The organism is Bacillus sp. 3255, assembly GCF_031456485.1.
Taxonomy (GTDB): domain Bacteria; phylum Bacillota; class Bacilli; order Paenibacillales; family NBRC-103111; genus Paenibacillus_E.
The window spans coordinates 1-57671 of sequence record NZ_JAVDUS010000019.1; the positions used below are offsets into that span (position 1 = coordinate 1).

Genomic DNA, 57671 nt, shown 5'->3' on the forward strand with positions numbered 1-57671 from the left:
CCGCTAAGCACCGAAGTGCTCCGCTCGACTTGCATGTATTAGGCACGCCGCCAGCGTTCGTCCTGAGCCAGGATCAAACTCTCCATAATAGTTGACCGATTGCTCGCTCATTTATTGAAAGCTGAATAGCTCAATTGACTTGCTAGCGAGATTATTAATCTCATTTTGTCGCTTAACGCGACTATTGTGCTGATTGTTCATTCATTTGTTCAGTTTTCAAAGAGCTTTAGTTCGGTTACCGTTTAAAGCGTTAATGTGTCGCTCTTGCGGTGACAAGAACATATACTATCAGGTTTCGAAACGAATTGCAAGCACCTTTTCGAAAAAAGTTTTTAACCCCTCAGAAACCCGCCGTTGCCAGCGTCCCAGCGCCAAACAGAGCTCGAACCCCGTAAATGAACGCCGCCGATCCAATCATCGATGCCATTCCGTAAGACCTGATCTTCGCTACCTGTAAAGACTAGTTTCCCCATCTCCGTCCAACTTACTCGCCATTCACTGAATCCCTCTGGCAAAGGATCATTGTACTTCGGCAGACAATCTCCTCCCGTTATTGCGATCAAGGGGTGCTTACACGTTCGAAGATGCTCCAGTAAGCTCCAGAACTGCAAATCGCCTAGTCCGTACTCTCCGCACTTCGCGCTGATATGTTGAAACAAAGATAAGACAGACCTCTCACCATGTTCCAATTCACTCAGAATGAGCTGTTGCAGACGGCTCAGGCCGTTCGTAACGGACGGATAACGTCCTATATTAGCCTCCAAAGCTTTTTTCAAATAAGGCAGGACCGAAAGATCGTCCTTCAACAATGAAGCCATAGCAAGCGGCTCAGGAGCTGAATAAGCCCTCCATACCTGGCCCCCAAGTCTAAGCTGCCCCTCCGTGACTTTAGACCTCGCTTCGTACCGCTCAACCCAATCGCACTCCGCCGACGCATCGTACATAATCAAAGAGAGACCATGAGACCGCCGAGCCGAACGCAAGCGCATGAACAAATAACAAAGCATCAATTGATCAAAAAGATCGTGGTCAAACCAAAAAACAATCTCATCCGCGTCCTCCGCAAATCGATCCAGTTGACGCTCCTGCTCCAGCGAGATCGACTTGAACTCGCCCTCAGGTATCCCGTGCTTGCGATACATATAAGAAGCCCGGTTAGATAAAAGGACACGATCGGACATTTGCATGCCGACAGGTCCTTCATATAGAGACTCGCGCCATACCAAGATGACGCCGTCAAGTCCGGTAGCGCGCAGCTTGTTCCCAAATGCGTCCCCGTTCACGATATGCACATACTTCGGCATGGCGCAGCCCCTTTACATCAAATTAGCTTAACTTTCACCCAGCAACTTTAAGAGCTCCTGCTCATCATCGATGATTCGAATGCCTAAATCCTGCGCTTTGGTCAGCTTGCTGCCGGCGCTCTCTCCGGCGATCACGATATCCGTTTTTTTGGAGACGCTGCCGGTGATTTTCGCTCCGAGCGCTTCCAGCTTCTTGGCGCATTCGTCGCGCCCCATCGTCGAAAGCGTACCTGTCAGGACGATCGTCTTGCCGAAAAAAGGATGGTCCGGACTCGCCTGAACGACCTCAGGCTCCTCGGCAAACGGAGCAACGCCTGCGGCCAGCATGCGCTCAATGCTGGATACCATGACAGGATCGCGGAAGAACGAATAGATGCTGTCCGCCACAATCCCGCCCACATCCGGCAGGGTGATGAGTTCTTCCGGCGTAGCCTCCATAACTTTGGAGAGACTGCGATAATGGTCCGCGAGCACCTTCGTAGTCGTTTTGCCGGAATTGGGGATACCCAAGGCATATAAGAACGAAGCAAGGTCGCGCGTTTTGCTTTTGTCTAGAGCGCCCAGCAGATTGCGGGCCTTCTTCTCGCCAAAGCGGTCGAGCTTAACGAGATCTTCGAATTGCAGCGTATATAGATCCGCGGGATCATTGACGCCAAGCTCCTGATGCAGCTGTGAGGCGGTCATTTCGCTGAAAAATTCAATGTCCATCGCATCGCGCGAAGCGAAATGCGCCATCCGCCCGACGAGCTGCGGCGAGCAGCCAAGCCGGTTCGGGCAGAACAGATGCGCGCCGCGCATCTCCAGCTCGCTGCCGCAGGCAGGGCAATGCGTCGGTGCGACGATTTCCCCGCCGTCATTCTCCTCGGTCACTTTGCCGAGAATTTCCGGAATGACGTCATTGGACCGGCGGATGTAGACCAGACTGCCCAAGGCGTGCTTGAGGTTCTTGCGCTCGATGTCGCCGATATTGTTCAGCGTGCAGTTCTGCACGGTGACACCGGCAAGATCGACGGCTTCGACGCGCGCCAGCGGCGTAATTTTGCCTGTGCGTCCCACTTCCCAGGACACGCTTTGGAGTATCGTCGTCGCTTCTTCCGCTTCGAACTTATAAGCAATCGCCCAGCGCGGGAATTTCTCAGTGTATCCGAGCACTTCTCGCGTGCGCATATCCGTCAGCTTCACGACGCTTCCGTCGATGAGGAAGTCAAAGCTTGCGCGCTCCTCCGCGATCCGCTCCAGCTCCGCGCCCACTTCTTCAATCGTGTCGAAGTACCGCGTGCGGTTGCTGACTTTGAAGTGATTGTCCCTTAGAAACTGGACCATCTCGACATGGTTCTGGAACTGAATGTTATCCGAGTAACCTACATTATAGAAGAACGCGTTCAGCTTGCGCTCCGCCGTCACTCTCGGGTTCAGGTTGCGCAGCGCTCCGGCCGCCGCATTGCGGGCGTTCTTCAACGGCTCGGCAGCGGTCTGGTTGTATGCGTCGAGCACAGACAGGAACATGACGCCCTCGCCTTGCACTTCGATCGTCCCTTGATCGTACGGAATTTCCAAAGGAATCGATTTGATCGTCTTAATCTGCGCGAGAATGCCCTCGCCCACCGTGCCGTTCCCCCGCGTAGATGCCTGCTTGAGCTGCCCTCCCTCATACGTCAGGTTCAGAGTGAGTCCGTCAAACTTCAGCTCTACGACGTACGACGGATCCGGCAGCGGCGTTGCCGGATTCTTGCCGTTGTAATCGGCAATCAGTTTAAGCACGCGCGCATGCCAGTTCTGCAGATCTTCGGCATTCTGCGCTTTATCCAGACTCCAGAGACGCGCCAGATGGCGGTGCGGCTCGAAGCCTTTGAGAATATCGCCGCCTACGCGCTGCGTCGGCGAAGCCGGGAGGATCACGCCCGTCTCCTTCTCCAGCGCAGCCAATCTATTGTATAAAGCGTCCCACTCGGCATCCGTGATGGTCGGATTATCGAGCGTGTAGTAATTGTGGTTGTGCTTGTTGATTTCTTGGATGAGGGTTTGCATTGCCGCGATGGCATCTGTCATTACGGGCTCTTCCTCTCTAATGGGAAATGGGTGTTCCAAAGCGGAGATTACCCGCCCCTATACCTTCGTGATCGGGGCGAACTTCGCCAGCAGGCGCTTCAAGCCCGCAGGCGCCGGGAAAGCGATTTGCAGCTCGGTCTCGTCGCCCGAGCCTTTCACGGACACGACGGTGCCGATTCCCCACTTGCCATGCGACACTTTGTCGCCGGCTCTGTAATCCTGCACCGCCCCGCCTGCGGCAGGCTGCGAAGCGCGGAACGGCAGCACCTTCGCTGCCGGTGGAGAGCTTGGCGCAGCAGCGCCGCCGCTAGTCCGTCCTCCGAACGAGGACGGCGTGCCCCAGGCGGACGAGCCGGCGCTGCCGCCGCGGCTCGTTACCGAGCTGCCGAACGAGCTGGTGCGGCCGCCTCGGGAGAAGCCGCCGCCGATGGAGCCTCCCATCGAGACCTTCTCCAGGAGTTCCGGCGGAATCTCCTGCAGGAAGCGCGATGGCGCGTTGGCGGCGGTGCGGCCGAAGAGCGTGCGCATGCGGGCGCACGTCAGGAACAGCTCTTCCTCGGCACGCGTAATCCCGACGTATGCCAGCCGGCGCTCTTCCTCGAGCTCTTCGTTATCCGAGAAAGCGCGGCTGTGCGGGAAGACGCCTTCCTCCATCCCGATGATGAAGACGACCGGGAACTCCAGACCCTTGGCGCTGTGCATCGTCATCAAGACGACGGCGTCCTGCTGCTCGGCGTCTTCATCCTTATCCAGCGTATCGATATCGGCGATGAGCGCCAAATCGGTCAGGAACGAGATGAGGGACTTGTCCTCGTTGCGCTTCTCGAAGTCCTGCGTCACGGACAGGAACTCCTCGATATTCTCGAGGCGGGCCTTGGATTCGATCGTATTCTCGCGCTGCATTTCCATACGGTATTCGGAAAGCTCCAGCACCTTCTCGGTAAGCTCCGTTACGGACAAGTATTCGACCATCCGATTCAAATTATCGATCATTTCGCGGAAACCGCTGAGCGCATGCTTCGCTTTCGTATTGATCTCCAGGATGTCGATTTCCTCCAGCATAGCAAAGAGCGAAATCCCCCGTTGCGCAGCCATGGCCGCTACCTTGTCCATCGTCGTATCGCCGATGCCCCGCTTCGGCACGTTGACGATCCGGCTCAAGCTGATATCGTCATCCGGATTGGAGACGAGGCGCAAGTAAGCCAAAATATCTTTGATCTCTTTACGGTCGTAGAACTTGACGCCGCCGACGATCGTATACGGAATATCGGATTTGATAAGAATTTCCTCGATAACCCGGGACTGGGCGTTCGTTCGGTACAAGATGGCGTGATCCGCGAACTTCTTGCCCTTCGCTTTGTTTTTGTTGATTTCGCTTGTCACGAAATAGCCTTCTTCATGCTCGGAATCCGCTTGGAACAGCTTGATGCCTACGCCGCCCTCTTTGTCCGTCCACAAATTTTTGGGCTTACGGCCCGTATTGTTGGCAATGACCTTATTCGCCGCCTGCAAAATATTCGAGGTCGAGCGGTAATTTTGTTCCAACAGAATCGAGGTGGCATCCGGGTAGTCCTGCTCGAAGTTGAGGATATTCGTAATATCGGCCCCGCGCCAACGGTAAATGGACTGATCGCTGTCCCCAACAACGCAGATGCGCTTGTGTTTGGCGGCAATCATCTGGCAGAGCATATACTGCGCCCTATTCGTATCCTGATACTCGTCTACATGGATATATTGGAATTTATTTTGATAATAATCCAGAACCTCGGGCACTTCCTTGAACAATTGAATGGTTGCCATAATCAGGTCATCAAAGTCAAGGGAATTGTTGCTTCGCAGTTTTTTCTGGTACAGCGTATATATTTTAGAGGTCAGCCCGTCAAAGTAATCGCCGATTTTATCTTCGAATTGTTTAGGAGAGATGAGTTCGTTTTTGGCTGTAGAAATGGCCGCTTGAAAGGTTTTGGGTTCAAACTTCTTCGTATCGATGTTCAGTTCTTTGCAGCAGGCTTTAATGACCGATAATTGGTCGCCGGAATCCAGAATTGTAAAGTTCGAGGTAAAGCCAATACGCGAGATGTCTCTGCGCAGCATACGGACGCACATCGAGTGAAACGTGGACACCCAGATGTCGTTCCCGCTTCCGCCGACCAGCCTGCCCACACGCTCCTGCATCTCACGGGCCGCTTTATTCGTAAACGTCAGCGCCAGGATGTTCCATGGCGCCGCTTTGTGCGTGCCGATCAGATAAGCGATCCGGTGCGTAAGCACGCGGGTCTTCCCGCTGCCCGCTCCCGCCATGATCAAAAGCGGCCCGTCAACCGCTTCGACCGCTTTGCGCTGCTGAGGGTTCAACCTTTTTATCGCATCTAAAATATTGACTGTCTCGTTCATAAGTTACCTTCCTGTTCTATCGAATTTCACGTTCACCGTCTGAAGCGCCTGCTCCAGATCGCTATAGATAATGTTGCCAACGACGATCGTATCGGCCGCTTCCGCCGCTTGCTGCGCCTTCTCCAGGCTGTCGATGCCGCCCCCGTAAAATAACCGGGCATTCTCAAGCACCTGTCCTGTCCGCCGCACAAGCTCCAGGTCGCCGAACGAACCGCTATATTCCAAATACACAATAGGCATGTTAAAAAGCTTGTCCGCCATGCGCGCGTATGCCGCAACATCTCTGGCGTCCAAGTCGGCGCGGGCTTTGGTCAGCCGGGCGGCCGCAGCTTCACCATTCAGAATGATGTAGCCCTCCGTTATAATTTCATCCCAGTTCAGCATGGAACCGTACTCCTTCAACGCCGCATGATGCTGGCCGACAATCCAGTCCGGATCCTCACTATTGAGCACTACCGGAATGAAGAAGAGGTCAAAGCCCGGCACAATCGCCTCCTGGTTGGAAATTTCCAGCACACATGGCACCTCATATTGACGAATCCGCGCCAGCAGCTCCACGGTGTTATCGAATGTAACCCCCGTTGACCCGCCGACTATCACGGCATCCGTGCCCGATTGGCAGACGCGTTCCAGCGCCTCATCGGTTAGTTCCCGATCCGGGTCCAGCTTAAAGACATGCTTCCACTTACGTATATCGACGATCAATTGTTTCCCTCCGATTAGGCGGCAATCCTGCCATACTATCAACAGTCTATGCTACCTATACGGGTGTGTCAAATGACAAAAGACGGGCATTTAGCCCGTCTTTTCACAGAATATGCGTGCAGTGTCGCCGGATCTTCACACAAGCCAGTTTTCCGCACGAATACGCACAAACGTTCCTATTACTTCACTTCGACGTTAAGAATCTTCTCGACATTCAATGCTTTGTGATCGTTCTGCTGCAGCTCGAGCCGGATTTCATGCTTGCCTGTCGCCAGATTGTTAAGCGTAAGAGGCCCTGTTTTGCCGATCATCGCTTTCTGCTTCCCGTCCACATACAAGTGCAGATGCCCTTGACCTTGTACATTGGCTTTGTCCATCGACTGATCGGACAATTGGAAGTTCGACGTCTGGTAGGTGATCGTCACATTTCTACCGTCCACCTTGGCAACTTGCGCATCAATGGAGGGCTTGGCCCCCGCTGCGATCGTTTTCACACTGCTCTCCGCCTGGCTGCCTGTCACCGTCGTCGCCACCTTGGGACCCGCTCCCGTCGTGCTCACAACCTCCTCTTTGGAACCGCATGCGGTTGTCACTGCTCCCAGCACCATTAAAGCGGCTGCGCCGTAAATCCATGTTTTTTTCATATCGTAGCTACACCCTTTTCCCATGAGATTGGACATCCTTGTCTCTTATATATGTGTGACAAGCAGGTTCCATACCATCATTCTGAGAAAAGATGGACAAATTTACGGAAAGAAAAGAAAAACGCCCGCAGCAGGCTGCGAACGTTAGAGGCGATAAGGGAGCGTAACAGGAGCTAGAAGCTATACTTACTGCCCTCATGCTGTTTGTTTATATAGGAGCTTTCCCCAGTCACATGCGAGGATTGGCGGGAAGCGATGCTTGGATTGGCTGATTTGCCGATCATGCCGGCTTGATCTGCAGCTCCGAGGCCGGTCGAGGTCGCGTAGCTTGGAGTGTGCCCGTAGCTCGATTGGCCGTAGCCTTGATGCTCTTGCATCGTGTTCTGCCCTTGAACGGAGCCGTAGCCTTGTTGCTGATTAGCGGATGCATAACCTTGCCCTTGGTTGTTATATACGGCGTTCGGATATTGCGACGCTGTAATCGCCGGTTGGATAGGGGCTTGATACAAGGCTGCCATCTGGTTCTGATGCTGGCTCTGCGGCTGCTGATGTTGCGTATAGGCCGGGGTTTGAGAAATCCCAACGGATTCTTGTTGTTGCTGTTGTTGCTGTTGATAACCCATCATTGTGTTATTGCTCAAGCTCTGCTGAACAAAAGATTGCAGCTTGGATGCGGCCTGGCTTTGCTTCTGCAGCTCTTGCTGGATTTGCTGCTGATCCGCAGGTTGGACCTCATATGCGCCAAGCTTTTGCAGCTCCTGGAATACGGCGGCTTGATCGTTCAATGTTTTTTGCAATAACGTTTGGAAGGTTTGGCGAATTTGCGGGTTAACCGCTTCTAGCGCTGCTGTCGTGTATTCTCTTGCACTGCGTTTCAGCTCGGAGAGAACGAAGTTAGCGAAATCCTGCTCTTGCAGGTGGACTTGCTGTTGCTGTTGCTGCTGTTGTTGGTACGAGTTGGATTGATACATGCTATTAGCACCTCCTCTGGTTGTCTATTAGTGGGTCATGCCAGACTGCTGCTGCATCGTGTTAATCAGCGTACTGATATTCTGCAGCCGCTCCTGGGACAGCTGAGACAAAGTTTGCTTCAAAGATTGGCTTTGGCAATTCGCAGCCCCCTGAACGCAAAGCTTTGCTAACAATTCCTCGTTTTTCAGCGTATCCGCAAGGTACGAGAGCTCTTTGCCGGTAATGGTTTGGTTTCCTTGATTGTTGTACATGTGAATGTTACCTCCTTTCCATTCCTTGCTAAGTAGGGTTCCCAAAATATTACGTTTTATTTCCATTTGGTAAAAAAAACCTAATAGGCGGGTGCCGCAGCTCTTTAGACACCCTCGCCTAGCAAATCGGACACATTGAACGGTATCCTTGCGAACAGCGTTGCATTCATTGCTAACGGGCAGCATACAGGCCGGCAACGGAGCTCCGCTCCGGCTAACGGACACAGCAGACCTTATTCGGCCTACCCGGGCCGATTTGAGATTCTAACGGACACCAGTGCTGCTATTTCCCCATACCAGAGGGAGCTTTACCCTAGAACGGGGAAATAGGGACTTCACAGTCCGTTAGATTCGAATTGTGCCGATGATCACGCGTTTAACAGCCGCTGTGTCCGTTAGATGCTATGAGGCAGCTTCTCGGCAGGCTTCCCTCCTGTGTCGCTTAGCCGAGAGAAGCAAAAAAACAACCCCGGGCAGCATAGCTGCAGGGGGTTGTTCGATTAGGACGCAGGCTGCGCCGTCTTGCCGGCATAGGCATCCGCTATGTTCTGTATGTCTGCCGCAGGCAGCTGGTAGGACCATGTCCCGCCCTGTTTGGCCACCCAGACTTGGTCTTGACTCAGCTTGCCTTCGTAAACTTCCGTCACGTCTTTGCCGTCGGCCGTCAGCGTCAGCTCGACCTTCAGCTCGCCGCCTGCGGCAGGCTGCTGCGCCGCCGGCTGCGGGAGCTCCGTGCTATGCAGGAAGATCAGTTCATCGAGCAAAGGACTTGCTTCCGAGCCCTTCAGCTCCTTATCGCCAAGCTTCCAATTCGCTTCCGCAGTAACCTTGTCCTTGTCCGTCTTCGTCAGCGTCCAGGTTTGGCCCTTCCAGGTGACCTTCACGGCCTGCACCTTGTCGCTTTCAAATTTGACCGGACTCGTATCGGCGAAATCGACCGGCGTTTTATTCAAGGAAGACAGCGATTGATCGCTGACCTGGTAGACGGCGGGAGATCCCTCCACCTGAACGTAGGAGAAGCCTTCGATCGGCAGCGCCGTTCCTACCGAAATCCCTTTCTTGGAGCCGTCCTTCAGCGTGACCCGGTACGTTTCAAGGGGCTTATCCAAGCCGTAATTGGCCAGGTTGCCGGCAGACTCTTCGACCACTTTGGTCGATTGGACCAGACCCAGCATGTCCAGCCACGAATCGACTTGATTTGTATTCATCGGGACAGCAGCCGGCTTCTTCATCTCCCAACCGCTGTCCGTACGGCTTAACTCGATCTCCTGCGCTTCGGTCTTAAGCGACAGGGACTGCACATCTTCTTGCTTCAGCGTGAGAAGAGATTTCGGTTCTTCTTGTTTCTCTTGAAAGAAGTTTTTGCTCGAAGCGTACCAGAAACCGCCGATACAAATAACGACTAACAGAATCGTCGGAATAAACCGTTTCATCCTCTTCTCCTCCTCCACCAGATCAAACCGCCGATGATCAGGAACAGAAGCGGCAAGAACACGATAGTTACGAGGAAAATCGTATTGGCTTGGCTAGGTGTAATCATCGCCTGCTGGAACGCGTCCCCTTGGCGCGGACGAATCGTAATCTGATCCTTCTGCTCCTGGAGCCAGCCGATACTGTTCATGGCGAAATCCTTGTTGCCTTGATTTTGAATATCTTGATCCAGCACGAACGTCGATCCGCCGAGAATAACCGCCTTCGGCTTGTTGTCCTTGTTCGCAATGGCGTAGCCCAAATTCAATGGACCTTTGACATCCGTGTCATCCTGCTTGGTCTTGGACTGCGCCAACAAGTTGATGTCCGTTTCGCCATACGCTTTGTCGGTCGTTTTAAGCAGCAGCGATTGGGTGAAATCCGGCGCGCTTTGATCGGCATTCAGCGTTACCGCAAGCGACAGCATCGTCACCAGATTGTTGTCGGACAGCTTATTGGTAATGTCATGGAAACCGTAGTCCGGAATAATCGTCAACGGATCATAGAGCGAAGTTTGCTTCGGCTCGATGGCAATCGCGTGCTGATCCTGGATACCGTAGGTTTTCATGATGGCATCGATATTTTTCCACTTGGTCGCCATATCCTTGTTGAAGCCTAGCGCCATGTAGATCTTGCCTTTGTCCTTCAGGTACGCCTGAATGAGCTCCGCTTCTTTGTCGTTCAGGTCGTTCTGCGGTCCGAGCAGCATGAGCATCTCGGCATCGTCCGGAATTTTGCCGGCTACATACAGATTAAGGTCCTTCACCGTGTAGTTGGCGGCCTCCAGCGAGCTTCTCAGAACCGTCATCGCGCTAAGCGGATATTCCTGGTGTCCGGATAGCACATAAACCGTATGTTTCTCCGTAGAGGTTAAGCTCGTAATAGCCTGTGTAAACTTCTCTTCGCCGGAGAACGTGTACGAACCGTCCTGTTGGCCAACGAAAAGCTCATAGAAGTTCACGTTCTGCTTCTTCGTTCCCAATTCGAAAACAAGCGTACCGCCTTGATCGACGCCATACTGCTTGGCCATCGAAGGCTGTTTCAGCATATCGTACTCGTCGTACGTAATTTTGGAGCTTTCCTTCTTATACTCTTGAATCATATCCGTCACTTGGCGCGTCACGAATTCATTGTTATCCCCACTGTTCGTGAAGGCAATGACATGAATGTCTTGATTTAAATTTTTGAGCGTATTGACCGTCTGCTCCGAAAGCGTGAAGTTCTTGTTTTTCGTCAAATCGACCTGAAAGCCTTTCAGCGAGTGAAGGAAAATGGTCAGAATGATGAAAATACCGATCACCGCGATGGATAAAACTGTCGCATTCGTTCCCCGTATCCACTTGTTCATCCCGCTCACCTCCAACGCTTTCTTTCTAGAACTTGTATGCTAAGCACGAGGAACAACGCCGTCAACGTGACATAGAAAAGGATGTCGCCCCCGTGCAGAACGCCCTTCTGCAGATTGGACAAATGGCTGGTCAATGAGAATTGACCGACATAATCCTTCAGCTTGCCGGTCATGCTTGCGCCGACCCAATCCAATAGCCACAGCAAGAGCAAAATGACGAATCCGGTAATACCGGCAACCATCTGGTTGTTGGACAAGCTTGACGCGAACAGCCCGATCGCCATCATCGCGCAGCCGATCAGAAACATGCTCAAATAGGACAGCCACAGAACAGGCTTATCCATCTCGCCGAACGCGGACATGATGAGCGGATAGATCAAGGAGATCGCCACAAGCCCCACTTGCACGATGAAAGCCGATAAATATTTACCGATTACGATTTGGCCGATACCGGCAGGCGACGTCAACAGCAGCTCGTCCGTCCCTTGACGGAATTCATCTGCAACCAGACGCATGGTCAGCAGAGGAATGATGAACAGATACACGAACGACGTATTGCCGACAACGGAACGCGCATCGACAATCGGCGGCTGTCCGGCAACGAAGTTGACATAAAAGAAGAAGCTCGACAGCAGCACATAGAATGCGAAGGCTACGTACGCAACCGGCGAGAAGAAATACATTTGCAGCTCTTTGGAACAAATCGCCCAAATTTTACGCATCGGTATCGCCCTCCTCTTGCGCTGCGGCGCCTTCTTCACCAGGCTCGTCCGTCGTCAGCTTGAGGAATATCTCCTCAAGGCTGAGGCTCTCCCGCTTCATCTCGAGAATCGGGTAACCGGCGCCGGCCAAGCGGAAGAACAGATCCTCCCGGATATCAGAGCGGTCCGCTGAAGTCACGAGCAGCTTCACGGAGCCTGTGTCTTTCTCATCAGACGCGGCATCGCCGGCCGAAGCTTCCACCGCATCGGCAGCTGCCGGAGCGTCGAGCTCCTTGACGGCGGCGACCGTCTCCAGGCTGCTCAGCTCGGTAATAATCCGCTCGCGAGGCCCTTTGACCTCGAGCGACACCTCGAACGTCTCGCCCATCGTGCGGCCGAGATGCTCAGGACGCTCGTCGAGCACGACGCGGCCCTGGTTAATAATTAGAACGCGGTTGCAGATCGCGTTAATTTCCGGAAGAATATGCGTGCTCAGCAGCACGGTATGGTTCTCGCCCAGCTCATGGATCAGCTGGCGAATTTCGATGATCTGCTTCGGATCGAGACCTGACGTAGGCTCGTCCAGAACGAGCAGATCCGGTTTGTGCAGAATCGCTTGCGCAAGGCCCAAGCGCTGCTTGTAGCCCTTCGAGAGGGAGCGGATGATCTGCTTCTCGCGCCCTTGCAGGCCGAGCTTGTCGATCGCTTCGCCGACGCGCAGCTTCTGCTCTCTCGCCGGGACATCGCGCAGATTCGCAATAAAGCGCAGGTAAGATTGCACCGTCATCTCCGGATAGAGCGGCGGTGTTTCGGGTAAGTAGCCGATCTTGCGGCGCGCTTTCTTCGGGTTGTCCGCCATGGAGTGGCCATCTATCAAGATTTGGCCGTGCGTCGGATTCAAATAACCCGTGATCATGCGCATTGTCGTTGTTTTGCCAGCACCGTTGGGCCCTAGGAAGCCGACGATTTCGCCGCGCTGCATCGAGAAGTCGATGTTATGTACGCCGCGATCATTTTCGTACAGCTTGCTGACTTGTTTGACCTCAAGCATCCAATGATCCCCCATTCATACTTTTGCGTTCTTAGTAACCATCATCACTATACGCGTGGAACAATAAACCAACCTTAAGCCAATCTGAAAAAAACATTAAAAAATTGTGTCCAAATTGTGAACGAAATAAAAGCGCGATCAACACAAAGGAACCAACAGGTGCCGGAGACCGACTGTAGATCTAACGGACACTGCAGTCGTTATGCTCGCAAAAAGTCTAGCATTTCACAGCTAACGGACACCCGTGACCTTATCTGATGATTTCAGAGTAAATCAGCCTCTTATTGGCAAATAACCGCGCCGGTGTCCGTTAACATTACAGAGATCACCCATTTTCATCAAATAAGGGCCGCCATGTCCGTTAGCGGCTAGGGCCGATCCGAGCCGCCCATTGGCACAAAAAAAACCATAGACAACAAGTGTCTATGGTTCTTCACCATCCTTATTTCACCAGCTGGCCGCGGGTAACGCCCAACTGATTCGTGGCCTTCAAGGAGCGCCATACTTGTGTGCCGCTGATCTCCCCGTTAATCGCCCGGCGGTACAAGCCTAAAATTTCGTGCACCTTATCCGGCGTCTCTTCAAGGAATTCCACGCGGAAGGAGCGGATACCGAGATCCATGAAATGGTTCAAATACTCCGCGCCCGACTGATCGACCGCATTATAAACCGTGTTGCGGCAGCCTTCGTCGACCCGCACGGGATGCGACATCCCTACGCGGTCTTGCAGCGAAACGCGGTGTTCCTCGCAAGGGCGGCCGCAATTCGTATAATCCGTGCCTTCGCTCAGGAACGTGCAGTATACGCAGTGCTCCGTGTGGAACATCGGCATATGCTGATGAATCACGACTTCCAGCTTGGACGTTTCCGCGCGGCGAAGCAGATCGACCATCTGTTGAATGTTCAAATCGTAGGACGGCGTCACCGTAGACAGCCCCGCTTCCAGGAAAAGTGCGGCCGTTTTGTGATTCGCCACGTTCAAGGAGAAATCCCCGATCAATACAGGCTGATGCTCGTTCGGATGCTCCAGCCGATGCTTCAGGAAGAAGTAGGCTGCGCCCGTATTCCGAATCAGCACCGCATCCGGCTTCAGCTTCAATATATGGTTGAAATAGCCCGTTTCCCCCGGCATATGAATTCTCGGCGTCACCAGAGCAATCTGGCGTCCTGCCGCATGAACGGCTTCAACCGCCGCAGGGAATTGCTTAATGAATTCGAAATCCGCATAAATCAGTTGGACATCGTCCGTCTCCAGCACGGCCTTCACCTGATCAAGGTTGCGGCACAGCGCGGTCAGCTTCACCGCGCTGCGTTCGGCCTGGGATAGCTCAGGCTGCTCCGCGGCAGTCACCGGCACGTCATCGTATACGCCGACCTCGCGCTTGATGTATGCCCGAGGCTTCTGGCGCTCGTCTTCCATCAGCTCCACCGCGCTGCGGCGCATCGCATTCAGCTCGCGCATCGGTACGATCAGCTCGCCTTCCAACTGCACGTCCAGCGCGTCCAGCGCGTAGATCGTGCCGCCAAGGCGGCCGAACTGGTCCGCAAAGAGCTGTTCGTCCATCGGTCTTTTCTCGGCGCGAACGAGCGGCAGCTCGGATTGGACGAAGACCGTATGCCCGCCCTGCACGTCCGTCCACCAGCTTCTGAGCGGCTCGCCTTCCTTGCCGGTCACCTTCACGCTGACCGGGAACGTCCGGTACGGCTTGTCGGTCTCGAACGTCTGGCGCAGCCGTTTGTCCAAATGCGGATCGTTCGTCTTCCAGATGCGGTCTCCGACATGCAGACGGCTGAGCTCGACATCGTTGCGGCCCATGACGATCTCAATGATGCCGCCCTCGGCTTCGCCTTCCAGCTTCTCGCCTTTGCGGCGCAAATCGTATATACGTCCGCCCTCTTCCTTCTTCGTCGGATCCCCTGCATCGAACACAAGGCCGTCTCCGCGCTTAATCGGAGCCTCTAACTCGCAGATTACGCCATCGCGTAAAATCTGCTTGATGCGGCCCACGAACACCCCGCGGCTCTTCGGAAACGTGCCGTCGACGAGCTGTTTGTTGTTCGTTCCATTGAGGAACCCGACCGTAAAGCCCCGCGAGAAGCTTTGCTGCAGCTCCCGCAGTTCTTCCGTCGAAGGACGCACATCCTGACCGTCGAAATAACGGTCGATCGCGCGGCGGTATTTGCTCACGACATTCGCTACATATTCAGGGGTTTTAAGACGCCCTTCAATTTTGAACGAGCAGACGCCCGCTTCAATCAGCTCGGGCACGAGCTCCAGCGCCGCCAAATCCTTCGGCGACAGCAAGTACGCCACATCGCCCATCGGCTTCTGTACGCCGTCGATCATCAAATCGTAAGGCAAGCGGCACGCCTGCGCGCACTCCCCGCGGTTCGCGGAGCGCCCGCCCCACATCTCGGAAGTCAAACATTGGCCCGAATAGGAAACGCAGAGCGCCCCATGCACGAATACTTCCATCGGCAGCTTCGCCTGATCGCCAATTTGTTTGATTTGTTTCAAATTATTTTCACGCCCTAAGACCACCCGCTCGATATCGAACGGCTTCGTGAACTCAACGGCTTCCGGCGAAGTAATCGTCATTTGCGTCGAGCCGTGAATCGGGAAATCCGGAGAGATTTCACGAATCATTTTGACAAGACCCAAATCCTGCACGATCACCGCATCCACACCCGCATCGACGCAAGCCTCAATCAGCTGCTTGGCCTCACTCAACTCTTCCTCGAATACAAGGATGTTAAAGGTCAGGAACCCTTTCACCCCATATAGATGAAGGAACGACATAATATCCGGCAGCTCCGCCATCGTGAAATTATGCGCGCGCGCTCTGGCATTGAATTTCTCCACGCCAAAAAACACGGCATCCGCACCATTGGCAACAGCCGCTCGCAAACAATCCCAATCCCCCGCAGGGGCCAACAATTCTATATCTTCTCTGCGTATCGTACGCATGGCAGCAAATCCTTTCAATCAAACTCTCATATTTAAATCGACTCTCAGGAAACACGCATAGTCTTCCCCTAGGAGACAATCTCACAATTTCAAGTTGTTTGTCATTGTCTCTTTAGTGTAACAGAAACGATAGGCAGGATGCTAGGGCCGAACAATGCCAAACAAAGCCACGATCCGACATGCTCCGCGTCATTTCCAAACGTTACCTGTCCGCCGGGCCGCCCTATAAAAGTTAACAAACTTACCCATGAATGCTATAATGTCAAGGATAGTGACCTTTATAGCAATCGAGGGATCCTTTTGGTTTTGTCGAAAATTCGCATGTTAAAAATTGTGCTCGGATTAGGCCTCGGTCTCCTTGCCGTAATCGGCCTACTTCTATTTTTGCCAAAAATAGAGGAAACCAAGCTTCTTTATGCAACCGGCGGCGAATCTTACGATACAGCGGCTTACGGTAATTTCCAGCAAACACTGCAAGCCGGCGTATCCGTCGATAAACAGCCTTTGGCCGGTCTATCTGCCAGACGGCTTCGCGCTTACGACGCCATTTATTTGGACCCCGCCCTTGCACAGGATGCCGCTTGGAACGAGCTGGCTCCCCAACTCATCCGCTATGTCCAGGAAGGCGGGCATTTGCTCGCAGAGAACGGCTTCGCGAAGTTGCTGCCGCTAGACTTTTTAGGCGCCGCCGAGATCGTCGACTTGCAGAAGATGCCCTTGTCCAGCTTGACCGGCTTGGGAGCGCCGCAGACAGCCGCGGTTACCCAGAGCTTCAGCTATCCTCAAGTGCCTGTTAATCTGCAAAGCTTGCAGCAAACGTTTCAATTATTTACAGAAAGCTACTTCAAGCATCACACCGCCGCGGAGCTTCCGGGCTTTCACATGGGGTATGGCTTCGTTCCGTCCTCAGGACAAACGATCGTAGCCATGAACGTGTCCGGCCAACCGGTTGCACTTTCCTTGCATAACCGTGTAGGGAAAGGGGCCGTGCTCATTTCCAGCAACTTTTTGCCGAATCGTTACTTTTCTACCGGTTTCGATATGCAGAGCGGCATGGATGCCAGTCTAGGCTTCGCCCAGTGGGCCGCAGCCTACGATGCAGGCGCCAAACAGACGCCGGGAACGACTTATTTCAATAAAAGAGCGCTGCCGCTGGGACCCTATTTCAACTTTGAATTTGCCGCGGCGAACATGCAGTACCGCAGCGAGCTCCTTGCTTATGTGACCAAAGAGACGCTCGGCTACAGCGTCCGCAAAATTCTCGGCCCTTACGGCAGGCCGGCAATGGCCTTCCAGAACCATTTCGAGGCGATGCCCGCCATCGGGCAGAAGGATGGCATCGCATGGGCGGAAGAGCTGAAGAAATATAAGGAAATCCCGTCCTTTACGCTGGTGCGCAACGCCTTCTACTGGGGGCAGTGGCGCGAGAGCGTGACGGTGCAGCTCAACACCGGAACGAGCGCGCAGCCGGCGTTCATCGGCGAGCTGCCAGGCTCGGGCTACGCGAGCGGACTGCACGTGATGGCTGACGGCAAGCCGCTGCGGCAGGCGCTGTTCCCGCAATATCGCGATCTCTCCAGCGCAATCGAGCTGCCTTACCGCGCGTACCCGGCCGCCGCGGACATGAACGGCGACGGCCGCATGGATCTGCTGGTCGGCAGCGCCGACGGATTCGTGTACGTCTACACGAATCAAGGACCGCAGGCGGCGGCGTACGCAAGCGAGCCGCTGCCTGAAGGCTTGGCGCCGCCCGATACGTTCGGGGCGCCGGCGAAGCTTCAGCTGGAATCCGGCGAGCCGCTCCAGCTGAAGCCTTACACCGCCGTTCACGCCGCAGACGTGAACGGGGACGGGCGCCCGGACCTCGTCGTCTCCGACGAGTCCGGCGCCGTGCTGGCGCTGCCGCAGACGGCCGGCGGCAGGTTCGCGAAGCCCGCGGCCGTGCGCGCGGGCGGGAAGGCGCTGCAGCTGGCCGGAGGGCCTGCAGCGCCGGCTGTCGCCGATATCGACGGCGACGGCAAGCTCGACCTCGTCCTGGGCGGAGCCGACGGACGAGTGTGGCTCTACAAGGGCCGCAGCGCAGCGGCCCTTGATCTGGATGCGGGCAGCGTGATCTTGACGCTGACCAACGCCTACGCCGCGCCGGCCGCCCGCGACATGAACGGCGACGGACGGCTCGATCTCGTCGTCGGCAGCGCCGACGGGGACCTGCAGGTGTACGTCCAGAGCGCAAACGGCGCCTGGACGAATACGGGTCCCCTGGAAGGCACAACCTTGAACCAAGTCGGCAGCCGTGCCTTGGTGGCCGGTCATAACGCCGTGCCGCTATGGCTGGATCTCAATCACGACGGCCAAGACGATTTGATTGTCGGCGGCATCGAATTCGGATCGCCCGTCGCCATCGACGATCCGCAATTTCCGTATCAAGCGGAGTTAAAGCAATTCATCCAGTACGCGCGAGAGAATCACTTGGATCTTGATCCGCATGTCTTCGTGCACAATTACAAAAGCGCCGAACAAGAGCGGACCGAGCTGGCTCTCCACAAGAAGGCCTTCGATAAGCTGGGCATTCCTTGGCGGAGTCCCGGCACGAATCAGCATACCTGGCGCGTAAATAACGAAGATCAGACGCAGACGCTGCGTAATGAGGAGCAAGACGGCGTATGGTACAATTTCGGCTTCCTGCCGTCCGAATCGCCCGTCATTTCCCGTCCGGAGTCGGTCTGGTCGCTGCCGTTCCTGCTGCAGGACGGTCAAGGCAGCACGGAGCGCACCATGCTGATTCATACGCCGACACCCGTGCTGCGGACAGGCGATTATGCGACGACCGACGTATTCCAGTCGATGGTCAAGCTGGATATGCCGATTGATTATTTCGAGCACATCGAGTACCATTTTCCCGTACCGTCCAAGATTGCGGACTTGACGCAATTCGCCGATTACTTTGATAAGCTTCGTACGGAGCATGATTATAATTTTATGACCGAGAAACAAATGGCCAAATCGTTTCTGAACGCCATGACCAGCGACGTGCGGATCAGCCAGTCATGGGCTTCCTATTTATGGGACAGGCTCAAAGACCTTCTGCCCGGCGGCAGCCCGCACTTTCATGCCACCTTGACGCCGAACGCGGCCGGGGTACCTGACTTAGCCGGCGAGTACGCCGGAACGCTCGGGGTTGTCGTCGACAAAGGCGAGAAGATGGCGCTGTATTCGCTCCAAAGCGATTCCGATACATATACGGCCATCGATAACCGGTTCTATGTCGGCCTGACCAAGCCTTCTACGATCGCCATTGCGCCGGCCCAAGACCGGCTGCACATCGTGCGGGCCAATGTGCCATTCGCCTTGACGAAGCAAGCCGGCAAGTACAGGCTCAAGCTGAAAGCGGCAGGTCTGCAGCAGGTTAAGCTGTTCAGCCCAGTGGAGCTCCAGTTCGAGGCAGGCGATGCCGATATCGATTATGACGCAAGCGGCCGTTTCTACACCATTACCCGATATGGCGATCTAACGACCCTATCGTTCAGCACCAAATAACCATTAATCAGGAGGCTTTCCAACATGTCTAATGTAGACTTACTAGCGGAGCTTGAGCAGCATATTCGCGAGCGTTATGAAATTGCCGAGGACGACGACGATTTTGGCGTTGACGTACATTTGTTCGATTACGGGTTTATCGACTCCATCGGCGCAACGGCGCTGATCGCCCATATTGAGAAAACGTACAACATTCAAGTGACCAACCAGGACTTGATGCTGTATTCCCTGAACACGGTAAGCGAAATTGCCGATTTTATTTCCAAGAAGACTGCGAGGTAACCCACTCATGATGACATGTAGAATTTCGTTGGAGGGCTTGGCCGAAAGCCAGCATGGACAAGTGAAATACGCATCCGCCTTCGCCGATGAGCACATTCAGGATATCGCCCTTGAGGACGGGCATATCGTGATTACGCACAACTCACCGAAAGGCAACGAAGGCATTACCGAACGGGTTCAGCGTCTTATTGAGCGTTTCTCCCACGGCGATTTCGGCTTCAAAGAAAATATCCTGTTCGAGCATAAGGTGGATACGCCGTACGAAGGCGACATTATCGCCGAATTGGTGAAGCGCAAAGCCATCAAGATCTTGGAGCCCGGTCTGTTCATTTTCCGCGAGCCGTTCTCCAGCCTGATGAGATTCCTCGATTACTCGTTCGTGACCAAAATTGCCAAGCGTTTCGATGGCATGCAGGAAGAGCAATATCCGGCGGTTATTCATAGCCATACACTGAACAAAACGAACCATTTCACCTCGTTCCCTGAGCACATCCATTTCGTTACGCATCTGCGCGAGGATTTGGACGTCATCGAGTCCTTCTCGCAATCGATCCGCGAAGCAGGCGGGTGGAAGCAAGAGGAGCCGCTCGCCCTTGATCCTAACATGGTGAAACCGAATTTCATGATGAATCCCTCCACTTGCTACCATTGCTACGAGGGCTTGGAGAATGAAACGCTCGAAGGAGACGGCATCGTCGTCACAGCTATCGCCAAGTGCCATCGCTTCGAGTCCAAAAACCACAGCGATTTCGGGCGGCTGCTGGACTTCTCCATGCGCGAAATCATTTTCGTCGGCAAGCCTGATTTCGTCAAGGAAAACCGCTTGAAGTCGATCGAGTATCTCAAAGAGTTAGCGGTCGAATGGAACGTCGATTCCATGCTGGAGATTGCCAACGATCCGTTCTTTACGAACGATTTCCAAGTGAAAGCGTCCTTCCAGCGGAATCAGGAGATGAAGTACGAACTGCGCCTGACGATTCCGCACGTGAAGAAGTCTATCGCGTGCTCCTCCGTCAATTTCCACAGCAACACGTTCGGCAATGCGTTTAATATCAAAATGGGCAAGCGCAACGCCGTTACCGGCTGTGTAGGCTTCGGCATTGAGCGTTGGGCGTTCGCCTTCTTGGCTCAATATGGCCTGGACGAGCAGCAATGGCCGGCGGCCTTCCGCGAGCAGTACCATGCTTGGCAGGAGAAGGCGCTGTAAGCTTGCTATAGCCGTCTTCTAACGGGCGAGCTTATCATACCGCCTTACATCAACCCATAACCTTACGCGGGCCCGCACGCCGACCTCTGAACCGTATGGAAGTCAGCTGTGGGCCCCCATCCTAATCCAAGATAATGAGTGATTCCGTTGAAAGCAGCCACCTTCCTGAAAAAGAATAGCTTCGTGCTCGGCCTGCTGCTAGCGATCGTCATCTCCGACCTTCTCGTGTCCTGGTGGAATCCGATGGTTAGCTCGCGCCGTTTCTACAAGAACGATTTTACCAAAACGCTTTATCACCACGGCTGGTCCCAAACGGGTCCGGTTTTCTTCGGTAATTCGGCCGTTACCGGTGCCTATATCGAAGACAAGTCCGACGCCCATCTCGTCGAAATGGGACTGTCCTACGGGAAAATCACGGACCTCCAGGGTATTCTGGAGCATCGTCTATACGATATTCGCGACGAACTCGTCGTCGGCATCGATGTGCATACGATGCTGGACGCGCTCGAAACCGACCCTACTTATCAATGGTTTAAGCCTTGGTACCAGCCCTATGTCTATGCGTACCGCGACTATTTCAGGGATTCCGGCGAAGAATTCGCCCGGCAGTTGCTGAAGGGCAGCCTCGCCTACGAGCCGCGCTGGATCGACAAAGAATTGTACCCCGGCCGCAAGGACGACGCTTTCCTGAAGACCAAATGGGACGAATACGACAAGCGCTTCGGCGCCATGCAGTTGAAAGATTTCCAAGACAATCTCGATGCCATGCAATGGGTGATTCAGTATGCGCAGGACCATCAGCTTCGTCTCCGCGTGATCTGGATGCCTTGGAACAAAGGCTATGCCGATCCGCCGTATATGGCTTCGCTCAAAGAAGCCGTCAACAGTCAGCTGAAAGCTGCGAACGTGCCGTTCCTGGATTTGATGCATACGTACGAACCTAAGTACTTTCACGATCTTGTTCACTTGAACCGGGAAGATGGCGCTCCGCTATTCACGAAGGAGGTAGACACATGGTTAAAATCCTTAGGAAAGTAGCCGAGGTGCTCGTCTATCTCGTGATGTTGTACCTGGTTTTCATCTATTTCACCGGCAAAGGCTTATTTATCTACGAGAAATTCTAGAAGCATGAAGCATGCCAAGCGAGGAGTTCACCGTTTATGTTTTATATGCAAATGAACGCAATTATCGCGATGACAGGCATGGTTGCCGTTCTGATGCTCACCAGGAAGTGGGCTGATAACAAACGTATTCTTATGATCATATTCAGCCTCTGCTTTCTGCTGCTGTACAGCCAGAAGCTGCTTGTTTTCTACGGGGCTTTCACCTTGATCAATTATGCCGGTTTCGTATGGCTGTGCAGAACGGCCGTATGGCGTAAAGCACTCTTCATCTTCGCTTTAGCCGCCAATATTATCGGGGTGTTCCTCGGTGTCCGACTATTCGTAATGGGCATCTTCCACAATCCGCTGTTCGAGGCGGTCATATATTTAGGTCTCATCTATAACGTTTTGAAAGTGATCGACGCTTATTATTTCGCTTATTTCTTCGGTAAAGAAGGCCAAGTGCCCGCCATCGATTATGCGAACTACATACTGTTCGTGCCCACCTTCACCTCAGGACCGATACTCAAATTCCGCGATTTCATGGCCGACAGCAAGAAGCCTTATACCGTTGACGCCGCCCTCTTCGAGACTAGTGTCAAACGCATCATTCAGGGCTTATTTAAGAAAATCGTGCTGGTCACGTGGATGACGGGCATTTTCGATCAAGTGCTGAAGCAGGAACTTCATACGCATCAATCGCTTTTTCTGCTGGTTTGGTTCTATGCGATCATCTACTTCGATTTCTCCGGCTACTCGGACATGGCGATCGGCTTCGGGCGGTTGATGGGCTATACGATGCCCGAGAACTTCAAGCGTCCGTTTCTATCGCCTTCGATGACGCAGTTCTGGCGCAACTGGCACGCGACGTTAGGCGATTTCTTCCGGGACCATATCTTCATGTTCTTCTCCCGCACCGCGCCGTCCCGCTGGGTCGCCTCCGGCTTATCCGTGCTCATCATGGTCTTGATCGGCCTATGGCATGGCTTTACGTGGCTCTATTTCTTTTATGGGCTGTATCACGGCATCATTCTGGCTATCGAAAATCTATTCAAAATCACGACCGTCAACAAAAAGAAAGTGTCCAAAGCTTACTTTTATTTCCGCTGTTTCGTGACCCAAGCTTTAGTAACGTTCTCCGTCATCATTTATAGCTCCAATTACGAGACCGTTCTCCGGATCTATAAAGGCTTGCTTCATTTTACAGGATGATAGTGGTATAATTTGTGTGGTTGTTTACCATTTATGGAGGTGTACCTAATGAAGTTAGGCGTTTTTATGGTTCTGTTCGGTGGAAAACCTTTAGAGGAAGCACTCGATTACGTTGCGGCTAAAGGCTTAGAAGCTGTTGAAATCGGAACTGGGGGCTACCCTGGTAACGCGCATTGCAACCCTAGCGAGCTGCTTGCTGATGCAGGGAAATTGAAAGCATTCAAACATGCAGTAGAGTCCCGCGGTTTGACAATTAGTGCACTAAGCGTGCACGGTAACCCGCTGCACCCGCAAAAACCGATTGCCAAAGATTTTCATGATGCCATTATACAAACGATCGATCTCGCTCAGCGCCTTGAGGTGCCTGTCGTTAACACGTTCTCCGGCTGCCCTGGCGACCACGAGGATGCGAAATATCCGAACTGGCCGGTTGCTCCTTGGCCGAATGATTTCCAGGAAATTTTGGACTGGCAGTGGGCGAACAAAGTCATCCCTTACTGGACCGAAACCGGTAAATATGCGTCTGACCGCAATGTGAAAATCGGATTGGAGCTTCATGGCGGATTCTCCGTACATACACCGGCTACCCTTCTCCGTCTGCGCGAAGCGGCAGGCGAAGCCATCGGCGCCAACCTGGATCCGAGCCACATGTGGTGGCAGGGTATCGACCCTGTTCAAGCCGTGCAAATTCTCGGCCGCGCAGGCGCGATTCACCATTTCCATGCCAAGGATACATCCATGGATGTCAACAACGTGAACCGCTACGGCGTGACGGACATGCAGTCCTACGCCAACATGCTGGACCGCGCATGGCAGTTCCGTTCCGTCGGCTATGGCCATGACATGAAAGTATGGGCTGACATCATCTCCGCTCTGCGTCTGGTCGGTTACGATTATGTCGTGAGCATCGAGCACGAAGACGGCTTGATGTCCGTTGAAGAAGGCTTCTCCAAAGCCGTTCAAAACCTCCAACAAGTTCTTATCAAAGAACCGCTTGGTGAAATGTGGTGGGTGTAAGCGGGTAACCGCTTAGCCCTCTCTTGCAAAAAAGCCCTCAGGCTTATCGATCTTCCGATCGTGCCTGTGGGCTTTTATCTTGTGAAGCTTGTTTGGGCGTTGAATTACCAGCCGCTAATCATGACATAGTCCATGAAGATGAATACGAGCAATGCCACGGTTCCAAATCCTAATGCAAACAAATTTCTTTTTGGTGAAACCACTTGCCTGATAACTCCGAGTGCAATGATCACTGTGAAGATCAAAACATAAATATCAAAGGCTGTATACGTGCTTGTTGTTGCTGCTGCTTCTGCCGCGAATAACATGGTGAAACCTCCTTCTAATACTCTGTGCAAGGCACACGTCCTGCTATTTTAATTCTATGTTAGCTTGAATGGACACTAGATGCAAGTCATTCGACGCATGTGTAACAAGTTTGTCACCATTTGGTCCTTAGGCCATTACGCAAATCCGCCTCTTCTGTATAAAATGCCCTGCTTCCCGCTGATTTATAACACGATCCTTATCCGTAACAAAAGAAAAGAACCCCCATGTCCATGCCGGACGCGCAGGTTCTTCATATCAAATATTCATAGTACACATCATCCAACTATACCACCAGCCCGTACATGGACGATGCGTCCTTCTGCTCTTCTATAGGTGTGTGCTGCTGTTCTTTCAGGGCTAACTCCTGTTCCTGCCAAGCCAAAAATCGGAAGGGATCGATGCCTAAAGCAGAAACAATCTCTTGTAGCTCTAACGTCGGTTTCATAATAAGCCTCCATATAGTAGATAGATTTGATTGCTTATATCGCTCGATCATTGAATTGTCAGCTAAAAGATCGTGATGCTTTCGTTATATTCATTATAGGACTAATCACTTATTTTTTGATAGAGGGTTAAATTGTCGAATCCAATTAAGTATTAACAAAACGCAAGGTAAATTAGTCGGAATTATGAACATCCTGGCGGAACACTCGCTTAGGGAGTGAACCGCCGAGCAAAAAAAAGACCCCACGACATCCGCCGTGAGGTCTACTTCCCATCATCGCTCAGCTTAGCTTAGCCGACCGACTCCTCCAACACTTCCAACCGCTTCGCATAGTTCTCCGAGCGCTCCCGATCCCGTTCCAGGATCGGTTTCAAATACTGGCCGGTGTAAGACCCGGCCACCTTCACCACATCTTCCGGCGTACCGGAAGCGACGATCTGCCCGCCTCGGCTGCCACCTTCGGGGCCCAGATCGATGAGGTGGTCCGCCGTCTTAATGACATCGAGGTTATGCTCGATGACCAGCACCGTTTCACCGTTCTCGACGAGGCGGTGAAGCACCTTCAGCAGACGATCGATATCGTGGATGTGGAGCCCTGTCGTAGGCTCATCCAGAATATAGATCGTCTTGCCGGTGCTGCGGCGGTACAGCTCCGCCGCCAGCTTCACGCGCTGGGCTTCGCCCCCGGACAGCGTTGTTGCCGGCTGACCCAGCGTCATGTAACCCAGACCGACATCCAGCAGCGTCGTCAACTTACGGTGAATGCGGGGCAAGTTCTTGAAGAACTCACAGCCGTCTTCAATCGTCATCTCCAGCACTTCCGAGATGCTCTTGCCTTTATATTTCACTTCCAGCGTCTCACGGTTGTAGCGCTTGCCTTTGCACACTTCGCACGGCACGTAAACGTCCGGCAAGAAGTGCATTTCAATCTTGATAATCCCGTCGCCGCGGCATGCCTCGCATCGGCCGCCCTTCACGTTAAAGCTGAAGCGCCCCTTCTTATATCCGCGGACCTTCGCTTCGCTCGTGTTCGCATAGACATCGCGAATATCGTCGAATACGCCCGTATACGTGGCCGGATTCGAACGAGGTGTACGACCGATCGGCGATTGATCGATATCGATAACCTTATCGACATGCTCCAGCCCGAGAACCTCCCGGTGCTCGCCAGGACGAACCTTGGCGCCGTTCAGGTCGCGAGCCAACGTTTTGAACAAAATTTCGTTAATCAACGTACTTTTGCCTGAGCCGGATACGCCTGTCACGCAAGTAAAGACGCCGAGCGGCACCTTCGCCGAAACGTTGCGCAGGTTATTCTCTTTGGCCCCTTTGACTTCGAGCCATTTGCCGTTGGGCTTGCGGCGCGCAGCCGGGATTGGAATAAACTTCTTGCCGCTAAGATACTGCCCGGTAAGCGAGTTGTCATCCTCCATCAGCTCTGCCGGCGTCCCTTGGGCAATTACTTGGCCGCCGTGAATTCCGGCTCCAGGTCCGATATCGATAATGTAATCGGCAGCCATCATCGTGTCTTCGTCATGCTCCACGACGATGAGCGTATTGCCGAGATCGCGCATATGCTCAAGCGTCTGGATCAGGCGCGTGTTATCTCTTTGGTGCAGCCCAATGCTAGGCTCATCCAAAATGTAGAGCACGCCCATCAAGCTCGAACCGATCTGCGTAGCAAGACGAATCCGCTGCGCTTCTCCGCCTGACAACGTTCCCGCCGAGCGGTGCATGGTCAAGTAATCCAGTCCCACATTCACCAGAAAACCTAATCTTGCTCTGATTTCTCTGAGGATCAGATTGGCGATCTTCTGTTCCTTCTCGTTCAGATCAAGCCCGTTGAACCAAGCCTCCGCTTCTCCGATGGAGAGCGACGTCGCATGGGCGATGTTCTTGCCGTTAATCGTTACTGCGAGCGTTTCGGGCTTCAGACGCTGCCCTTTGCACTTCGGACACGGCTTCGTGCTCATGTACGTCTGAATGTGTTCCCGAATCCCCTCAGAGAACGTATCCTTGAATCTGCGTTCCAGGTTGCGAATGATTCCTTCGAACGGAACAAGGGCTTCCTTCGTGGCTCCCATGTCGTTCTCATAGCGGAACCGGATCTTCTCGCCGCCTGTGCCGTACAAAATAACCTTCATCTGCTCGCTGGTCAGCTCCGACACCGGTACATCGCGAGAAATCCCGTAATGTTCACACACTGCAGCCAGGAACTGCGGATAGTAGTTGGATGTGCTTCCCGCCCAGGCTTCGAAAGCTCCCTCTTCGATCGTCAGCTTCGTATCCGGTACAAGCAGATCCGGATCGACAATCATCTGGCTGCCGAGTCCGTCGCATTCCGGGCAAGCCCCGAACGGGCTGTTGAAGGAAAACATTCTCGGAGCCAGCTCTTCCACACTGAAGCCGCATTCCGGACAAGCGAGATTCTGACTGAACATGAGCTCCTCTTGGTCGATAATATCGACAATCACTCGTCCGTTCGCCAGCTTCAATGCCGTTTCCAAAGAATCGGCAAGACGAGTCTGAACATCCTCTTTAATAACAATCCGGTCGACAACGACGTCGATCGAATGCTTCTTGTTCTTATCCAGCTCAATCTTCTCGGCGAGATCCATCGTCTCCCCGTTAACTCGCACCCTGACGAAGCCCTGCTTCTGAACATCGGTGAACAGCTTCGTATGCTCGCCTTTGCGCCCCGAAACGAGCGGTGCCAAAATTTGCAGCTTCGTGCGTTCCGGGTATTCCATAATGCGGTCGACCATTTGTTCCACGGTCTGGGAAGTAATCTCAATGCCGTGGGTCGGACAATGCGGACGTCCGATGCGGGCGAACAGCAATCGCAGATAGTCATAAATCTCCGTTACGGTACCCACTGTGGACCGAGGGTTGCGGCTTGTCGTCTTCTGATCAATGGAAATAGCCGGCGACAGACCGTCAATGGAGTCTACGTCCGGCTTATCCATGTTCCCGAGGAATTGTCTGGCATAAGCAGACAGCGATTCGACGTATCTGCGCTGCCCCTCGGCATAAATCGTATCAAAGGCCAGCGACGATTTACCCGAGCCGCTGAGGCCCGTCAGAACGACGAACTTATCGCGCGGGATCGTAACATCGATATTTTTCAGATTATGAGCTCTAGCTCCTTTAATGACGATTTGATCTCTAGACACGTGTAACCTTCCTCTCCTATGTGAAGCTGAAGCCCTCTAGGCTTCAGCTTTCATTTCCATAATAGCGTCACGCAGCTGCGCCGCCCGTTCGAACTGCAAGTTTTTCGCCGCTTCCTTCATTTCGCTTTCCAAACGCTCGATAAGCGACGTGCGGTCTTTCTTCGACATCTTCGCGCCCTTCACGTCCGCCAGATAGTCGGACTTCTGCTCGGCGACCTTCGTCGCCTCAATAACGTCGCGAACTTTCTTGGCGATCGTTTGCGGCGTTATGCCCATCTTCGCATTGTAGGCTTCCTGAATGCTCCGGCGGCGATTCGTCTCGCTAATGGCTTTGTCCATGGATTCCGTTATTTTGTCCCCGTACATGATGACCCGGCCTTCGGCATTACGCGCCGCACGGCCAATCGTTTGGATCATGGAGCGCTCCGAGCGCAGGAATCCTTCTTTGTCCGCGTCGAGAATGGCAACCAGCGAAACCTCCGGCAAATCCAGCCCTTCTCTCAGCAGGTTGATCCCGATCAGCACATGAAAGGTGCCGAGACGCAAATCGCGCAAAATCTGCATCCGCTCGAATGTTTTAATATCCGAATGCAAATACCGCACTTTAACGCCGATTTCTTTGAAATAATCCGTCAAATCTTCCGCCATCTTCTTCGTCAGCGTCGTCACGAGCACGCGCTCGTCCTTCCGGATCCTATCTTGGATCTCCGCAAGCAAGTCATCGATCTGGCCTTTGGTCGGCCTTACTTCAATAATAGGATCGAGCAGTCCCGTCGGACGAATAATTTGCTGCGTCATATACGGGCAATGCTCTAATTCGTAAGGTCCCGGAGTGGCCGATATATATAAAATCTGGTTAACTTTCTCTTCGAATTCCTCAAAGCGCAGCGGCCGGTTATCGAGCGCCGAAGGCAGGCGGAAGCCATGCTCGACAAGCACCTCTTTCCTCGCTCTATCCCCGTTGTACATCGCGCGGATTTGCGGCAGCGTCACGTGCGACTCGTCGACCATGAACAGCATGTCGTCCGGGAAATAATCCAGCAGCGTATAAGGCGTAGCTCCGCGCTCCCGGAACGTGAGCGGTCCGGAGTAGTTCTCGATGCCGGAGCAGAAGCCCATTTCCTGCATCATTTCCATATCGTAACGCGTCCGCTGCTCCAGGCGCTGAGCCTCCAGCAGCTTGCCTTGCTCCTTCAGCTCGGCAAGACGCTCTTCCAGCTCACGCTCGATGTTGACGAGCGCTCGCTTCATCGTATCTTCGCGCGTTACGAAGTGAGACGCCGGGAAGATCGCGATATGCTCGCGTTCGCCGATGATTTCGCCGGTCAGCACGTTAATCTCGGTGATCCGCTCGATTTCATCGCCGAACAGTTCAACTCTTACCGCTTGTTCCCCATGGGAAGCCGGGAAAATTTCCACCACATCCCCGCGAACACGGAACGTCCCGCGCACGAAGTTCAGATCATTCCGCTGATATTGAATATCTACCAGTTTGTGCAGAATCTCGTTCCGCGACTTCTCCATTCCTACGCGCAAAGACAGCAGCATGTTGCCATATTCGATTGGCGAACCCAAACCGTAAATGCACGATACGCTGGCGACGATAATGACATCACGGCGCTCGAATAGAGAGCTTGTCGCCGAGTGGCGAAGCTTATCAATCTCTTCATTGATGCTGGAATCTTTCTCGATGTAGGTGTCAGAGGAGGCGATGTAGGCTTCTGGCTGGTAATAATCATAGTAACTGACGAAGTAGGAGACGGCATTGTGGGGGAAAAATTCTTTGAATTCGCTGCACAGCTGTGCGGCTAACGTTTTGTTATGCGCAATAATCAAGGTCGGCCGATTCAGCTTCGCAATCACCTGCGCCGCCGTGAACGTTTTCCCTGTGCCCGTAGCTCCCAGAAGCGTCTGGTGTTTATTGCCGGCTTGAATGCTTTTTACGATTTCCTCAATGGCTTGAGGCTGGTCGCCCTGCGGAGAAAATTCGGATACAAGCTCGAATTTCCTTGAGCTTTTGACAAGTTCACTCATCACTAATCACCTGCTCTTATTGATAATAAATCGGACTTTTAGCCTATTCATTTTCTATTTTATGTTTCCGATAAAGAAAGTTATGGAACCTTCCTGCATATATGATGGCAATCATTTACATCCGTCATAAGAATGTTTGTTCTGGTTTTTCCATTATACTCTTTTTAAATCTTTGATGCAAACGGCAATATCTGTTACGGCCTGTCATTTCACCGCGTTTAACCGTTTTTAACAGGCTGCCTGTAGGGCCCAATTCTTTTGATGCTAAATAGGAGTGGTACAGTCATGGATTTGACAACGGTATTAGGTTTAATCTTAGGTCTTGTCGGTTTAATCGGCGGTTACATGTGGGATGGCGGGCACATCAGTTCACTGATTATTCCGAGTGCGATGTTAATCGTGTTCGGCGGAACGTTCGGCGCAGTGGCCGTCTCTTTCCCTCTCTCCATTCTTGCCAAGATCCCCAAGGCGCTCGGCATTGCCTTCCGGGAAGTGAAACGCGATCCCTCCGCAACGATCGAGGAGCTTGTGGATATGGCTTCCATCGCAAGAAGAGAAGGTGTGCTGGCTCTCGAGCAGCGCGCGCAGGAGCATACCAATCCTTTCCTGAAGGATGGTCTGCTGATGGTCGTGGACGGTACGGATCCGGAACTGACGAGACAAATTCTCGAGCTCGAAATGGATGCAATCGAGAGCCAGGTTGATAATATGTCCAAAATTTTCGAAGCCGGCGGCGGCTATGCACCAACGATGGGGATTATCGGTACCGTCATGGGACTGATTCACGTACTGGGCAATCTTGAGGATCCCTCCAGCCTCGGTCCTGCGATTGCAGTCGCCTTCACGGCTACGCTATATGGCGTTATGAGCGCCAATCTGATCTATTTGCCGATTGCCAACAAAATCAAAGTGCGCGGCAAAGAAATGGTCGCCGAAATGGAACTGATGCTTGAAGGCATCCTTGCCCTGCAAGCCGGTGAGAACCCGCAATTGATCAAGAAGAAGCTGACCTCCTTCCTCCACGACAAATCGTCCAAGAAAGCCGCACCGGTAGAGGAGGAAGCCGATTATGGCGCGGAGAAGTAGGAAGAAAGAGGAGCACGTCAATCACGAGAGATGGCTCATCACCTATGCGGATTTAATCACCCTTCTGCTCGTTTTCTTCATCATTATGTATGCCATGAGTAAGGTCGATGTTCAAAAGTATGCCGTTCTTGCACAAGTATTAAACCTGCAATTCCAGAAAGCGGACTCCATCCTGGAGAAAGGCCACGGCGTTAACGGACAGATGACCCCGAAGCAAGGTGATGCTGAGAGCAAGGACCAAGATTACACCAAACGGAACCTGGACGATCAGAAGGAAGAGAAAGATAAAACCAAGCCGGAAAACAGCGAGAAAGAGAAGCGCGAGAAAGAGCTTCAAGATCTTCTGAAACAGGTACAAGCCTACATTCAGGATCAAAATTTGCAGGCTCTAGTATCCGCCAGCGATACGGAACGCGGCGTGGCGATCACTTTGAACGATCTGTTCCTGTTCGATTTGGGCAAAGCCGATCTGAAAGGAGCCTCCGCCCCCATTTTGCAAAAGCTGGCCTCGCTCTTCCCGACGTTGAACAGCAAGGTCAGCATCGAGGGACATACGGACGACATCCCGCTCGCAACGGGCTCCCCCTATAGAGATAACTGGGGACTCTCCTTCGCCCGCTCTCTGTCGGTACTGCGCTATTTCACCGATTCGGCCAAGCTCGACGACAACAAATTCATCGCAACAGCGTATGCGGATACGATGCCCAAAGTGCCGAACGACAGCGAAGAGAACCGCAGCAAGAACCGCCGCGTGGAAATCATCGTTTTGCGCGACGGACTCGCTCCGGTCGGCAGCACCAAATAAACGAAAGGGGGCTGTCCCAAAGGTCAACATTGACCTTGGGGCAGCCCCTTTTGATGTAAGGAAATACGATGCGTTATTTACCCGAAAAGCAGGCCATCCGTTGCGATAAGGGAAATACGATGCGTTATTTAGTCAATTTTGGGCGATAAGTAGAGGTTCACAGACAAATAAAGGCCTGTATTTCCGTTTCCCACCCAAAAGAATCAGATTTAGACAAATAGCGCACTCAATTTCCCTTTTCATAAAAATGAGGATGCCCGTAAGTCATACAAAGGCTGGGGACAGTCTCTTTCTTTATTTACATCGATTTGGTCGAATCATTAGATAACAATCCGGTAATTCGGCCGCGCAAGTAGGATAAGAGATGTACCGGCCGGTGCTCCGTGAAATAAAGCGCCTGCTGGTCCGGCGCCAAAATGATGCCGAGCTGGTGATGATCGCCCGCGAAAATCGCGCGATGCAGGAAGCGAACCTCGCCCTGCTCGTTCAACACCTCCAGCTTGCAGAAGGCGGAATTGAGCCCCATCGCCTGATGCAGGTCGGTCTTCGTTCTCACCTTGTGGCCGTTCACTTTATGAATGAGCTCGCCCACTTGGATGCCAAGCTCCTGGGCCGGACTGTTCGGCACGACCGAGAGCACCATGAGCCCTCTCGGCGAATGCACGTAGAAAGGCGCCTGCTTATCTTCGAGCCATTGATTATACCGAATCAATCCTTCGTGAAGGGCCATGCTCAGCAGCGCGCCGGCGATCAGGACCGGTGGCCAGAAATGCGCAGCAACCGCCGCCCCCAACATGATCAAGCCGTACAAGTATAACAAGTTCGCACTGAAACGGGCCTGCCGTCGAGGAAGCTTGGATATCGTCAGCTCAGTGAAGCCGATCATCGCGGGAAATGCCAGCAGCGTCCAGCCGGAAGCGAGATTCGCTCCGAACAACGTTGCCCATGGCAAGCCTAGCTCACCTCCGCCTGCAGCAGGGACTAGCAGAAACATCGGTACCGGCCAGAAGCCCTGCAGCTGCTGCCCGCCGATGATTTGCCCGCGCTTCCCTTCCAGGAAGAGCGGTGTCGTCATCCGCGCCCCTTGGTACTGCGTCAGCAGCCCCTCAAGGAGATGCAGGACCGCCACGATCAACAGCAAAGACGGGATGTCCGCGTTAGCCACTATCTTCAGAACCGGCACGGAAGCCGTCAAATCGGCCGCGTTCGGCAGCCAGGACAGAACGGCTTGGGCGACGCCCAGGATCCCCGCGGCATAAGCCAGGCAGAGGAACCGGACCCGCACCATCACCAAAACGATCGTAATGACCCAGAGCAGCAGCACGGCTTCGGCATCAATACTTACACCGACGAACAACAGGAGCACCGAGGCGGCCAATCCGCCGATCCATCCCCACAGCACGGTTCGCCACGTCTCATTCATCAACGAATGCAGCTTCGTATGAAACAGCTTGCGCTCCAACTGAATTTGCTTGCGATAATGCAGTACGATAAAGATGATGCCTATATAGTAAAAAGGATTCATTAACAACTGCCCCGCTGCCAGCAGCAGCCTGTCCAAGAGTTGAATCAGAACATCCATCACGATTCGGTCTCCTCAATAAAATAAAGTAGGAAGGTTGCCGAAGCATCCTTCCTACAATATTTCGACTGCGACCGCTTATTTCCTGCCGCTGACGGTCAATTTCCAGCAGCTCACCAATATTATTTACCGAGCTGCTTCTGAATTTGACCAACTGCCGCCTTCAATTGAAGATCGTTCTTAGGCTCGCGAATCTGCGCCAAGAGCAGCTTCTCAATCTTGTTCGCCGTGTCCGTATCGACTTCCCCGGTCATCGGCAAGCCGTTCGTCCGTTGGAAAGCTTTCACGGCCATGGTCGTTTTCTCACTGAAGTAGCCGTCCGAGCGCTCAGGGTTAAATCCTAACCCCGCCAGCATCAGCTGCAGGTTTTTCACATCGTCGCTCGTCGTATCTTGCTTCAGCACCGTTTTCTTCGAAAGCGGAGCCGCTTTGAAATACGCCGGCTGCTCCACCGCGATATCCGGCTGGATACCCGTCTTGTGAATCCAGTTGCCGTTCGGCGTCAACCATTTGTAGACGGTCATTTTGATGTTGCTGCCGTCACCCATTTCCTTCTCGAAAGTGACTTGAACCGTGCCTTTTCCGTAGGACGTTTCACCGACGATCTTGCTCCCGACCGCTTCCTGGAATGCGCCGGCCAGAATCTCCGAAGCGCTTGCGCTGCCCTTGTTGATCAGCACTGTCACCGGATAGCTTTTGCCCGATCCCGTCGAAGGCGTCGGCTCCCGCTTCCCGTCCCGGTTCTCAACCTGTACGATCGGCTTGCCGCTCTTCACGAAAGGATTGACGATGTCGACGACAACGTTCAGCAGGCCGCCCGGGTCATTCCGCACGTCAATGACGAGCCCCTTCATGCCTTTGGCCTCCAGATTCTTCAGCTCTTCCGCGAAGCGTACAGCCGTATTGGAGGAGAATTGGCGGATCTCAATTTTGCCGATCTGGTCCTGCAGCATTTCCGCGTAGACGGTTTCTACGTCGATATTATCCCGAACGACGATCACCTGAACCGGATCGCCCGCTCCTTGACGAAGCAGGTCGAGCTTCGCCTGCGTCCCTTTGGGACCGCGGATTTTCATGACTGCTTGATTCAATGTGAGGCCGTCCAGCTTCTCCCCGTTCACCGAGAGAATGACGTCTTTGGCCTGAATGCCCGCTTTCTCTGCCGGCGACCCTTTAATGGGAGATACGATTACGAATTTACCTTCTTCGAAGGAAACCTCAGCCCCGATTCCTTGGAACGAGGATGTGATGCTCTCGTCGAACTGCTGCGCTTCCTTCTGATCCATATATACCGTGAACGGATCTTCCAGAGATTCCAGCATGCCGTTGATCGCGCCGTTCACCAGCTTCTCATGATCCGGTTGCTTCAAATATTTGCTTTCAATTAATTGAAACGTTGTGGCAATTTTGCTTAATTCTTTGCTGGAAAGACCCGACGAAGAGCTTATAGCAGCGGCGGCGCTTCCCGTCGGCTGCTCGCTCCGCCCCCATGTAAAGGATGGGTCCACAATCGTCAACGTGACAATTGAGCTTGCGAACATGGCTAACAAAACAAATACTATGACCGTGCGTCCTTTGAATTGCAAGGCGCGATTCACCTACCTTTTTCCCGTCTGCTTGTAGTATATGACAAGCCCTTCCTGTTTTATAACCAAGTTGTCCTATCGCAAGAACGGTTTGGGATCGGTCGGAGTTTCATTCAGCCTGACTTCGAAATGCAAGTGATTGCCTGTCGATTGGCCCGTAGAGCCTACGCCGGCGATTTTCTCGCCACGTTTCACGACATCGCCGACTTTGACATAAATGCCATCATTCATAATATGGCCGTACAGCGTCCATAATCCATTGCCGTGATCGACGATCACGCAGTTCCCGTATCCGTTCATCCAAGAGGCGTAGATAACGGAGCCGTTCTCGGCGGCAAGAATGCCGGTTCCTTTGGGAGCGCCCAAGTCAATGCCTTTATGATTCTCGCTTCTGCCCGTAACCGGGTTAATCCGGTTCACGAAGTCCGACGTAAGCGGCGCTTGCGCGGCCAGCGGGTAACCCAGCTTGCCTCCCGCATACGTGAATGGCGACTTGGCTTTGGTCGCAGCCCGTTTCTTCGCTTGAAGATCCGCTTCCTGCTTCGCTAATTGTGTGATCAATCTTTCGTTCTCTTCGGAAATCCCCTCAAGAGCCTTCTCTTGCTTCGATAGGGAAGCGATCTTCACTTCCTTGGCTTTTTCCTTCGCCTGCAGCTCGTCTCTCACCACATCGGCATCGGCGTATAGCTTCTTCACCTTCTCCAACTGCTGCTCGGTTTCTTCCTTCTTCTTGGCTACAATCTCTTTATCTTTCTTGTTCGCTTCTAGCACGACCTTATCTTGATTTACAATAGATTTCAAAGCTTCTATCCGATTCAAAAAGTCAGAAAAGCTGGTCGCGCTAAGAACCACATCCATATAAGAAACGAAGCCGTTCATGTACATCAGACGCACTCGTGATTTCAGCATTTGGTCGCGGCTTTCCACCCGGGCTATAGCCTCGTCCAGCTGCTTCCCGTTCTCCTCTAACGTGTCGGAAACCTGGTCAATTTGCTCATTCAACTGCGTCAGCTTCTTGCTGGCTTCATTGACCTGTTGAATCAACGTATTCATGTCTTTCGTAGCTTGATCTTTCTCGTCCTGCACTTTGGAAATTTGATTCTCGGCGTCGTTCGCCTTTTGCTGCGCTGCCGCCTTCTGTTTTTTAAGCTGAGTCAACTGCTGATCGATCTTCTCCGTTGTCGATGCGGCATAACCCGCATATGGGACCGCTAGCGAAGCCGCAATCCCAAGTGTCAATACCAAGGGTAGAATCTTCTTCTTCAAGCACGTAGCCTCCTCATTTTCAAAACCTGATACGAGTTCCAGAAACTTGACTCTCTTCAACTTCCATCTATTAATCTTTGAATCTTTGAAAACACAAAAATGCTTCAAAGCCGGCTTAATAAGCCGTCTTCTACACGCGGAGGAATTTACGTACGGAAATCAGGGAGCCCCAGATGCCGATCACGATGCCGATTCCCAGCAATAACGCAATCATGGTAGGAGCAATCTCGCGGAATGGCGTTAATTCGATCATGAGCAAATTCATATTCAATGAGCTGATATGCAGCAGCTTCCAATATCCGCCCAGAATCAATGCCGCGGGAATCAGTGATCCGACGAAGCCAAGCAGTGCCCCTTCTATAAAAAACGGCCAACGAATAAAGGAATTCGTCGCACCCACCATTTTCATAATGGCAATTTCTTTGCGCCGGGCAAGAATCGTAATTTTAATCGTATTGGCAATCAGGAATACAGCCGTAAATGACAGTAAAATCACGATGCCAAAGCCGACCCAGCGAACAATCTGCGTCACTTTAAACAACGCCTCGACAGTCCCTTTGCCGTAGTTCACTTTGTAAATCGGTTTCGGATCTTTGCCGATATTCAGCGCACTGATTTGATCCGCTACCGCCGCTACGTTCCTCGGGTCATCCACTTCGACTGTGAAAGCATCGTTAAGCGGGTTGTTCTCCCCTTCGAATCCATCCAGCAGCGCTTTGCCGCTTTCGCCAAGCTTTTCGCGCAAGTAGACAAGTCCCTCTTCTTTCGAGACGAACTTGATTGTTTTCACACCGATGATGCCCTGGATTTGCGTTTCCAGCGCCGTTATTTGGTCCTGAGGCGTGTTGACCTCCAGGTAGACGTTAATTTCGACTTGATCCTCAATCTGGCTTGCAATATCGTTCACGTTCAATGTGATGAGTACGAAAACACCTAAAATAAACAAGGAAATCGCAATCGACGAGATCGACGCAAACGTCATCCATCCATTCCGGACGACATTCCGCATGCCTTCGCGCAAGTGGCGGGACAATGTGCTAATCTTCATAACCGTATTCCCCCCGCACCTGGTCACGCGCTATAAGGCCGTTCTCGATTGCAATGACTCGTTTACGCATCGTGTTCACGATTTCTTTGTTATGCGTTGCCATAACGATTGTCGTGCCGCGGAAATTAATTTCTTCCATCAGCTTCATGATCCCCCATGACGTCTCCGGGTCGAGATTTCCTGTCGGTTCGTCGGCGATTATGACGGATGGGTTGTTAATTATTGCCCGGGCAATGGCTACCCGCTGCTGCTCGCCACCGGATAGCTGCGACGGCAGCGAATTCGCTTTATCCTTTAATTTCACGAGCTCTAGCACTTCCATCGTACGCTTCTTGATCTGCTTTTTCGGTGCTTCAATCACTTCCATGGCAAAGGCCACATTGTCGAAAATTGACAGTTTCGGGAGCAAGCGATAATCCTGGAATATGACGCCGATGTTTCTGCGCAGAAACGGAATCTTGCGCTGCTTCAACTTCTCCAGATTAAATCCGTTCACGAAAATTTGACCCTTCGTCGGTCTTTCTTCTCTATACATCAACTTCATAAATGTCGATTTACCAGCGCCGGATGGCCCGACAACATAGACAAACTCGTTGCGGTCCACTTTTACATTAATCCCTCTCAATGCATGCGTGCCGTTGGAGTACGTCTTCCATACGTCCTGCATTTCGATCACAATATCACATCCTAAAATATGGATCTTCGGGCTGAGCCCAAAGTGTCTCTGTTGTATAGTTAGCCTTTATGAATTCGACACAAAAGCGGAAATTCCTTCTAAAACCGTACCATTATTCATGTTGGTTACTGTCATTATAACATGATTTGTACACATTTGAGGTTTATAAGGTTTTAATCATAAATCGTTCCCCGGGAACATACATATGGTAGTACAGGCCTTTTCACAATTCGTATGTAAAGGAGCCGCTGACATGCCACTCCACCTTCGGAAAGTCGCTATCCATGTATCCATCGTAACAGGAATGCTGGGCGCGCTCGGCATAGCTCTATATATGTATGGTTCCCAAAGCACGCTGCCTCCGAAATTCGCCGTTGCAGGCTGGCGGGTCGGCGGCATGCCATACGACACGTTTCAACAACAATACGACGAGCGGTTGAACCTGTTGTCCTCCTTTCCCGTACAGCTGCAAACCTCCTATCCGGATATCGCCAATCGCCAGCTAACCCTTGGACAATTAGGTATTGAATATCATGACGAGGCTTTGAAGCAAGCGTTGGACCGTCTGTTCCGCGCCTCCCCCTGGGAGCGGATTAAAGCGCGCTGGCAGCTTCGGCGAGCCGATGTCCCGCTCGAAGTGTCCGTTAGCGAGACGCGGCTTGCCGGAACCGTCAAAGAAACTTGGAAGGATCTCTATAGCCAGCAGCCCGTACCGGCCAAGCGCGTCGTAACGGCACAGGACCAACTGATTTATGAACCGGAGCGCCGGGTTCTTCGCGTTGACACCGTCCATCTGAGCGAGCATTTGCGGGAAATCGCCCCCTCGGTCTCTTACATCCATTACGCTGCGCCGATCAGACTGACGCTTCCCCTCTACGAACAGAGCCCTTCGGTGACGGTAGAAACTTTAAGGAAGCAAGGAATTGAGCGCAAAATATCCGAGTTCACGACCGCCTTCCCGGTGTCGGGCGAAGGTCGGATCCACAACATCCGCTCTACCGCCGCGTCTATCCAAGACATGCTTCTAGCCCCCGGCGAGACGTTCGACTACAGCAAAATCATCGCGCAGACCGAGAGCCGATTCGGCTATAAGGAAGCGCCGGTCATCTTGAACGGCAAGCTCGTTCCGGGCATCGGCGGAGGCATCTGCCAAGTTTCGACAACGCTGTACAATGCCGTGCTGCGCAGCGGGCTGCAGATCGTGGAGCGGCGCAACCATTCCCTGCCCGTCTCGTATATCGCATTGGGACAAGATGCGACATTCGCGAACGGCTATATCAATTTCAAATTCCGCAACAACACGGACGCTTACCTCTTAATCCGCACCGTAACAACGGACCACGACATTACGGTTAAACTCTACGGGCATATGTCGCCATCGGTCACTTACGACATCGACTCCAAGGTCGTTGAAACTATTCAACCTCCGGTCAAATATTTACACAACCCGAGCTTAGCCCCTGGCGCTACCCGGCCGATCTCTACCGGCAAAGCAGGCTATAAGGTAGAGACGTACCGAATTAAAAAGGAGAACGGGGCAATCGTTAGCAGAGAACTGATCTCCAAAGATCAGTACTCTGCTGTTCCTACACTGATCGCCTCTAACCGCGGCGACGTCAAGGCCGAGGAAGGCGGAGGGACTGAGCCTCCACAGCAACCCATCCTGGAGGACGGCGTCAAAGGACCGTCCTTCCGATAAGCTTTGTGACTGGATCGGCCGCAAATATATGTCTTTTATCAAAAGGTCATGTGACTGTAGTTACTAGGTCACTATGACTTTTTTTTATTAAGATAAGCATATAGAGATTGCACATAAGGAGGATGCACGATGAGTAAGGTTGATTATTTCAAAGAATTAAACTATCGACTGCGCGGACTTCCGGAGAAGGAGCGCCAAAATATATTGTCTGTTTACGAAGAATTGTTTCAGAAGGCGGTTGAGAACGGCAAGCATGAGGACGAGGTCGCCCAATCGCTCGGCTATCCGCGAGTACCGAATTGGGATGGACCGAAGGAGCCTAAAGAGCCTCATGAGCCTCAGTCGGCCAGGGGACCTAAGGAGATGCCCTTCGTCAGTCCTGAGCCGCCAATCCGAAACGCAGAGGAGAAGCTCCCTCCATTGGACAGAGCTTACGCAAGACCTGAACCGGGCCCAGCACCCAAGCAGGCACCGGACGCACCAGGCTTCCCGCCGTACACGCCGCCGCAGCCGAACCCCTATTATAGCCAGCAGCCTCCGTACCCCTATCCGGTTAAACAGGAGACCGGAATCAAGGCGATTATCGTATCTATCGCGCTGGGCTTCTTCAATTTGCTGTTCGTGGTAGGTCCGTGGTTCGGCATTTTGGCCACGCTAATCGCACTATTTGCATCCGGATTCGCTCTGATTGTCGCCCCGATCGCCGGCATGCTGAGCAGCTTCATGGGCACGGTCGGCAACGATCTGCGTTTCATCGGCTTTGCCATGCTCAGCTGCTTCGGCTTAGGCGTCATTCTGACGACCATCAGCACTTGGCTGATCAAAGCCTTTTTCAAACTCAGCTGGTCGTACATCCAATTCAACGCCAAACTCATTAAGGGGGCCTAAGCCATGAAACGTGGATACAAATTTTTCCTGCTGACTGGCTTTGCCTGTTTGGCCGTGGGTCTGGTAGGTTCAGCTATTTCTTTCAAGACGTTAGATCTCGAGGCCGGCATCGCCAAAGTCGATATCGAGAAGAAAATATCTGCCGCTAGTATTGATACGATAATCATTCAAAACGATATTTCCAACATCACTTTCGTCCCGACGAACGGGGATGAAATCAAGGTCCGCCTATCCGGTACGATGCGCGAGCAGAACGCCAACGAGTGTACGGTAGAGGCGGTGACGGAAGGCAGCAATGTATGGCGCGTAGACGTTTGCACGAAGGAGAAAGATCACTTCGATATCGGCTTCGACATAACCGAATTCAAGAATTGGATCGCCGGCCGCGGCTTTGGCCTGAAAACCGAAGTGTCGCTGCCAGACAAAATGTACAAAGCCATTACCGTCAATTCCGATACGGGCGGCATCGCACTCAATGACCTGAAAACCGAGAAACTGACGGTCAGTACGGATGCCGGCAACATTTCGCTCGATCGTTACGAAGGCAAATCGATGAACCTCCAAACGGATACGGGCAGCATTCACATTCAAGAAGGACAGGGCGACGCGAAGCTGAAGACCGATACAGGAAGCATCACGGCCAGAATGGCCGAGATCGGCGAGTCCGTCTCCCTGGAGTCGGATGCCGGAAGCGTGCGTCTGACACTCGATCCTGTGCCTAAGAACGTCAACTTCGATCTAGCGGCCGATACGGGCGCCGTCAATCTGGAAGTGCCCGGTCTAACCGTAGACCGCGAAGATCATCATGCCGCCAAAGGCACCCTCGGCGACGGCAGCAAGAAAGTCAAAATCCGCGTCGATACCGGCTATATCTCCGTCACCGGCCGGTAAAGCAGCAAAAAAGCCTTCAACTCCCATCCAGCCGGATGGCGTTGAAGGCTTTTTTTTATTTACTTTTCTCCAGGTATTCTTGCAGCCACGCGTTGGACTCGGCGAGCACTTGCTCAGCGCGGACAATCGCTTCGGATACTTGATTGCTGGCTGTACCGCCGTAAACATTGCGCGCATTGACCACTTGCTCCGGCTGCAGCACCGCATAGATATCGGACTCGAACAGCTCGGAGAACGTTTTGAATTCCTCGATGCTCATATCGAGCAGATATTTCTTGTTCTGAATGCAATGCAGCACCGTTTTCCCGATCACCTCATGCGCCTGTCGGAACGGCAGCCCTTTGTTCACCAGGTAATCGGCGATATCCGTCGCATTGGAGAAGTCTTGGTTAACGGCTTGTCTCATCCGGTCCGTGTTCACCTTCATCGTCGCAACCATAGGGGCGAACAATTGCAGCGCGCCTTGCAGCGTGCGAACCGTATCGAACATGCCTTCCTTATCTTCCTGCATGTCTTTGTTGTACGCCAGCGGCAGCGACTTCAGCACGGTCATCAGACCGAACAGGTTGCCGTAGACGCGGCCTGTTTTGCCGCGGACGAGCTCCGCTACGTCCGGGTTCTTCTTCTGCGGCATGATCGAGCTGCCGGTGCAGAACGCATCGTCGAGTTCAACGAACGCGAACTCTGTGGAAGACCACAGCACCATCTCCTCGCTGAAGCGAGACAGGTGCATCATAATCATGGACGCGTTGGAGAGGAACTCCAGGATGAAGTCGCGGTCGCTGACCGCATCCAGGGAGTTCTCGTACACGCGTCCGAACCCGAGCTGCTCCGCCACGAAATGGCGGTCGATCGGGAATGTCGTACCGGCGAGCGCGCCGGCGCCGAGCGGCAGAACGTCTACGCGCTTGTAGCTGTCCTGCAAGCGCTCGAGGTCACGCTGGAACATGCTGACATAGGCCATCATGTGGTGCGCGAACAAGATCGGCTGCGCACGCTGCAGATGCGTGTAGCCCGGGATGATCGTGTCGATGTTCTTCTTCGCTTGATCGATCAATGCTTCCTGCAGCTTGATCAAGTGTCCGACGAACTCCACGACGCGTTTGCGCAAATAGAGATGCATGTCCGTCGCGACTTGGTCGTTGCGGCTGCGGCCGGTATGCAGCTTGCCGCCGACAGGACCGATCAGGTCGATCAACGTTTTCTCGATATTCATGTGAATATCTTCATTCTGAATGGTGTATGCCAGCTCGCCGCGGCGAATCATGCCTTGCACCTGCAGCAGGCCGTCCTTGATCGTTTCGACATCCGCAGCAGGAAGAATCCCGCATTTCCCCAACATGGTAACATGGGCCAAGCTGCCTTGAATATCTTCTTCCGCAAGTTCTTTATCAAATGTAATCGATGCCGTATATTCCTCGACCAATTGGTCGGTTTGTTTCGTGAATCGTCCACCCCATAGCTTTGACACGCACACCCACTCCTCTCTATATTTACAGCCCAAAGGCTTTCCACAAGGGAAAGCCCGGTTCACAGCTTATGATAAACTTATTTCTTCGCGTTCTGCTCGACACCGGAAGATACTTTCAGACGAAGCGCGTTCAAGCGAATGAAGCCTGTTGCATCGCCTTGATCGTAAGCTTTGGTCGGATCGGCTTCCATCGTAGCGATATCCGGATTATAAAGGGATACCGGGCTCTTCACGCCGGCTCCGATGACGTTGCCTTTGTACAATTTCAAGCGAACCGTACCGGTCACGTTTCTTTGGCTTTCCGTCACAAGCGCTTGGATCGCCAGACGCTCCGGAGCAAACCAGAAGCCGTTGTATACCAGGCTCGCATATTTCGAGATCAGGGAATCACGAAGGTGCATCACATCGCGGTCCATCGTGAGGGATTCCATTTTGCGGTGAGCGGTGAACAGAATCGTACCGCCCGGCGTTTCGTACACGCCGCGGCTCTTCATGCCGACGAAACGGTTCTCCACCATGTCCACACGGCCAATGCCGTGCTTGCCGCCGATTTCATTCAACGTTTCCATCACTTGCAGCGGAGTCAGCTTCGCGCCGTTGATGGCGACGCAGTCGCCTTTCTCAAACTCCAGTTCGATGTATTCCGCTTGATCCGGCGCATCTTCCGGCGCCACGCTCAGAACGTACATATCTTTGTTGGAGTCAGCTGCCGCATCGAACCAAGGATCCTCCAGCATGCCGCTCTCGAAGGAGATGTGCAGCAGGTTGCGGTCGGTCGAATAAGGCTTGGCAGCGGAAGCCGTTACCGGAATGCCGTGCTTCTCGGCATACGCGATCATCTCAGCGCGGCCAGGGAACTGCTCGCGGAATTCTTCCAGACGCCAAGGTGCGATAACAGAAATCTCAGGAGCAAGCGCCGCTGCTGTCAATTCGAAACGCACTTGGTCGTTTCCTTTGCCGGTTGCGCCGTGGGCAATCGCCGTTGCGCCTTCCGCGCGCGCGATTTCGACCATACGCTTCGCGATCAGCGGACGCGCAATGCTCGTGCCGAGCAAGTATTGCCCTTCATACAAAGCCGCCGCTTGGAACATCGGGTTGATGAAATCCTTCGCGAACTCATCGCGCAGATCGTCGATGTAGATTTTGGATGCGCCGGTTTTGAGCGCTTTTTCTTCCAGACCGTCCAGCTCGTCTTTTTGCCCGATATCCGCGGTGAAAGCAATGATTTCGGCGTCATACGTTTCCTTCAGCCATTTCAAAATAACCGATGTATCCAACCCGCCGGAATACGCGAGTACGATTTTTTCCTTAGCCATGTCTAGTAATCTCTCCGTTTCCTATAGTTCTATTTATTATATCATGGTCGCGGCCATAATAGCCTTTTGCGCATGAAGACGATTCTCTGCCTGGTCGAAAATAATCGAATGCGAGCCGTCGATGACGCCTTCGCTCACTTCTTCGCCGCGGTGTGCCGGCAGGCAATGCATGAACAAGTAATCGGACTTGGCATACTTCACGAGGTCCTCATTGACTTGATAGTTTTTGAACGCGATCTCGCGCTCTTTCTGCTCGGCTTCAAAGCCCATGCTGGCCCATACGTCGGTGTAGACGATATCCGCATTCTCAATCGCCTCACGCGGATCGCGCGTCAACAGGAAGCTTCCGCCGTATTGTGCGGCATTTTCCTTCGTATTCTGAATGACTTCCTGATCGGGATCGTACCCTTCCGGCGAAGCGATCGCGAAGTCCATCCCTAATTTGCTCGCACCCACCATCAAGGAATGCACCATGTTGTTGCCATCCCCGATGTAAGCGACTTTGATGCCTTTCAGGCGGCCTTTTTTCTCAAGCACGGTCTGATAATCAGCCATAACTTGGCAAGGATGGGCATAGTCCGTCAAACCGTTAATGACCGGAACCGTTGAACCGCGTGCCAGGTCGATGACTTTACGATGCTCGTAGGTACGGATCATAATGCCGTCGAGGTAACGGGACAGCGTTTGCGCCGTATCCCAAACCGTTTCACCGCGCCCGAGCTGCAGGTCGTTTTTGCTCAGGAACAAAGCCTGCCCTCCAAGCTGGTACATCCCCACTTCGAATGAAACGCGCGTACGCGTGGAGGACTTCTCGAAAATCATGCCGAGCGTCTTGCCAGCCAGCACAGCATGCGGCTCTCTCGCCTTCTGCTTACGCTTCAGCTCGATGCCATAGTGAATCAAATATTCAATCTCTTCCGGTGTATAATCAGCCAGTGCGAGGAAATCCTTACCTTTCAACTGGGCCGCCACTTCTTCTTGTAAAGTTGTGTTCATTCGTTCAACCTCTCTCCCTGTTTCCTCATTACTTCGCGCTGATCGTCGCTGCCTTCTCCGAGAGGACGGCGCACAGCACATCAAGCCCTTGATCCAAATCCGCTTGCGGTATATTCAAAGCAGGCACTAACCGAATCACGTTCGGCCCCGCCGGAATGACCAGTACGCCACGCTTATGCATTTCGCTGATGAATTCGCCTGCAGGCTGGGTGCACTCAATGCCGATCAAAAGCCCGATGCCGCGAATTTTCGCGACGAGCGGATTGCCGGCCAGCTTGCTCTCCAGCTTCTTGATCGTATAGTCGCCGATTTCGGCTGCGCGCTCCGGCAGCTGCTGGCTTAGAATCGCATTCACCGCCGCATAGCCGGCAGCCGTCGCAATCGGCGTACCGCCGAATGTCGAGCCGTGGCTTCCCGCGTTGAACGCTTCCGCCAAGAAAGCTTTGCCGAGCATCGCCCCAATCGGGAACCCGCCGCCCAAACCTTTGGCCAATGTGAAAATATCCGGTTCAACCCCATAATGCTCATAGGCAAAGAGCTTGCCTGTGCGTCCTACACCCGTTTGAATCTCATCCGCAATCAACAGCAGATTCTCCTGCTTGCACAGCTCGGCGAGCTGTTTCACGAATTCCGGATCCGCCGGCAGCACGCCGCCTTCTCCTTGGACCATCTCCAGCATGATAGCGCATGTTTTATCATTCACAAGACTGCGGACAGCCTCGATATCGTTGTACGGCGCATAGACGAAGCCTTCGGGAAGCGGAAGGAAGCCTTCCTTCACTTTATCTTGACCCGTTGCCGTCAATGTTGCGAGCGTACGTCCATGGAACGACATGTTGAACGTGATAATCTCGTACCGGCCGTTGTTCAGCACCTTCTGATTGTAACGGCGTGCCAGCTTGATCGCAGCCTCGTTCGCCTCCGCTCCCGTGGAGCAGAAGAAAACGGCATCCGCACAGCTGTTCGCCGTTAACAACGATGCAAGCTTCTCCTGATTCGGAATATGGAAAAGGTTGCTTACGTGCCACAGCTGATCCAACTGCTGCACAAGCTCCTCCTTGACTTCCTTCGGCGCGTGCCCAAGGTTCGCTACGGCGATCCCGCTCATCAAGTCGATATATTCCTTGCCTGTGTCATCCCACAGCCGGCTGCCTTCCCCTTTCACCAGCGTAATCGGATATCTGGCGTACGTTGGAAAGAGCGAGCTTTTCCCCGTTTCACTCATGTACATTCCCTCCTTAGTGTTTATCGTACAATTCTTGTTCCGATTCCCGTGCCCTTCAGCACTTTGCTCAGCACATTCGGCTCCGCTCCGTTCACGATCACAACTTCCTGCACCTTGCCTTGGATACAAGCAATCGCTGCGCGAACCTTCGGAATCATGCCGCCATAAATGTCTCCGCTAGCGATCATCTCTTCGATCTCCGCCACGCTCACGACAGGCAGTACCTGCTTTTCGCCGTCCACCGTCTTCATAATGCCGGGAACGTCCGTTACGACGACCATCTGCTCGACACCTAGGTGCGACGCAACGGCACCGGCCGCCGTATCCGCATTGATGTTGTAACGCTGGCCGCCGTCAGCACCAAGACCGACAGGCGCGATGACCGGAATATAGCCCATATTCACAACGCCCTGAATGAGTTCGGCGTTGACTTTCGTTACGTCGCCGACAAGACCGACTTCATGGCTGTTCGCCACCGGCTTCGCTTCAATCAGATGTCCATCCACACCGGACAATCCGAGCGCCGCCGCACCGGTCAATTGAATGCGCCGGACGATCTCTTTGTTTATCTGGCCGGATAGCACCATCTCCACGACGTCGAGCACCGGCTCCGTCGTTACCCGGAGTCCGTTCACGAAGCCGGACTCGATGCCCAGCTTCCCGAGCGTATCCGAAATCGCCGGCCCGCCGCCATGCACAATCACGGTGACAATGCCTTCTTCTTGCAGCTGACGCATATCTTCAAAAAAACTGGCCGGCAGCGCCGCAAGCGTACTGCCGCCGCATTTCATCACAAAGCAATTGTTCTTCACTGCGCTCGTTCCCCTTCTTAAGTGCGGTAAGCCGCGTTGATGCGTACGTAATCATATGTCAAATCGCAGCCCCAGCCCGTTGCCTTGCCGGCGCCCATATGTAAATTCACGTGTATTTGAATCGTGTCCGTTTTCAAATAAGCCAGCGCCGCTTCCTCGTCGAACTTTACCGGACGCGATTGCTCCAGTACAGCGATATCGCCCAAGCGGATATCAACCGTGTTCACATTCACTGGTTGGCCCGAGTAACCGACGGCCGCAATGATCCGGCCCCAGTTCGCGTCAGCGCCGTATACGGCGGACTTCACGAGGCTCGAACCGATGATCGACTTCACGATCTTCCGCGCCGCTTCATCGCTCTCCGCGCCGATGACTGTCGTCTCGATCAGCTTCGTTGCGCCCTCGCCGTCGCGTGCGATCGCCTTGGCGAGGTACTCGCCGACATACTGGAAGCCTGCTGCGAAGGCTTCCCAATCCGGGTGCGCCGGTGTCAGCGTCTCGCCGCCGGCCAAACCGCTGGCCATCACCACGACCATGTCGTTGGTGCTTGTATCGCCGTCAACGGTGATCATGTTGAAGGTGTTATCCGTAATCCTGCTAAGCAGCGCCTGCAGGTGCTCGCTCTCGATCGGCGCGTCGGTCGTCATGAAGCCGAGCATCGTCGCCATGTTCGGATGAATCATCCCCGAACCCTTGGCTGCCCCGGCAATGTGAACCTCCTTGCCGCCGACGGTAAGACGAACGCATGTCATCTTCTGCACAAGATCCGTCGTCAGGATCGCTTGGCAGAAGTCTTCCCCGCCGTCCGCTTGAATGCGCTGCGGCAGCTGCTCGATGCCTGACAGCACCTTGCCCATCGGCAGCAGCTCGCCGATCACGCCCGTGCTTGTGACGCCCACGTGATGCTCCGCCACGCCCAGCGCCTTCGCGCTAGCCGCACGCATCGCATAGGCGTCGTCCTCGCCCTGCTGGCCTGTGCACGCATTGGCGTTGCCGCTGTTGACGATCATCGCCTGCAGCTTGCCGCCTTGCGCGATGCTCTCCTGCGTCACGCGCAGCGGTGCCGCCTGGAACGCGTTCAGCGTGTATACGCCCGCCGCTGCCGCCGGCACATCACATACGATAGCGCCCAAATCGAAGCGCTCCGTCTTCTTCAAACCGCAGTGCAGACCGCCTGCACGAAAGCCTTTCGGCGTCGTTACCGTGCCCTCCGGCACGACCGTGAAACTAGCTTTATCCAAGATTCTCGTCTCCTCACATGTCCTCTTCTTATGGATAAACCGGCGCGAACAGCAATCCGGTTGTTTCTTCCCAGCCGTACATCAAATTCAAGTTCTGAATAGCCTGCCCTGCAGCGCCCTTCACGACATTATCGATGACCGACACAATCGTCACGCGACCTGTCCGTTCATCCACGGAAAAGCCGATATCGCAGTAGTTGGAGCCGGCAACTTCCTTCGTAGACGGGTATTTGCCCTCTTGGCGAATCCGCACGAACTTCCGGCCTTCATAGAACTGACGATACAGCTCGATGAAATCGGCTGTCGTATGCTCGCCTTGAACCGTCGCGTACATCGTCGACATAATTCCGCGTGTCATCGGCACCAGGTGTGTCGTAAACGTAGTAACGACCGGTTTCCCCGCTACACGGCTGAGCGCCTGTTCGATCTCCGGAATATGCTGGTGCTTATTCACCTTATACGCGCTTAGATTCTCGTTCACTTCCGCGTAGTGCACGCCCAGGTTCACCCCGCGACCCGCTCCGGATACGCCGGATTTGGCATCGATGATGATCGTCGCAGGATCGATCCAGCCCGCTTTGACAGCCGGGATCAAACCAAGCAGCGTTGCTGTCGGATAACAGCCCGGATTCGCGACCAGATCGCTGCCTTTCACTTCGTCTCCGAACACTTCGGATAGCGCATAGACCGATTTCGCCAGCACGTCCTCGGAGGCCGGTTTCTTTTTATACCATTTCTCGTAATCGCTGCTGGACTTCAAACGCAAATCCCCGGAAATATCAATAACCTTCAGGCCCGCAGCCAAAAGTTTCGGTGAAAGCTCCGCACTGACGCCCGCCGGTGTGGCCAGGAACACGACGTCGGCTTTGCCTGCGATCAAATTAACGTCTAATTCGTCGAGTATATCAACCACGATTTCTTGCAAATGTGGAAAATGGTCCGCCAATGGCGCTCCCGCATTCGAGGTCGAAATGACCGAAGTGATTGTCACCAATGGATGCGCCTGCAAGAGGCGGATGACTTCCACGCCGCCGTATCCAGTAGCTCCGATAATTGCCGCTCTAACGCCTTGACTCATATGAATTCCCCCGTTACTCCGAAAATATATGTATGATTATACAGTCATATACATAATAATTCAATGAATTTTTTTCGTCCTTTTTCGCTGGATTTAGGTCAGAAGATGCAGGATCGGTCAAGGGTTTGACAGCTTTTTGAACGAAAACCCCAAGAGCTGTTTCCCTCAGGGACTCCACGAAAAAACATTCATAATATGCATAGACGGCTTGTTCAGAAAACGAACAGTTATATTATCCCAAATTGAGCAGTGGACTAGCAACTTTTTTTTGTGGAGTTCAGCCCTCGCCCTATCAAAAAAACCGTCAGGCCGCGAAGTGCGCTCCAATTGTTAGACACGATCTACCATTGGGCGTGCATTTCAGGGCCTGACGGTCTTTGGGGTTACCCCGCCTGATTCAATATGTGAGAGCCGTAGAAACGCCAATCGCCGCACCTAGGCATGCCGCTTGAACCCTTCGCCCAGCACCTCATTCGTTTCGCTCAAAATCACAAAAGCCTGCGGATCCACCGACCGCACCAGCGTCTTCAGCCGGCTCACTTCGCTCTGCTTCACCACGACCATCATCACCGTCCGCGACTCCCCGGTAAATCCGCCCGAGCCGTTTAATTCCGTTAAGCCGCGGTCCAAATCGTACAGAATCGCTTTGCGCAGCGCCTCCGTCTGATCCGAAATTATAAACGCCACTTTGGCATAATTGAAGCCCAGCTGCACGATATCGATCGTCTTGGTCGTGACGAAAAGCCCGATCAACCCGTACAGGGCATTCTCCGGCGTAAACGCCAGCGCTGAGCTGATAATGACCAAGCCGTCGAACACCGCAACCGAGAAACCCAAACTCAAGCCCGTATACTTATGTAAAATTTGTGCGGCCAACCCTAGACCCCCTGTCGATCCGCGGCCGCGGAAAACGATACCCAATCCCAACCCTACGCCGATTCCGCCGTAAACGGCGGCTAGCAGCGGATTGTGCGTCGGAATACCCAGATGGCTGGTGACAAGGACGCACAGCGGGAATACGACCGATCCTACGGCCGCTTTCAACCCGAATTGTCCGCCGAGCAGGCACAAGGCCAAAAGGAAAATCGGTATGTTGAGTGCCCACTGGGTGATTGCCGGGCTCACACCCGCCACATACTGAACGATCGTCGAAATGCCCGATACGCCTCCGGTGGCAATTTGGTTCGCGTTCAGAAAACAGTTAAAGCTCGCCGCCATAATTAACGAGCCTACTATTAATAACGTATATTCCAATACGGTATGCGCTGGACTTCCTATCCGTATCCATGGTTCTTTTCGGCTTCGGGACACCCTAGGCCCTCCTCTCACAAAAAAACCTACACCTGTTAGGTGTAGGATGATCGTCTGAAGTCTTGGCTATGCGCGGCACGGCTCAGCGAGTGGATTCCGCTTAATGCCGGCCACGTCGATAACCGCCGCTCGCTTCGCTTCGCTTTACTCCTCGTTCTCCGGCTTCTTAATCTGATGGCGCAGGAACGCATCGATGAACATATCCAGATCTCCGTCCATGACCGCGCCGACATTGCCTGTCTCCGCAGAGGTCCGGTGATCCTTGACCATGCTGTATGGATGGAAGACATACGAACGGATTTGGCTGCCCCAGCCGATATCGGACTGTTCGCCGCGAATCTCCGCCAGCTGCTTCATCTGCTCTTCGATCTTCTTCTCGTAGAGCTTGGAGCGCAGCATTTTCATCGCTTTCTCGCGGTTCTTGATCTGCGAGCGCTCCTGCTGGCAGCTAACCACGACGCCCGTCGGAATATGCGTAATCCGTACGGCGGAGTCCGTGGTGTTAATATGCTGACCGCCGGCACCGCTGGCGCGATACGTATCGACCTTGAGATCCTCCGTGCGGATCTCAACCTCCGTATCGTCTTCGATTTCCGGCATGATATCGCACGACACGAAGGACGTGTGACGTCTGCCGGACGCATCGAACGGCGAAATACGCACGAGCCGGTGCACGCCCTTCTCCGCCTTCAAATAGCCGTAGGCGTTGAAGCCCGTGATCTGCAGCGTGACGCTCTTCACGCCGGCTTCATCGCCGGGCAAATAGTCGAGCACCTCGACTTTGTAGCCCCGCTTCTCCGCCCAACGGCGGTACATGCGCAGCAGCATCTCCGCCCAGTCCTGCGACTCCGTGCCGCCCGCACCGGGATGCAGCTCCAGAATCGCATTCAGCCGGTCATATGGCTGATTGAGCAGCAAGCCAAGCTCGAAGGCTTCGAGCCTGGTCTTGAGCGCCGCGATGCCTGACTCAATGTCAGCCACCAGGCCGGCATCGCTCTCCTCTTCCTCGAGCTCGACCATGACCTGCAGGTCCTCGAACTCGTTCGAGAAGCCTTGGAATTGATCCACAACGCTCTTCACCGCGTTAAGCTCGGCAATCGTCTTCTGGGCGCGTTCGTTATCGTCCCAGAAGTCCGGCGCTCCCATTTTCTCCTCGAGATCGCCGATCATTTCCAGTTTATGATCTAAGTCAAAGAGACCCCCGTAATTCGGTTAGTCGCTTTGCTGTTTCTCTTAAGTCTTGTTTCACTTCTGGTTCCAGCATATCTTAACACCTCTTTATTCTCTTATGCCTCTAAAAGCGGCTTAACCAATCTTCGATTGGATTCGATTCGCCTTAGCTGCCTTGTCCGTGGCACTGTTTGAACTTCTTGCCGCTGCCGCATGGGCATGGGTCGTTGCGTCCGATACGGTTCTCGTCGCCGCGTACGACTGGCTTTTTGCCTGCAGCTTCATTCTTTGTATCCACTGCTTGGCCTTCTGCTACCGCTTGACGCTCCAGGTTGCTCTGTACATGTGCCTTCATGATATACATCGCGACTTCCTCACGAATGTTCTCAATCATCTCTTGGAACATCTCGAAGCCTTCGAACTGGTACTCACGAAGCGGATCCGTACCACCGTAAGCACGCAGGTGAATCCCTTGGCGCAGCTGATCCATCGCATCGATGTGATCCATCCATTTGGAGTCTACCGCACGCAGCGCGACAACCTTCTCGAATTCACGCATGAATTCCGGACCGATCTCTTCTTCACGCTCATCGTAGCGTTTGGCTACAAGCTCTTTGATATATTCGATAATCTCTTCTTGCTCTTTGCCCCAAATATCTTGATCGCTGATGTGCGCATCTTCCTGAAGGAAGTTGTTATTCACAAAATTAGCGACCTCTTGCAATTCCCATTCTTCCGGGATCGTTTCTTCCGGACAATGTGCTTTCACGACACGCTCGATCACAGCGTTGATCATACCCTCGATCACTTCGCGGATATTTTCCGATTCCAGCAGCTCGCGGCGCTGTTTATAAATGATCTCACGCTGTTGGTTCATGACGTCGTCATACTGTAGAACGACTTTCCGCACGTCGAAGTTATTACCCTCAACGCGCTTCTGAGCAGACTCCACCGCACGCGAGATCAGCTTGCTCTCGATCGGTTGATCCTCTTCCATCCCAAGGCGGTCCATCATCGCCATGATGTTCTCCGCACCGAAACGCTTCATCAATTCATCCTCCAGAGAGAGATAGAATTGGGAGGAACCCGGGTCGCCTTGACGTCCCGCACGTCCGCGCAGCTGGTTGTCGATCCGTCTGCTCTCATGACGTTCTGTACCTATAATATGCAAACCGCCGATATCGTGTACGCCTTCGCCCAACATGATATCCGTACCGCGGCCCGCCATGTTCGTTGCAATCGTGACCGCACCCGGTTGACCCGCACGCGATACGATTTCCGCCTCTTCGGCATGGTATTTGGCGTTAAGCACTTTATGCGGAACGCCTTTCTTCTTGAGCATCTCGGACAGTCTTTCTGAGTTCTCGATCGACACCGTACCTACAAGAACAGGCTGGTTCAGCTTGTGCTTCTCTACGATTTGCTCAACAACAGCCCTGAACTTACCGTTCTCCGATTTGTATACCACATCCGGCATATCTTTACGAATCATCGGACGGTTCGTCGGAACGATAATAACTTCAAGACCGTAAATCTTCTTGAGCTCTTCTTCTTCCGTTTTCGCCGTACCTGTCATCCCCGCAAGCTTACGGTACATCCGGAAATAGTTCTGGAACGTAATGGTCGCCAGCGTCATGCTCTCATTTTGAACCTGCAGCTGCTCTTTGGCTTCAATCGCTTGGTGCAGTCCATCGCTATATCGACGGCCTGTCATAATCCGGCCTGTAAATTCATCGACGATCATGACCTCGTCGTCTTGAACGACGTAATCCACGTCACGCTTCATGATGAAACGCGCTTTAAGCGCTTGAGTTACGTGATGGTTAATGTTCACATTTTGATGATCGAATAAGTTCTCAATGCCGAATGACCGCTCTGCCTTCGCGACACCTTCTTCCGTCAGAGCAATGGAACGCACTTTGATATCAATTGTGAAGTCCTCTTCCTCTTTCAGCTTCGAAACAAAACGGTCCGCCGCATAATAAAGATCCGTGGACTTAGCGGCTTGTCCGGAAATAATCAAAGGTGTTCTCGCTTCGTCGACCAAGATCGAGTCTACTTCGTCGATTACCGCATAATACAGCGGGCGCTGAACCATCTGCTCTTTGTATAGCACCATGTTATCGCGCAGGTAGTCGAAACCGTATTCGTTATTCGTTCCATACGTAATATCGCAAGCGTAAGCCGCTTGCTTCTCTTCATGAGAAAGCTCATGCAGGTTAACCCCAACCGTCAGGCCGAGGAATTTATAGACTTCGCCCATTTCGGCGCTATCGCGCTGAGCCAGGTAATCATTGACCGTTACTACATGCACGCCTTTGCCCAACAAGGCATTCAAGTAAACCGGAAGGGTTCCAACTAACGTTTTCCCTTCCCCTGTTCTCATCTCCGCGATACGGCCTTCATGCAGTACCATACCTCCGATGAGCTGAACGTCGTAGTGACGCTTGCCGAGTACACGCTTGGCCGCTTCCCTCACAACAGCAAAAGCTTCCGGCAGCAAATCATCCAGATCCTCGCCCTTGGCCAGGCGTTCTCTGAACTCCACCGTTTTGCCTTTAAGCTCTTCATCGGATAACGGCTGAATCGTCGCTTCAAGCTCGTTGATATAATCAACAGCCTTCAACATCCGTTTAACTTCCCGTTCATTGGAATCACCAAAAATTTTCTTCACTAGTCCTAGCATCGGTGAACCCCTTTCCATTGCATTCGTATCCTTAAATTGTACCACCTTTGACCAGCTTGCCGCAACAGAGCCTGTATCTCCATGCTTTAATCCATCCTGATGGCTCATAAAGCTCACGTTTTAAAACCTATTTCTATAGTATTCAATCGTTGTCCGAAATGCATGCATGCTAAATGAACGACGTCTGAGCTCCGGCTTTCAATAGAAAAAAGCTTAATTCGAACGGGTCGAATCAAGCTTTGTGGTTATCTCGTATGTGTTAGATCGCCGGCTCGATTAATCCGTATTTGCCGTCGTTACGCTTATATACTACATTCACAGTGTCTGTGTCCATATTGGAGAATACAAAGAAGTTATGACCAACCAGATTCATTTGCAAAATCGCTTCTTCCACATCCATCGGCTTCAGATCGAAGCGTTTGTTGCGGACCAATTCAAAGTCCTCTTCCTCATCCACATAGGTGACCGGCGATGTTTCGATTTTGAACAGATCGCGCTTGCCGCCTTCTTCGCGAATTTTGCGGTTGGTTCTCGTTTTGTGCTTGCGAATTTGGCGTTCCAACTTGTCCACGACCAAATCAATCGAAGCATACATGTCCGTGTTGCGTTCTTCGGCTCTTAGCAGCACGCCTGTAAGGGGAATGGATACCTCAATGGCTTGCAGACCTTTAACCACGCTTAGCTTAACTTGTACGTCGGATGTGAGGGGAGCATCAAAGTACCTATCTAGTCTTGTTAATTTCTTCTCGACATAGTCCCTGAGTGCTTCAGTTACTTCAAGGTGTTCTCCGCGAATGCTAATCATCATAGTTAAACATCTCCCTTCCTTACTTACATTATACTACATTCCACTCCATCTTCATAATTCCTTTAAATTCCGAGCATAATATTTTACGCAAAAAAACACCCCAGGACAATTCCCAGGGTGTGCATGTTCGTAGGTGTATACTAGCGGCACGGGAGTGCCGGATTCATTATAATCTGTTCACGTTAGCGGCTTGTGGTCCGCGTGCGCCTTCCACGATGTCAAATTCTACAGCTTGACCTTCGTCCAGCGTTTTGAAACCTTCAGCTTGGATCGCTGAGAAATGCACGAATACATCCCCACCGTCTTCACGCTCAATGAAGCCATAACCTTTTTCTGCGTTAAACCATTTCACTTTACCTTGCATAACGTACACATTCCCTTCGTTTTAAAAAATGTAAGCCCTTACTTTTCGACTATAACACCGTCGCGCTTGGCCTGTCAATTTGAAACTTGGCTCTAACGTAAATTTTTTGAAAATTCCGGTATATACAAGCCGTGGATAACTGCGGAATTTGTAGAATGCTGTCGTATCAATGGTTTGTCCCATTTATTCACAAAGTTATGCACAGGATTATACACATTATCCACAGGGTGTTCCCCGCACTTTGAGGATAACTTGAAATTATTTTAGCAATGGGGTTTACATGGTCACGCTAATTGACGATATAAATGATAGGCGTCACAACTGAAGGGAGATACCACTTATGGTTCGCATAAAAAGCACAGAAATTAGGAGGAAACCTAAGCTGAAAATTTGCATGATTAAAAGTTCAAACTCCGGCTCAAATAGCTCTGTCCTATATAAGCAAATGCCTTCCTATATAAAGGAAAAGTATGAGGTAACCTTAGTTCAAAATCGTGCTTTTACGCCTGAAGACGCAGAGATCCACCAAAACGATGTCTTCATTACTACGCATGGGGAATATCCCACAGTCAAAGATAAAGTCAATATCGAACTGTGGCACGGCTTTCCTTTAAAAGGAATGGCTAACATGGACCCAGGCGAACAGACCTCCTCTCAATTCATTTCACGCCATTGGACTCATATCGATCTGATTGCATCTTATTCTCCTCTATATAACACGCTTTTCAATGCATGCATGGGCAACAGAATTAGTCATTACCGTATAACCGGTATGCCCCGCAATGATATGTTATTTAATTCAGATAGTGAGTTGAAATTACGGGGATTTTTCCAGAACAAGATCCCTCATGATCACAAAATCATATTTTTTATGCCTACTTTTCGGAAAGCACACTATAGTTTAGAACGTTCAGAAGGTCATAAAGATTGGGCGAACATGTTTGGATATGACGAATTTAATTACGAAACGTTCGGTTCGTTCTTAGCTGCAAATAAGCTTACCTTCGTAGTAAAGCTCCATCCCTTTGAAGAAAGCCGTGTCAAGGGATACGTAGATAAGCTGGAAAACAACGGCATTTACTTATTGACCAATGCGATGCTCGAATCGAATGATGCCGATCTATACGAAGTTTTGGGTGGCAGTCAATTGTTGATAACGGACTATTCGTCGGTTTACTTTGACTATTTATTAACGGACAAACCAATGGTTTTCACACCGGCAGATGTAGCATCCTATCGGCAATCACGCGGTTTCTTACTCGAACCCTACGAATTCTGGACACCGGGTCCCAAGACATACAAGCAATCCGATCTGGAGCATGAAATTATTCGTTCTTTGCAGGATTCTCAATATTATGAACATGAGAGACAATTAATAAAATCGATGGTTCATACGTTTCATGATAACTTAGCAAGTGAACGTCTATGGCACACCATTGACGAGTACCTGGAACAGCATTATCTGGAGAAAAAACAGGCTCGCGAAAAGC

45 protein-coding genes and 1 rRNA gene (1 of these 46 running past the window's edge) are annotated in these 57671 nt (G+C 52.7%); 12 read left to right on the forward strand and 34 right to left on the reverse strand.

Translation table 11 applies throughout. The annotated features are described in order from the left end of the window. From J2X61_RS25645 to J2X61_RS25705, 13 genes are all read right to left on the reverse strand, one after another. A 16S ribosomal RNA gene (locus J2X61_RS25645) occupies window positions 1-89 on the reverse strand; the annotation flags it as partial. A 243-nt stretch (window positions 90-332) separates the two neighbouring features. Next, window positions 333-1304, reverse strand: a complete 972-nt coding sequence (locus tag J2X61_RS25650) for a DUF1835 domain-containing protein (protein WP_310191852.1) — start codon at window positions 1302-1304, stop codon at window positions 333-335. Between the two features lie 27 nt (window positions 1305-1331). Further along, window positions 1332-3353 (reverse strand): NAD-dependent DNA ligase LigA, encoded by a 2022-nt coding sequence (gene ligA / locus J2X61_RS25655; RefSeq protein ID WP_310191854.1) that lies wholly within the window; start codon window positions 3351-3353, stop codon window positions 1332-1334. A gap of 57 nt (window positions 3354-3410) precedes the next feature. Beyond that, the gene (gene pcrA, locus J2X61_RS25660) at window positions 3411-5747 is read right to left on the reverse strand and encodes a DNA helicase PcrA (protein WP_274472993.1); all 2337 of its coding nucleotides are present in this window, start codon (window positions 5745-5747) and stop codon (window positions 3411-3413) included. Between the two features lie 3 nt (window positions 5748-5750). Further along, a complete protein-coding gene (pcrB, locus tag J2X61_RS25665) occupies window positions 5751-6452 on the reverse strand; it encodes a heptaprenylglyceryl phosphate synthase (protein ID WP_274472992.1) in 702 nt (233 codons plus the stop codon). Window positions 6453-6631: 179 nt separating this feature from the next. Beyond that, window positions 6632-7096: a DUF6130 family protein gene (locus tag J2X61_RS25670; protein WP_274472991.1), complete on the reverse strand. Its 465-nt coding sequence runs from the start codon at window positions 7094-7096 to the stop codon at window positions 6632-6634. Window positions 7097-7269: 173 nt separating this feature from the next. Continuing rightward, window positions 7270-8067: a spore coat protein gene (locus tag J2X61_RS25675; RefSeq protein WP_274472990.1), complete on the reverse strand. Its 798-nt coding sequence runs from the start codon at window positions 8065-8067 to the stop codon at window positions 7270-7272. Between the two features lie 27 nt (window positions 8068-8094). Continuing rightward, on the reverse strand, window positions 8095-8319 hold the full coding sequence (locus J2X61_RS25680; RefSeq protein ID WP_274472989.1) for a hypothetical protein: 225 nt from the start codon (window positions 8317-8319) through the stop codon (window positions 8095-8097). A 500-nt stretch (window positions 8320-8819) separates the two neighbouring features. Continuing rightward, entirely contained in the window at window positions 8820-9752 is a 933-nt protein-coding gene (locus J2X61_RS25685) for a DUF4340 domain-containing protein (protein ID WP_310191859.1), read from the reverse strand. Then, on the reverse strand, window positions 9749-11137 hold the full coding sequence (locus tag J2X61_RS25690; RefSeq protein ID WP_274472987.1) for a GldG family protein: 1389 nt from the start codon (window positions 11135-11137) through the stop codon (window positions 9749-9751). Before J2X61_RS25690 ends, J2X61_RS25685 begins: the two co-directional genes overlap by 4 nt. 5 nt (window positions 11138-11142) lie before the next feature. Next, entirely contained in the window at window positions 11143-11859 is a 717-nt protein-coding gene (locus tag J2X61_RS25695; protein ID WP_274472986.1) for an ABC transporter permease subunit, read from the reverse strand. After that, window positions 11852-12889, reverse strand: coding sequence for an ABC transporter ATP-binding protein (locus J2X61_RS25700; RefSeq protein ID WP_310192120.1), 1038 nt, complete (start codon window positions 12887-12889; stop codon window positions 11852-11854). The genes J2X61_RS25695 and J2X61_RS25700 overlap by 8 nt, the downstream gene beginning before the upstream one ends. A gap of 442 nt (window positions 12890-13331) precedes the next feature. After that, the gene (locus J2X61_RS25705; protein ID WP_274472983.1) at window positions 13332-15857 is read right to left on the reverse strand and encodes a U32 family peptidase; all 2526 of its coding nucleotides are present in this window, start codon (window positions 15855-15857) and stop codon (window positions 13332-13334) included. 321 nt (window positions 15858-16178) lie between these two features. On the opposite strand from J2X61_RS25705, the gene J2X61_RS25710 reads away from it, so the two are divergent. From J2X61_RS25710 to J2X61_RS25735, 6 genes are all read left to right on the forward strand, one after another. Further along, window positions 16179-19394: an FG-GAP repeat domain-containing protein gene (locus tag J2X61_RS25710; RefSeq protein ID WP_310191862.1), complete on the forward strand. Its 3216-nt coding sequence runs from the start codon at window positions 16179-16181 to the stop codon at window positions 19392-19394. Between the two features lie 24 nt (window positions 19395-19418). Continuing rightward, the gene (locus J2X61_RS25715; protein WP_274472981.1) at window positions 19419-19676 is read left to right on the forward strand and encodes an acyl carrier protein; all 258 of its coding nucleotides are present in this window, start codon (window positions 19419-19421) and stop codon (window positions 19674-19676) included. Window positions 19677-19686: 10 nt separating this feature from the next. Further along, window positions 19687-20883 (forward strand): class-II aminoacyl-tRNA synthetase family protein, encoded by a 1197-nt coding sequence (locus J2X61_RS25720; RefSeq protein ID WP_310191868.1) that lies wholly within the window; start codon window positions 19687-19689, stop codon window positions 20881-20883. A gap of 147 nt (window positions 20884-21030) precedes the next feature. Further along, on the forward strand, window positions 21031-21921 hold the full coding sequence (locus tag J2X61_RS25725; RefSeq protein WP_310191870.1) for an SGNH/GDSL hydrolase family protein: 891 nt from the start codon (window positions 21031-21033) through the stop codon (window positions 21919-21921). Window positions 21922-22043: 122 nt separating this feature from the next. Then, entirely contained in the window at window positions 22044-23198 is a 1155-nt protein-coding gene (locus J2X61_RS25730; protein ID WP_310191873.1) for an MBOAT family O-acyltransferase, read from the forward strand. A 48-nt stretch (window positions 23199-23246) separates the two neighbouring features. Continuing rightward, window positions 23247-24215, forward strand: coding sequence for a sugar phosphate isomerase/epimerase family protein (locus J2X61_RS25735; protein ID WP_310191876.1), 969 nt, complete (start codon window positions 23247-23249; stop codon window positions 24213-24215). A gap of 104 nt (window positions 24216-24319) precedes the next feature. On the opposite strand, the gene J2X61_RS25740 is transcribed toward J2X61_RS25735, so the two are convergent. From J2X61_RS25740 to uvrB, 4 genes are all read right to left on the reverse strand, one after another. Then, window positions 24320-24523, reverse strand: coding sequence for a hypothetical protein (locus J2X61_RS25740; RefSeq protein ID WP_274472976.1), 204 nt, complete (start codon window positions 24521-24523; stop codon window positions 24320-24322). A 284-nt stretch (window positions 24524-24807) separates the two neighbouring features. Next, window positions 24808-24969, reverse strand: a complete 162-nt coding sequence (locus J2X61_RS25745; protein WP_274472975.1) for a hypothetical protein — start codon at window positions 24967-24969, stop codon at window positions 24808-24810. A 290-nt stretch (window positions 24970-25259) separates the two neighbouring features. After that, window positions 25260-28142 carry an excinuclease ABC subunit UvrA gene (gene uvrA, locus J2X61_RS25750; RefSeq protein ID WP_274472974.1) on the reverse strand — a complete coding sequence of 961 codons (2883 nt, stop codon included), beginning with the start codon at window positions 28140-28142 and terminating at the stop codon, window positions 25260-25262. A gap of 36 nt (window positions 28143-28178) precedes the next feature. Continuing rightward, on the reverse strand, window positions 28179-30176 hold the full coding sequence (gene uvrB, locus J2X61_RS25755; RefSeq protein WP_274472973.1) for an excinuclease ABC subunit UvrB: 1998 nt from the start codon (window positions 30174-30176) through the stop codon (window positions 28179-28181). Between the two features lie 285 nt (window positions 30177-30461). Here uvrB and J2X61_RS25760 point away from each other — a divergent pair, with 285 nt between their 5' ends. Next, window positions 30462-31262 (forward strand): flagellar motor protein, encoded by an 801-nt coding sequence (locus tag J2X61_RS25760; RefSeq protein ID WP_274472972.1) that lies wholly within the window; start codon window positions 30462-30464, stop codon window positions 31260-31262. After that, window positions 31246-32067, forward strand: a complete 822-nt coding sequence (locus J2X61_RS25765; RefSeq protein ID WP_310191882.1) for a flagellar motor protein MotB — start codon at window positions 31246-31248, stop codon at window positions 32065-32067. The genes J2X61_RS25760 and J2X61_RS25765 overlap by 17 nt, the downstream gene beginning before the upstream one ends. Window positions 32068-32365: 298 nt before the next feature. Here the strand turns inward: J2X61_RS25765 and J2X61_RS25770 are convergent, their stop codons facing one another. The 5 genes from J2X61_RS25770 to ftsE form a co-directional block, all read right to left on the reverse strand. Continuing rightward, window positions 32366-33649, reverse strand: a complete 1284-nt coding sequence (locus J2X61_RS25770; protein WP_310192123.1) for a PDZ domain-containing protein — start codon at window positions 33647-33649, stop codon at window positions 32366-32368. A 122-nt stretch (window positions 33650-33771) separates the two neighbouring features. Continuing rightward, window positions 33772-35235: a S41 family peptidase gene (locus tag J2X61_RS25775; protein WP_274472970.1), complete on the reverse strand. Its 1464-nt coding sequence runs from the start codon at window positions 35233-35235 to the stop codon at window positions 33772-33774. 75 nt (window positions 35236-35310) lie between these two features. After that, on the reverse strand, window positions 35311-36501 hold the full coding sequence (locus J2X61_RS25780) for a murein hydrolase activator EnvC family protein (RefSeq protein ID WP_310191884.1): 1191 nt from the start codon (window positions 36499-36501) through the stop codon (window positions 35311-35313). Between the two features lie 130 nt (window positions 36502-36631). Next, on the reverse strand, window positions 36632-37549 hold the full coding sequence (gene ftsX / locus J2X61_RS25785; protein WP_310191887.1) for a permease-like cell division protein FtsX: 918 nt from the start codon (window positions 37547-37549) through the stop codon (window positions 36632-36634). After that, window positions 37539-38225, reverse strand: coding sequence for a cell division ATP-binding protein FtsE (ftsE, locus tag J2X61_RS25790; protein ID WP_167055104.1), 687 nt, complete (start codon window positions 38223-38225; stop codon window positions 37539-37541). The genes ftsX and ftsE overlap by 11 nt, the downstream gene beginning before the upstream one ends. 253 nt (window positions 38226-38478) lie before the next feature. On the opposite strand from ftsE, the gene J2X61_RS25795 reads away from it, so the two are divergent. From J2X61_RS25795 to J2X61_RS25805, 3 genes are all read left to right on the forward strand, one after another. Beyond that, window positions 38479-39924 (forward strand): VanW family protein, encoded by a 1446-nt coding sequence (locus tag J2X61_RS25795; protein WP_274472967.1) that lies wholly within the window; start codon window positions 38479-38481, stop codon window positions 39922-39924. A 129-nt stretch (window positions 39925-40053) separates the two neighbouring features. Beyond that, on the forward strand, window positions 40054-40812 hold the full coding sequence (locus J2X61_RS25800; RefSeq protein WP_274472966.1) for an HAAS signaling domain-containing protein: 759 nt from the start codon (window positions 40054-40056) through the stop codon (window positions 40810-40812). A gap of 3 nt (window positions 40813-40815) precedes the next feature. Continuing rightward, entirely contained in the window at window positions 40816-41703 is an 888-nt protein-coding gene (locus tag J2X61_RS25805) for a DUF4097 family beta strand repeat-containing protein (RefSeq protein ID WP_310191897.1), read from the forward strand. A gap of 55 nt (window positions 41704-41758) precedes the next feature. Here J2X61_RS25805 and argH read toward each other — a convergent pair whose 3' ends face one another. The 12 genes from argH to J2X61_RS25865 all read right to left on the reverse strand — a co-directional run bounded on the left by argH (window position 41759) and on the right by J2X61_RS25865 (window position 56181). Then, window positions 41759-43174 carry an argininosuccinate lyase gene (gene argH / locus J2X61_RS25810; protein ID WP_310191900.1) on the reverse strand — a complete coding sequence of 472 codons (1416 nt, stop codon included), beginning with the start codon at window positions 43172-43174 and terminating at the stop codon, window positions 41759-41761. A gap of 77 nt (window positions 43175-43251) precedes the next feature. Then, the gene (locus tag J2X61_RS25815) at window positions 43252-44490 is read right to left on the reverse strand and encodes an argininosuccinate synthase (protein ID WP_274472963.1); all 1239 of its coding nucleotides are present in this window, start codon (window positions 44488-44490) and stop codon (window positions 43252-43254) included. A 36-nt stretch (window positions 44491-44526) separates the two neighbouring features. Continuing rightward, entirely contained in the window at window positions 44527-45486 is a 960-nt protein-coding gene (argF, locus tag J2X61_RS25820; protein ID WP_274472962.1) for an ornithine carbamoyltransferase, read from the reverse strand. A gap of 28 nt (window positions 45487-45514) precedes the next feature. Continuing rightward, window positions 45515-46711, reverse strand: coding sequence for an acetylornithine transaminase (locus J2X61_RS25825; RefSeq protein WP_274472960.1), 1197 nt, complete (start codon window positions 46709-46711; stop codon window positions 45515-45517). Between the two features lie 20 nt (window positions 46712-46731). Further along, a complete protein-coding gene (gene argB / locus J2X61_RS25830; protein ID WP_310192126.1) occupies window positions 46732-47502 on the reverse strand; it encodes an acetylglutamate kinase in 771 nt (256 codons plus the stop codon). Window positions 47503-47540: 38 nt separating this feature from the next. Then, window positions 47541-48767, reverse strand: a complete 1227-nt coding sequence (argJ, locus tag J2X61_RS25835) for a bifunctional glutamate N-acetyltransferase/amino-acid acetyltransferase ArgJ (RefSeq protein WP_396135504.1) — start codon at window positions 48765-48767, stop codon at window positions 47541-47543. A 25-nt stretch (window positions 48768-48792) separates the two neighbouring features. Then, complete coding sequence (gene argC / locus J2X61_RS25840; protein ID WP_274472958.1) at window positions 48793-49842, reverse strand: N-acetyl-gamma-glutamyl-phosphate reductase; 1050 nt, start codon at window positions 49840-49842, stop codon at window positions 48793-48795. A gap of 435 nt (window positions 49843-50277) precedes the next feature. Next, window positions 50278-51153, reverse strand: a complete 876-nt coding sequence (locus J2X61_RS25845) for a YitT family protein (RefSeq protein WP_310191909.1) — start codon at window positions 51151-51153, stop codon at window positions 50278-50280. A gap of 144 nt (window positions 51154-51297) precedes the next feature. Then, window positions 51298-52417 (reverse strand): peptide chain release factor 2 gene (gene prfB / locus J2X61_RS25850; protein WP_274472956.1). Its coding sequence is split into 2 segments (ribosomal slippage): window positions 51298-52344 and window positions 52346-52417, totalling 1119 coding nucleotides; the frame shifts between segments, so codons are not numbered across the junction. Between the two features lie 72 nt (window positions 52418-52489). Beyond that, on the reverse strand, window positions 52490-55009 hold the full coding sequence (gene secA / locus J2X61_RS25855) for a preprotein translocase subunit SecA (RefSeq protein WP_310191912.1): 2520 nt from the start codon (window positions 55007-55009) through the stop codon (window positions 52490-52492). A gap of 259 nt (window positions 55010-55268) precedes the next feature. After that, window positions 55269-55817, reverse strand: coding sequence for a ribosome hibernation-promoting factor, HPF/YfiA family (gene hpf / locus J2X61_RS25860; protein WP_274472954.1), 549 nt, complete (start codon window positions 55815-55817; stop codon window positions 55269-55271). A gap of 166 nt (window positions 55818-55983) precedes the next feature. Next, window positions 55984-56181 carry a cold shock domain-containing protein gene (locus J2X61_RS25865; RefSeq protein WP_274472953.1) on the reverse strand — a complete coding sequence of 66 codons (198 nt, stop codon included), beginning with the start codon at window positions 56179-56181 and terminating at the stop codon, window positions 55984-55986. Between the two features lie 340 nt (window positions 56182-56521). Between J2X61_RS25865 and J2X61_RS25870 the strand changes: the two genes are divergently transcribed. After that, window positions 56522-57671 carry the 5' portion of a CDP-glycerol glycerophosphotransferase family protein gene (locus J2X61_RS25870; RefSeq protein WP_310191914.1) on the forward strand. Its footprint extends 392 nt past the window's final position, so the window shows 1150 of its 1542 coding nt (coding positions 1-1150); it begins with the start codon at window positions 56522-56524; its stop codon lies off the right edge, out of view.

What these genes read in the sequence shown, in the direction of transcription:
- J2X61_RS25720 (WP_310191868.1), top strand. Translation starts at nt 19,687, where the DNA reads ATGACATGTAGAATTTCGTTGGAGGGCTTGGCCGAAAGCCAGCATGGA.
- J2X61_RS25690 (WP_274472987.1), bottom strand. Translation starts at nt 11,137, where the DNA reads ATGAACAAGTGGATACGGGGAACGAATGCGACAGTTTTATCCATCGCG.
- argF (WP_274472962.1), bottom strand. Translation starts at nt 45,486, where the DNA reads ATGAACACAACTTTACAAGAAGAAGTGGCGGCCCAGTTGAAAGGTAAG.
- J2X61_RS25825 (WP_274472960.1), bottom strand. Translation starts at nt 46,711, where the DNA reads ATGAGTGAAACGGGGAAAAGCTCGCTCTTTCCAACGTACGCCAGATAT.
- J2X61_RS25815 (WP_274472963.1), bottom strand. Translation starts at nt 44,490, where the DNA reads ATGGCTAAGGAAAAAATCGTACTCGCGTATTCCGGCGGGTTGGATACA.
- J2X61_RS25675 (WP_274472990.1), bottom strand. Translation starts at nt 8,067, where the DNA reads ATGTATCAATCCAACTCGTACCAACAACAGCAGCAACAGCAACAGCAA.
- J2X61_RS25765 (WP_310191882.1), top strand. Translation starts at nt 31,246, where the DNA reads ATGGCGCGGAGAAGTAGGAAGAAAGAGGAGCACGTCAATCACGAGAGA.
- pcrA (WP_274472993.1), bottom strand. Translation starts at nt 5,747, where the DNA reads ATGAACGAGACAGTCAATATTTTAGATGCGATAAAAAGGTTGAACCCT.
- secA (WP_310191912.1), bottom strand. Translation starts at nt 55,009, where the DNA reads ATGCTAGGACTAGTGAAGAAAATTTTTGGTGATTCCAATGAACGGGAA.
- J2X61_RS25680 (WP_274472989.1), bottom strand. Translation starts at nt 8,319, where the DNA reads ATGTACAACAATCAAGGAAACCAAACCATTACCGGCAAAGAGCTCTCG.
- J2X61_RS25650 (WP_310191852.1), bottom strand. Translation starts at nt 1,304, where the DNA reads ATGCCGAAGTATGTGCATATCGTGAACGGGGACGCATTTGGGAACAAG.
- argC (WP_274472958.1), bottom strand. Translation starts at nt 49,842, where the DNA reads ATGAGTCAAGGCGTTAGAGCGGCAATTATCGGAGCTACTGGATACGGC.
- J2X61_RS25760 (WP_274472972.1), top strand. Translation starts at nt 30,462, where the DNA reads ATGGATTTGACAACGGTATTAGGTTTAATCTTAGGTCTTGTCGGTTTA.
- J2X61_RS25695 (WP_274472986.1), bottom strand. Translation starts at nt 11,859, where the DNA reads ATGCGTAAAATTTGGGCGATTTGTTCCAAAGAGCTGCAAATGTATTTC.
- J2X61_RS25670 (WP_274472991.1), bottom strand. Translation starts at nt 7,096, where the DNA reads ATGAAAAAAACATGGATTTACGGCGCAGCCGCTTTAATGGTGCTGGGA.
- ligA (WP_310191854.1), bottom strand. Translation starts at nt 3,353, where the DNA reads ATGACAGATGCCATCGCGGCAATGCAAACCCTCATCCAAGAAATCAAC.
- J2X61_RS25730 (WP_310191873.1), top strand. Translation starts at nt 22,044, where the DNA reads ATGTTTTATATGCAAATGAACGCAATTATCGCGATGACAGGCATGGTT.
- J2X61_RS25705 (WP_274472983.1), bottom strand. Translation starts at nt 15,857, where the DNA reads ATGCGTACGATACGCAGAGAAGATATAGAATTGTTGGCCCCTGCGGGG.
- J2X61_RS25740 (WP_274472976.1), bottom strand. Translation starts at nt 24,523, where the DNA reads ATGTTATTCGCGGCAGAAGCAGCAGCAACAACAAGCACGTATACAGCC.
- J2X61_RS25700 (WP_310192120.1), bottom strand. Translation starts at nt 12,889, where the DNA reads ATGCTTGAGGTCAAACAAGTCAGCAAGCTGTACGAAAATGATCGCGGC.
- ftsX (WP_310191887.1), bottom strand. Translation starts at nt 37,549, where the DNA reads ATGAAGATTAGCACATTGTCCCGCCACTTGCGCGAAGGCATGCGGAAT.
- J2X61_RS25745 (WP_274472975.1), bottom strand. Translation starts at nt 24,969, where the DNA reads ATGAAACCGACGTTAGAGCTACAAGAGATTGTTTCTGCTTTAGGCATC.
- uvrB (WP_274472973.1), bottom strand. Translation starts at nt 30,176, where the DNA reads ATGAGTGAACTTGTCAAAAGCTCAAGGAAATTCGAGCTTGTATCCGAA.
- J2X61_RS25795 (WP_274472967.1), top strand. Translation starts at nt 38,479, where the DNA reads ATGCCACTCCACCTTCGGAAAGTCGCTATCCATGTATCCATCGTAACA.
- hpf (WP_274472954.1), bottom strand. Translation starts at nt 55,817, where the DNA reads ATGATGATTAGCATTCGCGGAGAACACCTTGAAGTAACTGAAGCACTC.
- argB (WP_310192126.1), bottom strand. Translation starts at nt 47,502, where the DNA reads ATGAAATGCGGCGGCAGTACGCTTGCGGCGCTGCCGGCCAGTTTTTTT.
- J2X61_RS25710 (WP_310191862.1), top strand. Translation starts at nt 16,179, where the DNA reads ATGTTAAAAATTGTGCTCGGATTAGGCCTCGGTCTCCTTGCCGTAATC.
- J2X61_RS25800 (WP_274472966.1), top strand. Translation starts at nt 40,054, where the DNA reads ATGAGTAAGGTTGATTATTTCAAAGAATTAAACTATCGACTGCGCGGA.
- J2X61_RS25685 (WP_310191859.1), bottom strand. Translation starts at nt 9,752, where the DNA reads ATGAAACGGTTTATTCCGACGATTCTGTTAGTCGTTATTTGTATCGGC.
- J2X61_RS25805 (WP_310191897.1), top strand. Translation starts at nt 40,816, where the DNA reads ATGAAACGTGGATACAAATTTTTCCTGCTGACTGGCTTTGCCTGTTTG.
- J2X61_RS25865 (WP_274472953.1), bottom strand. Translation starts at nt 56,181, where the DNA reads ATGCAAGGTAAAGTGAAATGGTTTAACGCAGAAAAAGGTTATGGCTTC.
- J2X61_RS25715 (WP_274472981.1), top strand. Translation starts at nt 19,419, where the DNA reads ATGTCTAATGTAGACTTACTAGCGGAGCTTGAGCAGCATATTCGCGAG.
- J2X61_RS25735 (WP_310191876.1), top strand. Translation starts at nt 23,247, where the DNA reads ATGAAGTTAGGCGTTTTTATGGTTCTGTTCGGTGGAAAACCTTTAGAG.
- J2X61_RS25770 (WP_310192123.1), bottom strand. Translation starts at nt 33,649, where the DNA reads ATGGATGTTCTGATTCAACTCTTGGACAGGCTGCTGCTGGCAGCGGGG.